The organism is uncultured Xanthomonas sp. (assembly GCF_964278005.1).
In the GTDB taxonomy this organism is placed as follows: Bacteria; Pseudomonadota; Gammaproteobacteria; order Xanthomonadales; family Xanthomonadaceae; genus Xanthomonas_A; species Xanthomonas_A sontii.
Window position 1 is genome coordinate 225,651 of record NZ_CAXYKF010000009.1, and the last position, 57,671, is coordinate 283,321.

General features: G+C 69.1%; 44 protein-coding genes (2 of these 44 cut by a window edge). 24 read left to right on the forward strand and 20 right to left on the reverse strand.

The features are described from left to right. The 3 genes from ACHWVH_RS06655 to ACHWVH_RS06665 form a co-directional block, all read left to right on the forward strand. Positions 1-793: the 3' portion of an FAD-binding oxidoreductase gene (locus ACHWVH_RS06655; RefSeq protein WP_295923404.1), read on the forward strand. 596 nt of this gene lie to the left of the window's left edge; the window shows 793 of its 1,389 coding nt (coding positions 597-1,389); the start codon falls outside the window, past its left edge; it ends in the stop codon at positions 791-793. Positions 794-911: 118 nt separating this feature from the next. After that, positions 912-1,229: a DUF2388 domain-containing protein gene (locus tag ACHWVH_RS06660; protein ID WP_010341821.1), complete on the forward strand. Its 318-nt coding sequence runs from the start codon at positions 912-914 to the stop codon at positions 1,227-1,229. Continuing rightward, entirely contained in the window at positions 1,226-3,148 is a 1,923-nt protein-coding gene (locus tag ACHWVH_RS06665; protein ID WP_295923407.1) for a DUF4105 domain-containing protein, read from the forward strand. The genes ACHWVH_RS06660 and ACHWVH_RS06665 overlap by 4 nt, the downstream gene beginning before the upstream one ends. Positions 3,149-3,493: 345 nt before the next feature. On the opposite strand, the gene ACHWVH_RS06670 is transcribed toward ACHWVH_RS06665, so the two are convergent. The 6 genes from ACHWVH_RS06670 to ACHWVH_RS06695 form a co-directional block, all read right to left on the reverse strand. Then, positions 3,494-3,925, reverse strand: coding sequence for a hypothetical protein (locus ACHWVH_RS06670; protein WP_295923409.1), 432 nt, complete (start codon positions 3,923-3,925; stop codon positions 3,494-3,496). Positions 3,926-3,929: 4 nt separating this feature from the next. Then, positions 3,930-4,496, reverse strand: coding sequence for an elongation factor P-like protein YeiP (yeiP, locus tag ACHWVH_RS06675; protein WP_017912214.1), 567 nt, complete (start codon positions 4,494-4,496; stop codon positions 3,930-3,932). 113 nt (positions 4,497-4,609) lie between these two features. Next, positions 4,610-5,380: an SDR family oxidoreductase gene (locus ACHWVH_RS06680; RefSeq protein ID WP_295923412.1), complete on the reverse strand. Its 771-nt coding sequence runs from the start codon at positions 5,378-5,380 to the stop codon at positions 4,610-4,612. Between the two features lie 112 nt (positions 5,381-5,492). Further along, positions 5,493-6,389, reverse strand: a complete 897-nt coding sequence (locus ACHWVH_RS06685) for a hydroxymethylglutaryl-CoA lyase (protein ID WP_295923415.1) — start codon at positions 6,387-6,389, stop codon at positions 5,493-5,495. A 144-nt stretch (positions 6,390-6,533) separates the two neighbouring features. After that, positions 6,534-6,938: a VOC family protein gene (locus tag ACHWVH_RS06690; protein ID WP_394686861.1), complete on the reverse strand. Its 405-nt coding sequence runs from the start codon at positions 6,936-6,938 to the stop codon at positions 6,534-6,536. After that, complete coding sequence (locus ACHWVH_RS06695) at positions 6,935-7,723, reverse strand: enoyl-CoA hydratase-related protein (RefSeq protein ID WP_043091924.1); 789 nt, start codon at positions 7,721-7,723, stop codon at positions 6,935-6,937. Before ACHWVH_RS06695 ends, ACHWVH_RS06690 begins: the two co-directional genes overlap by 4 nt. 124 nt (positions 7,724-7,847) lie before the next feature. Here ACHWVH_RS06695 and ACHWVH_RS06700 point away from each other — a divergent pair, with 124 nt between their 5' ends. The 18 genes from ACHWVH_RS06700 to ACHWVH_RS06785 all read left to right on the forward strand — a co-directional run bounded on the left by ACHWVH_RS06700 (position 7,848) and on the right by ACHWVH_RS06785 (position 31,843). Continuing rightward, positions 7,848-8,099: a FeoA family protein gene (locus ACHWVH_RS06700; protein WP_026144392.1), complete on the forward strand. Its 252-nt coding sequence runs from the start codon at positions 7,848-7,850 to the stop codon at positions 8,097-8,099. Continuing rightward, positions 8,096-9,955, forward strand: a complete 1,860-nt coding sequence (gene feoB / locus ACHWVH_RS06705) for a ferrous iron transport protein B (RefSeq protein WP_209029170.1) — start codon at positions 8,096-8,098, stop codon at positions 9,953-9,955. Before ACHWVH_RS06700 ends, feoB begins: the two co-directional genes overlap by 4 nt. Before the next feature lies 1 nt (position 9,956). Beyond that, a complete protein-coding gene (locus tag ACHWVH_RS06710) occupies positions 9,957-10,211 on the forward strand; it encodes a DUF6587 family protein (RefSeq protein WP_148828380.1) in 255 nt (84 codons plus the stop codon). A 74-nt stretch (positions 10,212-10,285) separates the two neighbouring features. Beyond that, positions 10,286-11,494, forward strand: coding sequence for a PLP-dependent aminotransferase family protein (locus ACHWVH_RS06715; protein WP_150411301.1), 1,209 nt, complete (start codon positions 10,286-10,288; stop codon positions 11,492-11,494). Between the two features lie 20 nt (positions 11,495-11,514). Beyond that, positions 11,515-12,231 carry an MOSC domain-containing protein gene (locus ACHWVH_RS06720; protein WP_295923421.1) on the forward strand — a complete coding sequence of 239 codons (717 nt, stop codon included), beginning with the start codon at positions 11,515-11,517 and terminating at the stop codon, positions 12,229-12,231. A gap of 326 nt (positions 12,232-12,557) precedes the next feature. Then, positions 12,558-13,274 (forward strand): 4-hydroxy-tetrahydrodipicolinate reductase, encoded by a 717-nt coding sequence (gene dapB / locus ACHWVH_RS06725; protein ID WP_295923424.1) that lies wholly within the window; start codon positions 12,558-12,560, stop codon positions 13,272-13,274. Between the two features lie 162 nt (positions 13,275-13,436). Further along, positions 13,437-14,561 (forward strand): glutamine-hydrolyzing carbamoyl-phosphate synthase small subunit, encoded by a 1,125-nt coding sequence (gene carA / locus ACHWVH_RS06730; RefSeq protein WP_295923427.1) that lies wholly within the window; start codon positions 13,437-13,439, stop codon positions 14,559-14,561. Next, on the forward strand, positions 14,561-15,004 hold the full coding sequence (locus ACHWVH_RS06735; protein WP_043091930.1) for a DUF6973 domain-containing protein: 444 nt from the start codon (positions 14,561-14,563) through the stop codon (positions 15,002-15,004). The genes carA and ACHWVH_RS06735 overlap by 1 nt, the downstream gene beginning before the upstream one ends. Positions 15,005-15,013: 9 nt before the next feature. Next, positions 15,014-18,256, forward strand: coding sequence for a carbamoyl-phosphate synthase large subunit (gene carB, locus ACHWVH_RS06740; protein ID WP_267099496.1), 3,243 nt, complete (start codon positions 15,014-15,016; stop codon positions 18,254-18,256). Positions 18,257-18,264: 8 nt separating this feature from the next. Next, entirely contained in the window at positions 18,265-18,729 is a 465-nt protein-coding gene (gene greA, locus ACHWVH_RS06745; protein ID WP_026143501.1) for a transcription elongation factor GreA, read from the forward strand. A gap of 4 nt (positions 18,730-18,733) precedes the next feature. Continuing rightward, positions 18,734-19,654, forward strand: a complete 921-nt coding sequence (locus ACHWVH_RS06750) for a phosphoglycerate mutase (protein ID WP_267099497.1) — start codon at positions 18,734-18,736, stop codon at positions 19,652-19,654. Beyond that, on the forward strand, positions 19,651-21,384 hold the full coding sequence (gene recJ, locus ACHWVH_RS06755) for a single-stranded-DNA-specific exonuclease RecJ (RefSeq protein ID WP_394686862.1): 1,734 nt from the start codon (positions 19,651-19,653) through the stop codon (positions 21,382-21,384). The genes ACHWVH_RS06750 and recJ overlap by 4 nt, the downstream gene beginning before the upstream one ends. Positions 21,385-21,699: 315 nt before the next feature. Beyond that, positions 21,700-24,621: a VIT domain-containing protein gene (locus ACHWVH_RS06760; protein ID WP_394686863.1), complete on the forward strand. Its 2,922-nt coding sequence runs from the start codon at positions 21,700-21,702 to the stop codon at positions 24,619-24,621. Positions 24,622-24,671: 50 nt separating this feature from the next. Next, complete coding sequence (locus ACHWVH_RS06765) at positions 24,672-25,568, forward strand: LytTR family DNA-binding domain-containing protein (RefSeq protein WP_170268148.1); 897 nt, start codon at positions 24,672-24,674, stop codon at positions 25,566-25,568. A 68-nt stretch (positions 25,569-25,636) separates the two neighbouring features. Then, positions 25,637-26,762, forward strand: a protein-coding gene (gene prfB / locus ACHWVH_RS06770) for a peptide chain release factor 2 (protein ID WP_100224025.1) whose coding sequence is annotated in 2 segments (ribosomal slippage) — positions 25,637-25,711 and positions 25,713-26,762 — 1,125 coding nt in all. Because the reading frame shifts where the segments join, the coding sequence is not laid out codon by codon here. 94 nt (positions 26,763-26,856) lie between these two features. Further along, entirely contained in the window at positions 26,857-28,374 is a 1,518-nt protein-coding gene (gene lysS, locus ACHWVH_RS06775; protein ID WP_017917554.1) for a lysine--tRNA ligase, read from the forward strand. A 147-nt stretch (positions 28,375-28,521) separates the two neighbouring features. After that, a complete protein-coding gene (locus ACHWVH_RS06780) occupies positions 28,522-29,658 on the forward strand; it encodes a two-component system response regulator (protein ID WP_043086876.1) in 1,137 nt (378 codons plus the stop codon). A gap of 1 nt (position 29,659) precedes the next feature. Next, positions 29,660-31,843, forward strand: coding sequence for an ATP-binding protein (locus ACHWVH_RS06785; protein WP_295923901.1), 2,184 nt, complete (start codon positions 29,660-29,662; stop codon positions 31,841-31,843). 53 nt (positions 31,844-31,896) lie between these two features. Here the strand turns inward: ACHWVH_RS06785 and ACHWVH_RS06790 are convergent, their stop codons facing one another. From ACHWVH_RS06790 to acnA, 3 genes are all read right to left on the reverse strand, one after another. Further along, complete coding sequence (locus tag ACHWVH_RS06790; RefSeq protein ID WP_267084377.1) at positions 31,897-32,769, reverse strand: crotonase/enoyl-CoA hydratase family protein; 873 nt, start codon at positions 32,767-32,769, stop codon at positions 31,897-31,899. Positions 32,770-32,918: 149 nt separating this feature from the next. Continuing rightward, a complete protein-coding gene (locus ACHWVH_RS06795) occupies positions 32,919-34,604 on the reverse strand; it encodes a long-chain fatty acid--CoA ligase (protein ID WP_017917557.1) in 1,686 nt (561 codons plus the stop codon). A gap of 525 nt (positions 34,605-35,129) precedes the next feature. After that, positions 35,130-37,889: an aconitate hydratase AcnA gene (gene acnA, locus ACHWVH_RS06800; protein WP_394686864.1), complete on the reverse strand. Its 2,760-nt coding sequence runs from the start codon at positions 37,887-37,889 to the stop codon at positions 35,130-35,132. Between the two features lie 149 nt (positions 37,890-38,038). Here acnA and ACHWVH_RS06805 point away from each other — a divergent pair, with 149 nt between their 5' ends. Genes ACHWVH_RS06805 through acnB form a run of 3 tightly spaced genes read left to right on the forward strand, consistent with a single transcriptional unit; the run spans position 38,039 to position 41,350 of the window. Continuing rightward, entirely contained in the window at positions 38,039-38,302 is a 264-nt protein-coding gene (locus ACHWVH_RS06805) for an AbrB/MazE/SpoVT family DNA-binding domain-containing protein (protein WP_010343322.1), read from the forward strand. After that, complete coding sequence (locus ACHWVH_RS06810) at positions 38,299-38,706, forward strand: type II toxin-antitoxin system VapC family toxin (RefSeq protein ID WP_017908728.1); 408 nt, start codon at positions 38,299-38,301, stop codon at positions 38,704-38,706. Before ACHWVH_RS06805 ends, ACHWVH_RS06810 begins: the two co-directional genes overlap by 4 nt. A gap of 52 nt (positions 38,707-38,758) precedes the next feature. Continuing rightward, positions 38,759-41,350: a bifunctional aconitate hydratase 2/2-methylisocitrate dehydratase gene (gene acnB / locus ACHWVH_RS06815; protein WP_152245898.1), complete on the forward strand. Its 2,592-nt coding sequence runs from the start codon at positions 38,759-38,761 to the stop codon at positions 41,348-41,350. A gap of 132 nt (positions 41,351-41,482) precedes the next feature. Here the strand turns inward: acnB and ACHWVH_RS06820 are convergent, their stop codons facing one another. From ACHWVH_RS06820 to ACHWVH_RS06870, 11 genes are all read right to left on the reverse strand, one after another. Beyond that, on the reverse strand, positions 41,483-44,080 hold the full coding sequence (locus ACHWVH_RS06820) for an EAL domain-containing protein (RefSeq protein ID WP_394686865.1): 2,598 nt from the start codon (positions 44,078-44,080) through the stop codon (positions 41,483-41,485). A 4-nt stretch (positions 44,081-44,084) separates the two neighbouring features. Beyond that, positions 44,085-45,158: a chemotaxis response regulator protein-glutamate methylesterase gene (locus tag ACHWVH_RS06825; RefSeq protein ID WP_026143996.1), complete on the reverse strand. Its 1,074-nt coding sequence runs from the start codon at positions 45,156-45,158 to the stop codon at positions 44,085-44,087. Beyond that, positions 45,155-45,757, reverse strand: coding sequence for a chemoreceptor glutamine deamidase CheD (gene cheD / locus ACHWVH_RS06830; RefSeq protein ID WP_017908723.1), 603 nt, complete (start codon positions 45,755-45,757; stop codon positions 45,155-45,157). Before cheD ends, ACHWVH_RS06825 begins: the two co-directional genes overlap by 4 nt. Continuing rightward, positions 45,754-46,620, reverse strand: a complete 867-nt coding sequence (locus ACHWVH_RS06835) for a CheR family methyltransferase (RefSeq protein ID WP_017917563.1) — start codon at positions 46,618-46,620, stop codon at positions 45,754-45,756. Before ACHWVH_RS06835 ends, cheD begins: the two co-directional genes overlap by 4 nt. Positions 46,621-46,717: 97 nt before the next feature. Next, on the reverse strand, positions 46,718-48,943 hold the full coding sequence (locus tag ACHWVH_RS06840) for a methyl-accepting chemotaxis protein (protein WP_295923910.1): 2,226 nt from the start codon (positions 48,941-48,943) through the stop codon (positions 46,718-46,720). Positions 48,944-49,303: 360 nt separating this feature from the next. Further along, complete coding sequence (locus ACHWVH_RS06845) at positions 49,304-51,529, reverse strand: methyl-accepting chemotaxis protein (RefSeq protein ID WP_394686866.1); 2,226 nt, start codon at positions 51,527-51,529, stop codon at positions 49,304-49,306. Between the two features lie 169 nt (positions 51,530-51,698). Beyond that, a complete protein-coding gene (locus ACHWVH_RS06850) occupies positions 51,699-54,083 on the reverse strand; it encodes a methyl-accepting chemotaxis protein (RefSeq protein ID WP_267101352.1) in 2,385 nt (794 codons plus the stop codon). A gap of 102 nt (positions 54,084-54,185) precedes the next feature. Then, positions 54,186-54,566, reverse strand: coding sequence for a hypothetical protein (locus ACHWVH_RS06855; protein WP_026143867.1), 381 nt, complete (start codon positions 54,564-54,566; stop codon positions 54,186-54,188). A 182-nt stretch (positions 54,567-54,748) separates the two neighbouring features. Continuing rightward, entirely contained in the window at positions 54,749-55,243 is a 495-nt protein-coding gene (locus ACHWVH_RS06860) for a chemotaxis protein CheW (protein WP_017910573.1), read from the reverse strand. A 122-nt stretch (positions 55,244-55,365) separates the two neighbouring features. Further along, positions 55,366-56,148 carry a flagellar brake protein gene (locus ACHWVH_RS06865; protein ID WP_026144691.1) on the reverse strand — a complete coding sequence of 261 codons (783 nt, stop codon included), beginning with the start codon at positions 56,146-56,148 and terminating at the stop codon, positions 55,366-55,368. 60 nt (positions 56,149-56,208) lie between these two features. Then, positions 56,209-57,671 carry the 3' portion of a methyl-accepting chemotaxis protein gene (locus ACHWVH_RS06870; RefSeq protein ID WP_394686867.1) on the reverse strand. It continues 745 nt past the right edge of the window, so 1,463 of the gene's 2,208 nt are visible here — the last part of the coding sequence; its start codon lies off the right edge, out of view; it ends in the stop codon at positions 56,209-56,211.

The following is a 57,671-nucleotide window of genomic DNA, read 5'->3' on the forward strand; positions in this document are numbered from 1 at the left end:
AGGCACCCTCGGCATCGTGGTCGAAGCCACCCTGCGCCTCACCGACCCGCCGCCGCCGAGCAACGTGATGCTGCTGGCGCTGCCCTCGTTCGAGGTGCTGATGCAGGTGTTCGCCGCGTTCCGCAGCCGGCTGCAGCTGGAGGCGTTCGAGTTCTTCACCGACCGCGCGCTGCAGCACGTGCTGGCGCATGGCGCGCAGGCCCCGTTCGACACGGTGTATCCGTACTACGTGGTCACCGAGTACGCCAGCGGCAACGAGGCGCAAGAGGCCGCGGCGCTGGCCGCATTCGAGGCCTGCATGGAGCAGGGCTGGGTGCTTGACGGGGTGATCAGCCAGAGCGACGCGCAGGCCGCGCAGCTGTGGCGCCTGCGCGAAGGCATCACCGAAGCGGTGGCGCGCTACACCCCCTACAAGAACGACGTGTCGGTGCGGATCTCGGCGATGCCGGCGTTCCTGGCGCGGACCCAGGCGCTGCTCGGCGAGGCCTACCCGCAGTTCGAGGTGGTGTGGTTCGGCCACATCGGCGACGGCAACCTGCACATCAACGTGCTCAAGCCCGAGGCCACTGCGCCGGCGGAGTTCATCGCCGCCTGCGAGCAGGTCACCAAGCTGCTGGCGCAGGTGCTGGCCGAGCACGGCGGCAGCATCTCCGCCGAGCACGGCATCGGCCTGGTCAAGAAACCCTACCTGGACAGCACCCGCAGCGCCGAGGAGATCGCGCTGATGCGCGCGGTCAAGCGGGTGTTCGATCCGTCCGGGTTGCTCAATCCGGGCAAGCTGTTCGATCCCTGAGCGCAGCCGTGCACCGCTGCCGCGCGGCCCGTTCAGGCGCTGCGCGGGGCGGACCGCTAGGCTATGCGGCGCGGCGCTGGCCGTCCCCTTTTTCACGATCCCGTTTGGAACGATTGCAATGACCCGAGTGACCGCGCGCTGCGCCCTGCTGTTCGCCCTGATCCTGCCCGCGTTCGCGCAGGCCTCCAGCTTCGCCGGCAGCTCCGCCGGTTCGGCCTCGGCCGGCTCGGCCGGCAGCTCGGCGTCCTCGGACAGCAGTTCCAACAACGACAAGGTGGTGCTGCAGGCGCGCGACGACGCGGCCGGCTTCGTCGCCAGCGCCGGGCGCATCCGCGGCGTGCAACTGGAAGCGGCGCTGCGCGTGCTGCGCGAGCGCAACCCGCAGGCGCAACAGGCCAGCGACCTGGAACTGGCGCAGGCGATCCTGGCGCTGTGATCGCGCGCCGGCCACGGCGCCTGCGCGCGCGGTGGCTGGCGTTGCTGGCGCTGGCCGCTGCGGTGCACGCAGCGGCCGCGCCGCTCGCTGTCGATGAGACAGGGCTGAGTCCCGCCGAGCGCACGGCCAGCGAGGCCGTGCTGGCCGCGGCGCAGGCGCGACTGCCGCCGGCCTGGACCGCGGCGCTACCCGCAGGACTGCCGCTGCAGTGGCGCGACGATCTCCCCACGCAGGTGCACGGGCGCGCGCAGGCCAGGCGCCTGCTGTTGAACAAGCGCTTGCTACGCGACTGGATCGCGGCGCCAGGGCGCGACACCGATCCGGTCGCCGACCCGGCACGGCGCCCGGCGCTGGCCGCCCTGCTGCACGAGCTGGCGCACTTCTACGACCGCTCCGCGGCCGGGCATCTCTCGTCCGATCCGCGCTTGCTGGATCTGGCCGGCTGGCAGGTCAGCCCGATGCGCCTGGGCCTGCGTCGTGGCCAGAACGGGTTCACCGAGCGCAGCCCAGATCGCTACGAATTGCAGTCGCCGGCCGAGTTCGTGGCGGTGAATCTCGAGCACTTCCTGCTCGATCCGGACTACGCCTGCCGGCGGCCGGCGCTGGCCCGCTACTTCGCCGCACGCCTGGCATGGACGCCACCGGCGAGCGCATGCGCGCCCGGCCAGGTGTTCGTGCAGGACCCGCTGGCCGACGCGGCCGCCTTGCTGCAGGTGGACCCGGCGCGGATCTACGCGGTGGACTACCTGCTGGCCGAAGGCAACGCGCAGCCGATGAGCCACTGGGGCCACAGCATGCTGCGCCTGGTGATCTGCGCGCCGGGGCGGCCGCTGGGGCCGGCATGCCGGCTGGACCTGGCCGAGCACCGGGTGCTGTCGTTCCGCGCCTTCGTCGACGACGTGCAGATTTCCAACCTGCGCGGGCTCACCGGCTCCTACCCGTCGCGGCTGTTCGTGCTGCCGCTGCGCCAGGTGGTGGACGACTACACCCAGGTGCAGTTGCGCGGCCTGCAGTCGCTGCCGCTGCGGCTGTCGCGCGAAGAGATCGCCGCGCTGCTGGAGCGTGCCGCGCAACTGCACTGGAGCTACGACGGCCGCTATTACTTCCTGAGCAACAACTGCGCGGTGGAGACCTACGCCTTGCTGCACGACGGCGTGCCGCGGCTGGCGGCCGCGCATCTGTCCGGGATCAGCCCGACCGGCCTGCGCCGGCGCCTGGTACGGGCCGGCATCGCCGATGCGTCGGTGTTCGACGACGCCGACGCGGCGGTGCGCGATGGCTACTTCTTCCCGGCGGCGAGCGCGCATTTTGCGCAGATGTTCGCAGTGGCGCGCGGCTCCCTGGCACTGCCGGCCCGCAATGCCGACGCGTGGCTGGATCTGCCGGCCGCGCAGCGCGCGCCGTGGCTTGAGCGTGGCGACCTGCGTGCCAGTGCCGCCTTGTTGCTGCTGGAGAACGCCGCCCGCCGCCGCGCCGAACAGCGTGGGCGCGAAGCATTGAAACGGCGCTATCTGGGCAAGCCGCTGCCGACCGCGGTGGCCGGTGCGGGCGGGGGCGATGCGGGTGCCGACACACGTGACGCTGCCAGCGCGGTGCGTGCCGTGCTGGCCGAGCAGGGGCTACTGAGCCAACCGGCGAGCCTGCTGCAGGGGCAGCCGGGCTATGGCCTGCCGCAGGCGCAGGAACGTGCCTGGCTGCAGGTGCAGGGACAGGCACGGATCGCGGCGCTGCACGACGACGGCGCCGCGCTGCAGACGCGCCTGCGCGGATTGCTGCCGGCGCCGCTGCAGGCGGACCTGGCGCAGATCGATGCCAACCTGGCGACGCTGGGCGCACGCCTGCGCACGCTCAATCGCGAAGGCGGTGGACTGCAGTTGGATTCGCCGTCGCTGTTGCGGCAGCGTGGTGGGCAGCCGTAGCGCGGCGTGCGTGCTTGTGATGCGAGGCGATCGAAGGGAACTGGATCGCCCGTGCGGTTGACGGCGGCGCGGTTGCGGCTGAAGCCGCTCCCGCGACGTTCGCGGCGTGAGTCCGCAGCACCTGTGCGTCGCAGGCGCAGCCGTGTTCGCATGAAGGAAGACTGAAAGCTCCATGGGTCGGGACTGGAGTCCCTCCCACAGAAACGCGGCGCGCGTCCAACCCATTTAGGTAGGGGGCGGCTTCAGCCGCGACGAGCGAAGACGCGAAGCCGGCCGATGTCGACGGCCGTCAGGGCCGACGCCGATGCCCGCAAGGGCGCCACCTTGCCGGCCGGCAAGCCGTCATCACGGCAGCTCGAGACCCGCATCCTCGCCGTAGCGGCGCAGCCAGGCGTCGCGCGGCGGATCCTGGCGGTACTGTGCACGCAGCGTCGCCCACGTCTGTTCGTTGCCGTCGCAGTACTTGGCCATCGCCTGCTCCAGTTCGCGCCGCCGCGCCGCGTCGTAGGGCTCTTCGCCGGCGAAATGGGTGCAGGTGTCCTGGCGCGCGACGAAGGCGCGGATCGGCGCGGGCAGCGTGCAGAAACCGTCGTGGTGCTCGGGATCGACCGCGTCGGGAATCGTGCACGCGGGCTTGGGGGCGGCCGCCGTGGCCGGCGTCACCGGCGCGGCGAGCGCCAGCACCGGCAAGACCAGCAGCAGGCCGAGGCAGGCGGGCCGCGGCGCATGCGCGGCGCTGCCTGTGCGGGAGACGTGGGTGACACTGCTCCCGCGCATGGGCTCAGTCGGCGCGACCGGCGAACTCGCCGGTGGTGGTGTTGACCAGCACGCGCTCGCCGTTGCCGATGTACTCCGGCACCATGATCTCGATCCCGGTGTTGAGCTTGGCCGGCTTCGGGCGCTTGGTGGCGGTGCCGCCCTTGAGCTCAGGCGGGGTCTCGATCACTTCCAGGGTCACGCTCTGCGGCAACTGGATCGCCACCGGCTGGTCGTCGATGACCTGCACGTAGATGCCGCTGAGGCCGTCGGTGATGTAACCCGCATCGGTGCCGATCGCATCGGCGTCCAGGGTGTAGGGGGTGTAGTCCTCGTCGTCGAGGAACACGAAGGCCTCGCCGTCCTTGTACGAGAAGGTGGACTGGCGGCGCATCAGCTCGACTTCGCGCAGGTCGTCGTCGCCGTCGAAGCTGGCATCGAGCTTGTTGCCGCCCGGCACGCTGTACATCACGAAGCGGAAGCGCACGTTGCCGCCGCGGCCCTGTGGCGAGCTGCGCTCGATGTCGCGGATCTGGTACACGCCGTTGTTGTACTCGACGACGTTGCCTTTCTTGATTTCGTTGGCTTTCATTTGGGGCTGGGAATCGGGAGTTGGGAATCGGGAATGGGAAAAGCAAAGGCGGAGAACTGGCAATCGGAGGGAAGCGCTTTTGCGATTCCCCATTCCCGATTCTCCATTCCCCGCTACTTCGGCGCCAACCGCACCGCGCCGTCGAGGCGGATGGTTTCGCCATTGAGGTAGCGGTTGCGCAGCAGGAACATCACCGTGTCGGCGAATTCGTCCGGGCGGCCGAGACGCGAAGGATACGGGATCGCCGCGGCCAGCGACTGCTGCACGGCCTCGGGCATGCCGTCGACCATCGGGGTCCAGAAGATGCCCGGGGCGATGGTGTTGACGCGGATGCCGAAGCGCGCCAGTTCGCGCGCCATCGGCAGGGTCATCGCCACCACGCCACCCTTGGACGCGGCGTAGGCGGCCTGGCCGATCTGGCCTTCGTAGGCGGCGACGCTGGCGGTGTTGACGATGACGCCGCGCTCGCCGTCCTCGCCCGGGGCGTTGTGCTGCATCAGGTCGGCGGCGGCCTTGGCGACGTTGAAGCTGCCGACCAGGTTGACCATCACCGTGCCCTGGAAGGTGGCCAGCGGCATCGGCGCCTCCTTGCCCAGCACGCGGCCAGCGCCGAGGATGCCGGCGCAGTTGATCGCGGCATTGAGGCCGCCGAGGAAGCCCTGTGCTGCGCCGAGCTGCGCAGCCACCTGGGCCTCGTCGCTGACGTCGGTGCGCAGGTAGCAGGCCCGGTCCGCGCCCAGGGCGGCGACCGCGGCCGCACCCTTGTCGTCGTTCAGGTCGAACAGCGCGACCTTGCCGCCTTCGGCGACGATGCGTTGCGCCACCGCCAGGCCGAGGCCGGACACGCCGCCGGTGACCACCGCTTTCAGATCGGCAAGCTGCATGGATGTTCCCTCCCAGGAAAACGCCCAGTTTAGAGGCTGCCGCCCCATCGCGGCGAGATCGGCGACGGGCCGCGGCGTGCAGGTCCGTCGCCGGGTAAGGAACTGCCGCGGCTCAGCCCTCGGCGGCCAGCGCCTGGCCGACCTTGCTGCCGGTCGGCCGGCCCAGTTTCTGCGCCAGCCAGCGGCCGGTCGCGGCCAGCGCGGGCAGGTCGATGCCGGTCTCCACGCCATTGCCGTGCAGCAGGTAGACCACGTCCTCGCTGGCCACGTTGCCGCTGGCACCCTTGGCATATGGGCAGCCGCCGGCGCCGGACACCGCGGCATCGACCACGCGCACGCCTTCTTCCAGGCAGGCGGCGATGTTGGCCAGGGCCTGGCCGTAGGTGTCGTGGAAGTGCACCGCCAATGCGTCCATCGGCACCACGGCGGCGACCGCGCGCAGCATCGCCCGCGCCTTGCCTGGCGTGCCCACGCCGATGGTGTCGCCCAGCGAGATCTCGTAGCAGCCCATCGCATGCAGCCGCTGCGCCACCCGCACCACGTCGGCCAGGGGGACGTCGCCCTGGTAGGGGCAGCCGAGCACGGTGGACACGTAGCCGCGGACCTTGACACCGTCCGCCGCCGCGCGTTCCAGCACCTGCGCGAAGCGCGCCAGCGATTCGTCGATGCCGGCATTGGTATTGGTGCGGTTGAAGGTCTCCGAGGCGGCGGTGAACACGGCCACCTCGCGCACGCCGACCGCGGCCGCGCGTTCGTAGCCCTGCAGGTTCGGCACCAGCACCGGATAGTCCACGCCCGGCACCTGCGCGATGCCGGCGTAGACCTCGGCCGCGTCGGCCAGCTGCGGGACCCATTTCGGGCTGACGAAGCTGGTCGCCTCGATGCTGCGCAGGCCGGTGCGCCCCAGTCGCGCGATCAGCTCGATCTTGTCTTCCGTGGCGACCCAGGCCTTCTCGTTCTGCAGGCCGTCGCGCGGGCCGACTTCGACGATGCGCACGCGGTCGCTCATTCGCGGTATTCCTGCGCGGTTGGCCGGGCGCTGCGCACGAAGCGGGAAGCAAAGAGGGTCATGGGATTCCTGATGAAGAGAGGCGGTGAAGCAGTGGCAGGCATGGCTGGCGCCAGGTGCGCTGGCGCAACGCGGTAGCGCGGATCAGGCCGCTGCCGGGCGGTGGCAGACCGCTTCGATGTTGTGGCCGTCCGGATCCAGCAGGAACGCGCCGTAGTAGTCGGGGTGATAGTGCGGGCGCAGGCCCGGTGCGCCGTGGTCGCGGCCGCCGGCGGCCAGGCCGGCACGATGGAACGCATCCACCTGCGCGCGGCTGGCGGCGACGAAGGCCACGTGCACGCCATTGTCGCCGGCGTCGCGGCCGCCGTCGGCGATCCAGAAGTTGGGCTTGCCGTCGCGTCCGAAACCGACGTGGCGCTGGCCGCCGCTTTCCTCGGCGCTCACCTGCATCACCACGTCCAGCTCCAGCGCGGCCAGGGCGGCGCGGTAGAAGGTCAGGCTGCGGTCGAGGTCGCTGCAGCGCAGGCCGAGATGGTCGATCGGGTTCATGGACTAGCCCTCCAGGCCGGTTCGCGTTTCTCCAGGAACGCATTCAGTCCTTCCTGGCCTTCGGCCGAGACCCGCAATTGCGCGATCAGGGCGGCGTTGGCCTGGTCCAGCGCATCGCGCTCGCCGCCGGCGGCGACCCGCCGCACCAGGGCCTTGGCGCCGGCGGCGGCCAGCGGCCCGGCCTGGCCGAGCAGGGCGACCTGGCGTTGCACCGCCGCGTCCAGCGCCTCCGGCGCCACCGCCTGGTGGACCAGGCCGATCTGCGCCGCGGTGGCGGCGTCGAAGGTTTCCGCGCTGGCGAACCAACGCCGCGCCTGGCGCGCGCCGATCGCCGCGATCACGTACGGCGAGATCACCGCCGGCAGCAGGCCCAGCCGGCTTTCGCTGAGCGCGAAGCGCGCATCGGTGGCGGCCACGGCGATGTCGCAACAGGCGACCAGGCCCACCGCGCCACCGAACGCCGCGCCTTGCACCCGCGCCACCGTGGGCTTGGGCAGTTCGTCGAGCAGACGCATCAGCCGCGCCAGGGCCAGCGCATCGTCCAGGTTCTCCTGTTCGCCGGCGCCGGCCATCGAGCGCATCCACTGCAGGTCGGCACCGGCCGAGAACGCCGCGCCGGCACCGGCCAGGACCAGTACCTGCACCTGCGGATCGGCGCCGATCTGCAGCAGGGCGTCGCTGAGCTGGGCGATCAGCGCGGCGTCGAAGGCGTTGCGGACCTCGGGTCGGTTCAACTGCAGGGTCAGGACCTTGCCGGATCGTTGCAACAACAGGGCATCGCTCATCGAACACGCTCGTACAAAGGGAAAACGGCAGCCATACGGCGATCATAGCCGGCCGTGCCGGTCCCGCCATGACGCGCCGCGGCGATGCTACAATTGATAACCATTCTTATCGACGGAACGTGCTGTGACGTTGTCCGACATGCCGTTGCGCAGCAGCGCCCTCGTGGAATCCGTGCACGACCGCCAGGCCAACGACGCCATCGCCCGGCGTCTGCGCGAGCTGGGCTTCGTCGCCGGCGAACAGGTGCAGGTGCTGGCCAGCGGGCCGATCGGTGGCGAACCGCTGCTGGTGCAGGTGGGGTATACGCGCTTCGCGCTGCGGCGCAGCGAGGCGGCACGGGTGCAGGTCAGCGCGCTGGACGAGGTGCGCTCGTGAGCGCGGTGGCCGCGCCGCTGCGCCTGGCCCTGGTCGGCAACCCGAACTGCGGCAAGACCGCGCTGTTCAACCAGTTGACCGGCAGCAAGCAGAAGGTCGCCAACTACGCCGGCGTCACCGTCGAGCGCAAGGAGGGCCGCTTCCGCGCGCCGTCCGGGCGCGAGTTCGCGGTGCTGGATCTGCCCGGCGCCTACAGCCTGCAGCCGGCCAGCCTGGACGAGGCGATCACCCGCGACCTGTGCCGCGGCTTCTACCCGGGCGAACCGGCGCCGGACGTGCTGGTCTGCGTGGTCGACGCCACCAACCTGCGCCTGCACCTGCGCTTCGCGCTGGAACTGCGCGAGCTGGGCAAGCCGATGCTGGTGGCCTTGAACATGGTCGACGCGGCGCAGCGCCGCGGTATCCAGATCGACCGCCAGGCGCTGGAACAGGCGCTGGGCGTGCCGGTGATCGAGACCGTGGCGGTGCGCCGCAACGGCGCCCGCGCCCTGGTCGAGCGGCTGGACGCGCTGGCGCCGGCACTGCCGCCCGCGGTGGCGCCGAGCGAAGGGCAGGGCGACTACCACCAGCAGGTGCGCGCGATCCTGGCGGCGGCGGTGTCGATGCCGACCCGCACCTCGCGCGTCGACGACGCGCTGGACCGTTGGCTGCTGCATCCGGTGGCCGGCCTGCTGACCCTGGCGGTGGTGATGTTCCTGATCTTCCAGGCGGTGTACGCCTGGGCGGCGCCGCTGATGGACCTGATCGATGGCGGCACCAAGGCGTTGGGCGCCTGGATCGGCGGAACCCTGCCGGAGGGGCCGCTGAACAGCCTGCTGGTGGACGGCATCATCGCCGGCCTCGGCGGGGTGGTGGTGTTCCTGCCGCAGATCCTGATCCTGTTCGCCTTCATCCTGGCGCTGGAGGAATCCGGCTACCTGCCGCGTGCGGCGTTCCTGCTCGACCGCATGATGGCCGCCGCCGGCCTGTCCGGGCGCTCGTTCATCCCGCTGCTGTCCAGTTTCGCTTGCGCCGTTCCCGGCATCATGTCCACCCGCAGCATCCAGGATCCGCGCGATCGCCTGGCGACCATCCTGGTGGCGCCGCTGATGACCTGTTCGGCGCGGCTGCCGGTGTACGCGCTGCTGATCGGCGCGTTCATCCCGCAGCGGCAGGTGTGGGGCGTGTTCAACCAGCAGGGGCTGGTGCTGTTCGGCCTGTACTTCGCCGCCATCGCCAGTGCGCTGGTGGTGTCGTGGACGATGAAGAAGTGGCGCCGCGACAAGGGCGAGCATCCGCTGCTGCTGGAGTTGCCGTCCTATCGCGTGCCGCACCTGCGCGACCTGGCGCTGGGCCTGTGGGAGCGCGCGGCGATCTTCCTCAAGCGCGTCGGCGGCATCATCCTGGCGCTGACCATCCTGCTGTGGTTCCTGCTGTCGTTCCCGGCGCCGCCGGCCGACGCCACCCTGCCGGCGATCGACTACAGCTTCGCCGGCCGCATCGGCCACGCCATGACCACGGTGTTCTCGCCGCTGGGCTTCAACTGGCAGATCTGCATCGCGCTGATCCCCGGCCTGGCCGCGCGCGAGGTGGCGGTGTCCTCGCTGGCGACGGTGTACGCGCTGTCGGCGGCCGACGACGATGCCGCCGCGCAGGCGCTGTCGCCGTTGATCCACGACGGCTGGTCGCTGGCCACCGCGCTGTCGTTGCTGGTCTGGTACATCTACGCACCGATGTGCATTTCCACCCTGGCCACGATCAAGCGCGAGACCAACTCGTGGAAGCAGATGAGCTTCGCCGCGTTCTACCTGTTCGCGCTGGCGTATCTGGCCTCGCTGGTCACCTACCAGGTTGCGGTGGCGCTGGGAGCCGGCTGAGATGAGCGCCTCGCTGCTGCTGCAGTACCTGGTGATCGCGCTGGCGGTACTGGTCAGCGCCTGGGTGGTGTTGAAGAAGCAGTTCCCGGGCACCGCGCGCAAGCTGCGCGGCGCGCTCGCACTACGCCTGCTCAAGCCCGGCCGGGCGGCCTGGCTGCAGGCGCTGGGGCGGCGCATCGCACCGCCGGCCAGCGCCGGTGCAGGCGCCTGCGGCGGCTGCGACAGCTGCGGGCCGACGCCGCCGCGGCGGCACTGAGTCGCGTCGCCCGTTGCTGGCCGGCGCATCGCTTGTGCGCCGCACATGCGCGTCGCGATGGCGGCGACTATCCTATGCCGATGACCAGCCCATTCCAGTTTTCCCGCCGTGCGCAGGCGCTGACCAGTTCGGCGATCCGCGAAATCCTCAAGGTCACCGAACGCCCGGAAGTGATCTCCTTCGCCGGCGGCCTGCCGTCGCCGGATACCTTCCCGGTCGCGCGCATGCGCGAGGCCTGCGACAAGGTGCTGCGCGACGCGCCACAGGCGGCGCTGCAGTACGGCCCGACCGAAGGCTATCTGTTGCTGCGCGAATGGGTCGCGGCGCGGCTGAGCCGCGACGGTGCCCACATCCGTCCCAGCCAGGTGCTGATCACCACCGGTTCGCAGCAGGGCCTGGACCTGCTCGGCAAGGTGTTCATCGACGAAGGCAGCAAGGTGCTGGTGGAAACGCCCAGCTATCTCGGCGCGCTGCAGGCGTTCTCGCTGTTCCAGCCGGCGTTCGCGGCGATGCAGTCGGACGACGACGGCGTGGTGGTGGACGCGCTGGACGATGCGCAGCTGGCCGGCGCGCGCTTCATGTACGTGCTGCCGAACTTCCAGAATCCGACCGGACGGCGCCTGCCGCTGCACCGGCGCCAGGCGCTGGTAGCGCGTGCGGCCGCGGCCGGCGTGCCCATCGTCGAGGACGATCCCTACGGCGAGCTGTGCTACAGCGGCGACACGCTGCCGAGCCTGCTGTCGATGAACCCGGACGGCGCCATCTACATGGGCTCGTTCTCCAAGGTGTTCGCTCCGGGTCTTCGCCTGGGCTACCTGGTCGCGCCGGAGGCGGTGCACGCCAAGCTGGTGCAGGCCAAGCAGGCGGCGGATCTGCACACGCCCTCGTTCAGCCAGCGCATCGTCTACGAGGCGGTGCAGGACGGCTTCCTGGATGCGCATATCCCCGGCATCCGTGCGCTGTACGCCAGCCGTTGCGAGCAGATGCTGGCCGCCCTGGCCAAGTACTTCCCGGCGCAGGTGCGCTGGAACCGCCCGGCCGGCGGCATGTTCATCTGGGTCGAACTGCCGGAGGGCATGGACGGCGGCGCGCTGCTGAGCAAGGCGATCGAGCGCAACGTGGCCTTCGTGCCGGGCGCGCCGTTCTTCGCGGTCGCGCCGCAGCGCAATACCCTGCGGCTGTCGTTCGTGACCGTGCCGGCCGAACGCATCGAGACCGGCGTGCGCATCCTCGGTGCGCTGCTGCAGGACGAGGTCGCTGCGCACCGGCGCGCGACGGCCTGAGTCCGGCGGCGCCTCCGTCGATGACGTCGTCCGATGCCGCCGTCGCGTCCTGGACCATCGACGCGGTCCTGGTCGGCCGCGCGCAGGCGTTCACCCGCCCGGGCAGCCGCAGCGCGATCGACAAGCGGCCCCAGGACGGACGCCTGCGCATCGGCCCGGAGGGGCTGGAGCTGGACGAGCAGGGCGACCGCCGCGTGCATGGCGGCCCCGACAAGGCCTTGCACCATTACCCGCGCGATCATTACCCGGCCTGGCGCGAGGAACTCGGCGCACATGCCTTGCTGGACGCGCCGGGCGCGTTCGGCGAGAACCTCAGCAGTAGCGGGGTGACCGAAGCCGACCTGTGCCTGGGCGACCGGCTGCGCCTGGGGACGGCCGTGGTCGAGGTGTCGCAGTCGCGGCAGCCGTGCTGGAAGCTGTCCGACCGGTTCGGCGTGGCCGCGCTGGCGCGGCGCGTGCAGGACAGCGGCCGCACCGGCTGGTACTACCGCGTGCTGCAGCCCGGCGAGGTCGCCGCCGGCGATCGCCTGGAGTTGCTGGAGCGTCCGTATCCGCAGTGGCCGCTGGCACGCCTGGTCGGCCTGCTGTACCGCCGCGAGATCGATCCGGCGCAACTGCAGGAGGTGCTGGCGCTGCCGCTGGTGCCGAACTGGCGCACCCTGTTCGAGCGGCGCCTGGCGCAGCGTACGGTGGAGGACTGGGACAAGCGCCTGTTGGGGCAGGCGGCAGCCGAGTAGGGCGGTTGATCGATCCGGCGAGCGTGCTCCCCTCTTGGCGGGAGTGGTGGCGTCGACAGGTGCATGCCCGATTGGGTGGGTGCAACGCGTCGGGGCTGAAGTCCCTCCCACAGGGGTGTCCGATCGGCTGCGATGTCTCTTGGCAGGTGCCGGGTGCCTCGCCCGGCGGCTTTTTTGTCGCTTCCAGTGCCGCCACGCCCCTGTGGGAGGGGCGGCAGCCCCGACGAGGGAAGCATCGCCACGTCCGAGGTGGCGCGTGGGACGCTTGCGTCTCGGGCGCGCGCGCCCTCTGTCGCACCCGCGCGCAAACCGCTAGCCTTGTGCCGATGACGACTTCTCCGCTGCGTGTGTTGATCCATGGTGCGTCCGGCCGGATGGGCCAGGCGTTGTTGAGGCTGGCCGCGCAGGACCCGGCGCTGCAAGTGGTGGCCGCGGTGGTGCGGCGCGCGCCGGCACAGCGGGTGATCGACGGCGTGCCGTACTTCGCCGCAGCCGAACTGGGCGGCGTGCCGGCCTTCGACGTGGCGATCGATTTCAGCCTGCCGCAGGGCTTCGACCCGGTGCTGGCCCTGTGCACCGGGCGCGGTGCGGCGCTGGTGTCCGGCACCACCGGACTGGAGGACGCGCAGCGGCAGGCGCTGGCCGCTGCCGCCGAACGCATTCCGCTGATCTGGGCCTCGAACTTCAGCCTGGGCGTGGCGGTGCTGCACGATCTGGTCGAGCGCGCCGCCGCGGCGCTGCCGGGCTGGGACTGCGACATCGTCGAATCCCACCACGTGCACAAGCAGGACGCGCCCTCCGGCACCGCGCTCACCCTCGGCGACGCGGCCGCGCACGGCGGCGCCACCCCGCGCTACGCCAGCCTGCGTGCCGGCGACATCGTCGGCGAGCATCTGGTGCAGTTCGCCGGGCTCGGCGAGCGGGTCGAACTGGTGCACCGCGCCAGCAACCGCGACATCTTCGCCCGCGGCGCGCTGCATGCCGCCGTGCGCCTGCCGGGGCGTGCGCCCGGGGCCTACCGGCTGCGCGATCTGCTCGGCTGAACAGGCACTTCACCCAAACGGCTGGCGCGGACCGCCCCGCGCCGGTACAATTCTCGCTCGCCTGTTACCCATCGCCACGGACCCGGAGAAGCGCCGAGTTCGCGGTTTCTTGCAGCCTGCAAGTTGGTGGGGCAGGGTTCCTCTCTCCCCAAGGCGAACCCCGTGACTCAACCCGCAATCCTTGTCCTTGAAGACGGCACCGTGTTCGAGGGCGAATCCGTAGGCGCTGCCGGCCTGTCCGTCGGCGAAGTGGTGTTCAACACCGCCATGACCGGCTACCAGGAGATCCTCACCGATCCCTCCTACGCCCGCCAACTGGTCACGCTGACGTATCCGCATATCGGCAACACCGGCTGCACCGACCAGGACGACGAGGCCGCCCAGGTCTGGTCGGCCGGCCTGATCGTGCGCGACGTGCCGCGCCGCCCCAGCAACTGGCGCAACCAGGTGGCGCTGCCGGACTGGCTGATCCAGCGCGGCGTGGTCGCCATCGCCGGCATCGACACCCGCAAGCTGACCCGCATCCTGCGCGAGAAGGGCTCGCAGAACGGCGCGCTGATGGCCGGCGAGGTGAACGTGGACACCGCGCTGGAAGCGGCGCGCAAGTTCCCGGGGCTGAAGGGCATGGATCTGGCCAAGGTGGTCTCCACCGACACCGCCTATCCCTGGCGCGACGGCCAGCTCGACCTGGACAGCAACGCTTTCGTCACGACCGAGCCCAAGTTCAAGGTCGTCGCCTACGACTACGGGGTCAAGCACAACATCCTGCGCATGCTCGCCGAGCGCGGCTGCGAGGTGACCGTGGTGCCGGCGCAGACGCCGGTCGCCGAGGTGCTGGCGATGAACCCGCACGGCGTGTTCCTGTCCAACGGCCCCGGCGACCCGGCGCCGTGCGACTACGCGATCGCCGCGATCAAGGAACTGCTGGCGCGCAAGATCCCGACCTTCGGCATCTGCCTGGGCCACCAGCTGCTGGCGCTGGCCGCCGGCGCGCAGACCCTGAAGATGGGCCACGGCCACCACGGCGCCAACCATCCGGTGCAGGATTTGGACAGCGGCCGGGTGATGATCACCTCGCAGAACCACGGCTTCGCGGTGGACGAGGCGACCTTGCCGGCCAACGTGCGCGTCACCCATCGCTCGCTGTTCGATGGCAGCAACCAGGGCATTGCGCTCACCGACGCGCCGGCCTTCAGCTTCCAGGGCCACCCCGAAGCGTCGCCGGGTCCACGCGACGTGGCGCCGCTGTTCGATCGCTTCACCGCGCTGATGGCGGCCGCCGCCTGATGGCCGCAGCGCCGGCCATGCCGTCGCCGACCCGCCGCTGGCGGTGGCCGGCCACGGCGTTGCTGGTGCTCGCCGCGTATCCGGCCTTCGTGCTGGGCGCGGTGTATCCGCAGTGGCTCAGCGCCGGCTTGCCGGGCGGACGCGACGGCCCGGCCGATGCGTACCGCCACAGCCTGGCCAGCGCCGTGGTCGCCTACACCCTGTCGCCGCGCTGCGTGGACTGGGTCACGGCGGTCATGGAGCGCGACGGCCACGGCAACGCCAGCCGGGCGATGGACGCCCACAACAACCGGATCGGCGCGCGCATCGGCGCCACCGCCAGCAGTTGGGCCGCGATGCAGCGCGAGGTTCGCGCCGCGGTCGACCATGGCGCGATCGATGCGCGTTCGCCCGATCAGATCACCTGGCGCGCCCCCGCGGCGTGGCAGGACCGCCTCTACTGAGAATCCCCCATGCCCAAGCGCACCGACCTCCAAACCATCCTCATCATCGGCGCCGGCCCGATCGTCATCGGCCAGGCCTGCGAGTTCGACTACTCCGGCGCGCAGGCGTGCAAGGCGCTGCGCGACGAGGGCTACCGCGTGGTGCTGGTCAACAGCAACCCGGCCACGATCATGACCGACCCGAACATGGCCGACGCCGTGTACATCGAGCCGATCAACTGGCAGACGGTCGAGAAGATCATCGCCAAGGAAAAGCCCGACGCGCTGCTGCCGACGATGGGTGGACAGACCGCGCTGAACTGCGCGCTGGACCTGGCCGACCACGGCGTGCTCGAGAAGTACGGCGTCGAGCTGATCGGCGCCAAGCGCGAGGCCATCCGCATGGCCGAGGACCGCGAGCTGTTCCGCGTGGCGATGGGCGAGATCGGCCTGGAATGCCCGAAGGCGGCAGTGGCGCACACCCTGGAAGAGGCGCTGGAGATCCAGGCCACGGTCGGCTACCCGACCATCATCCGCCCCAGCTTCACCCTCGGCGGCAGCGGCGGCGGCATCGCCTACAACCGCGAGGAACTGATCGAGATCGTCGGCCGCGGCCTGGAACTGTCGCCGACCAGCGAGGTGCTGGTCGAGGAATCGGTGCTGGGCTGGAAGGAGTTCGAGATGGAAGTGGTCCGCGACACCGCGGACAACTGCATCATCGTCTGCTCGATCGAGAACCTGGATCCGATGGGCGTGCACACCGGCGACTCGATCACCGTGGCCCCGGCGCAGACCCTGACCGACAAGGAATACCAGCGCCTGCGCGACGCCTCGATCGCGGTGCTGCGCAAGATCGGCGTGGACACCGGCGGTTCCAACGTGCAGTTCGGCATCAACGCGCAGACCGGCCGCGTGGTGGTGATCGAGATGAACCCGCGCGTGTCGCGCTCCTCGGCGCTGGCCTCCAAGGCCACCGGCTTCCCGATCGCCAAGGTCGCGGCCAAGCTGGCGGTGGGCTACACCCTGGACGAACTGAAGAACGAGATCACCGGCGGGCTGACCCCGGCCTCGTTCGAGCCGTCGATCGACTACGTGGTCACCAAGATTCCGCGCTTCGCCTTCGAGAAGTTCCCGCAGGCCGACGCGCGCTTGACCACGCAGATGAAGTCGGTGGGCGAGGTGATGGCGATGGGCCGTACCTTCTCCGAGTCGCTGCAGAAGGCGCTGCGCGGCCTGGAGACCGGCAAGATCGGGCTGGATCCGACCGGCCTTGACCTGAGCAGCGAGGACGACCTGGCCACGCTCAAGCGCGAGCTGAAGGCGCCCGGTCCGGAGCGCTTGTTCTACGTCGCCGACGCCTTCCGCGCCGGCCTGAGTGTCGAGCAGGTGCACGCGCTGTCGTTCATCGATCCCTGGTTCCTCGACCAGATGGAAGACCTGATCGCGCAGGAAGCGCAGCTGGCTGCCGACGGCCTCGGCGCGCTGGACGCCAAGCGCCTGCGCACGCTCAAGCGCGCCGGCTTCTCCGATGCGCGTCTGGCCGAGCTGTGCGGCACCAACGAGGCCGCGGTGCGCGCGCTGCGCCGCGCGCACAAGGTGCGCCCGGTATACAAGCGCGTTGACTCGTGCGCGGCGGAATTCGCCACCAGCACCGCCTACCTGTACTCGACCTACGAGGACGAGTGCGAGGCCGCGCCGAGCAATCGCGACAAGATCATGATCCTCGGCGGCGGCCCCAACCGCATCGGCCAGGGCATCGAGTTCGACTACTGCTGCGTCCACGCGGCGCTGGCGCTGCGCGAGGACGGCTACGAGACCATCATGGTCAACTGCAATCCGGAGACCGTGTCCACCGACTACGACACCTCCGATCGCCTGTACTTCGAACCGCTGACCCTGGAAGACGTGCTGGAGATCGTCGAGCTGGAGCAGCCCAAGGGCGTGATCGTGCAGTACGGCGGGCAGACCCCGCTGAAGCTGGCGCGCGCGCTGGAGGCCAACGGCGTGCCGGTGATCGGCACCTCGCCGGACTCGATCGACCTGGCCGAGGACCGCGAGCGCTTCCAGCAGCTGGTCGACAAGCTGGGCCTGAAGCAGCCGCCGAACCGTATCGCCCGCAACGCCGACGAGGCGCTGGTGCTGGCGCGCGAGATCGGCTATCCGCTGGTGGTGCGCCCGAGCTACGTGCTCGGCGGCCGCGCCATGGAGATCGTCTACGGCGAATCCGACCTGGCGCGCTACGTGCGCGATGCGGTCAAGGTCTCCAACGACTCGCCGGTGCTGCTGGACCGCTTCCTCGACAACGCGGTGGAAGTGGACGTGGACATCATCGCCGACCATAGCGGCCAGGTGCTGATCGGCGGCGTGATGGAGCACATCGAGGAAGCCGGCGTGCACTCGGGCGATTCGTCCTGCTCGCTGCCGCCGTACTCGCTGTCGCCGGCCACCCAGACCGAGCTGCGCCGCCAGGTGGTCGAACTGGCCAAGGCGCTGAACGTGGTCGGGCTGATGAACACCCAGTTCGCGGTGCAGGTCAACGATGCCGGCGACGACATCGTCTACCTGCTGGAAGTGAACCCGCGCGCCTCGCGCACCGTGCCGTTCGTGTCCAAGGCGATCGGCGTGCCGCTGGCCAAGATCGCCGCGCGCTGCATGGCCGGCAAGACCCTGGCCGAGCAGGGCGCGCTGAAGGAGATCGTGCCCGACTATTACTCGGTGAAGGAGGCGATCTTCCCGTTCGCCAAGTTCCAGGGCGTCGATCCGATCCTCGGCCCGGAGATGCGCTCCACCGGCGAGGTGATGGGCGTGGGTCGCAGCTTCGGCGCAGCGTTCGCGCGTGCGCAGGAAGCCGGCGGCATCAAGGCGCCGCCGCTGGGCAAGGCCTTCGTGTCGGTGCGCGATCCGGACAAGCAGCGCGTGCTGCCGGTGGCGCAGGCGCTGGTCGAGCGCGGCTACACCCTGGTCGCCACCCGCGGCACCTGCGCCTGGCTGCAGCAGCACGGCCTGCAGTGCGAGCAGGTGAACAAGGTCGCCGAGGGCCGCCCGCACATCGTCGATCTGATCAAGAACGGCGAAATCGTGTATATCGTCAACACCACCGAGGGCCGGGCGGCGATCTCCGACTCGTTCTCGATCCGTCGCGAGGCCCTGCAGCATCGCGTCACCTATTCGACCACGGTCGCCGGCGCGCGTGCGCTGGTGCATTCACTGGAATTCCGCGGCACCGGTCCGGTCTGGGCGCTGCAGGAACTGCACAAGGAGCTGGAAGCGTGAGAGCCCCGATCACCATGCAAGGCGCGCAGCGGTTGCGCGAGGAACTGGATCACCTGAAGTCGGTCAAGCGTCCCGAGGTCATCACCGCGATCGCCGAGGCGCGCGCGCACGGCGACCTCAAGGAGAACGCCGAGTACCACGCCGCGCGCGAGCAGCAGGGCTTCATCGAAGGCCGCATCAAGCAGCTGGAAAGCGAGCTGTCGCACGCCGAGGTCATCGACGTCAGCAAGCTGGCGGTCGGCAGCAAGGTGGTGTTCGGCGCCACCGTGACCCTGGCCGATGTGGAGACCGACGAAGAGAAGCGCTACCAGCTGGTCGGCGATCTCGAAGCGGACATCAAGCTCGGCCTGATCGCGATTTCCTCGCCGCTGGCGCGTGCGCTGATCGGCAAGATGGAAGGCGACAGCGTCAGCATCGACGCCCCGGCCGGACGCCGCGAGTACGAGATCGTCAGCGTCGCCTACGTCGGCTGATCCGATGGCGGTCGCCACCTTGCTGTTGCCGGAGCGGGTCCGCCTGGCCGGCGCCGTGCTGGCCGGCGAGGTGGCGCGCGCGTTCGGCCGCGCCGACCGCACGCAGGCCGTGCCCGGCGGCGAGGCGCAGTTGCGCCGCCATTTCGTGCTGGCGGAAGCATCGCTGCCGGCCGCGGCGCTGACCCGCCAACTGGACGCCGGCGATGCCGGCGACGGCCTGTGGCTGCGCGCCGATCCCGCCTATGTGGTGCCGGACATGCAGGGCGCGCGGCTGATGGCGCATGGCGACATGCTGCCGCTCGACGCGGTGGACCTGGACGCGCTGTTGCCGGCGGTCCAGGGCGTGTTCGCCGAGAGCGGGCTGACCCTGGACGCGCCCGATCCGACCCGCTGGTACCTGCGCCTGCCGGCCGACAGCGTGCTGCCGGTGTTCGCGGCACCGGCGCAGGTGCTCGGGGCGGACCTGTTCGATCATCTGCCGCAGGGCGAGGATGCGCGCCGCTGGCGTGCCCTGCTGACCGAAGTGCAGATCGTGCTGCACCAGCATCCCTGGAACCGCGAACGCGTCGCCCGCGGCCAGCCGGCGATCAATTCGCTGTGGTTCTGGGGCGGCGGCCGCCTGCCGGCCACCGTCGGCACTGCGCATGCGCAGGTGCGCAGCCGCGATCCGCTGTTGCGCGCGTTGGCCCAGGCCGCCGGCGTCGCCGATGCGCAGGCGCCGCGGGTCGATGCGCTGGTCGACCTGCGCCAGTTGCGCGCGCCCGAGCAGTTCGTCGGCGAGGTGGTGCAGCCGCTGCTGCAGGCGTTGCGCGATGGCGAGCTGCAGCAGCTGCAGCTGGATTTCGAGGACGGCACCTGTTTCCGTATCGCTCCCGCGCAACGCTGGCGCCTGTGGCGGCGGCCGCTGTCGCGCCTGGACGCATGAGTTCCAGCGCGCGCATCGTGCGGCGGCCCGCGGCGGCCGCGACCGGCCCGTGGCATGAGGCCACCTTGCCGCTGCTGCGGCGCATCTATGCCGCGCGCGGCGCGCACGACAGTGGCCTGGCGCAGCCCAAGCTGGCGCAACTGCTGCCGCCGGATGCGCTGAGCGGCATCGACGCCGCCGTGGAATTGCTGGCCGAAGCCATCGCGGCGGGCAAGCGCATCCTGGTGGTCGGCGATTTCGATTGCGACGGCGCCACCGCCTGCGCGGTGGCGGTGCGCGGGCTGCGCCTGCTCGGCGCCGCGCAGGTGCTGCATGCGGTGCCCAACCGCATGGTCCATGGCTACGGGCTGTCGCCGGCGCTGGTCGCGGAACTGGCGCCGTTGCAGCCGGACCTGCTGGTGACGGTGGACCACGGTATCGCCTGCCATGCCGGCGTCGCCGCGGCCAAGGCGCTGGGCTGGCAGGTGCTGGTCACCGACCACCACCTGCCGGGTCCGGCCTTGCCGCCGGCCGACGCCATCGTCGATCCGAACCTGGCCGGCGACGCCTTCCCGAGCAAGATGCTGGCCGGCGTCGGGGTGATCTTCTACGTGCTGCTGGCCTTGCGCCGGCACCTGCGCGTGCGCGGCGCGTTCGCGGCGGCACCGCCGGACCTGAGTGGGCTGCTGGACCTGGTCGCGGTCGGCACCGTCGCCGACCTGGTGCCGCTGGATCCCAACAACCGCGCGCTGGTCTCGGCCGGTTTGCGCCGGTTGCAGCGTGGCGAAGGTTGCCTCGGTCTGCGCGCCCTGATCGAGGCCAGCGGCCGCGACCCGGCACGGCTCAGCGCCAGCGACATCGGCTTCGCCCTGGCACCGCGGCTCAACGCCGCCGGCCGCCTCGAGGACATGGCACTGGGCATCGAGTTGTTGCTGTGCGAGGACCCGCAACAGGCGCGCACGATCGCCGCGACGCTGGAAGAGATCAACGCCGAGCGCCGCGCCGTGCAGCAGCAGATGACCGACGAGGCCGAAGCGGTGGTGGCGCAGGCGCTGCTGGCCGCGCCCGAGCAGCCGCCGGTGGCGGTATGCCTGTTCGATGCGCAGTGGCATCCCGGTGTGATCGGCCTGGTCGCCTCGAAGATGAAGGACCGCTTGCACCGGCCGGTGATCGCCTTCGCCCCGGCCGAGCCGGGCAGCACCCAGTTGCGCGGCTCGGCGCGTTCGATTCCCGGCTTCCACATCCGCGACGCGATGGCGGCGGTGGAGGCGCAGCGGCCGGGCCTGATGGAGAAGTTCGGCGGCCATGCCATGGCCGCGGGCCTGAGCCTGCCGCAGGACGCGCTGGCCGAGTTCGAAGAGGTGTTCCGCGCGCATGCGCTGGCCAGCCTGGACGCGGAACTGCTGCAGGCCGAACTGCTCAGCGACGGCGCGCTGGAGCCGCACGAACTCGACCACCGCCATGCCGAGGCGCTGCGCCAGGGCGGGCCATGGGGGCAGGGCTTCCCCGAGCCGCTGTTCGATGGCGAATTCGAAGTAGTGCAGTGGCGCTTGCTGAAGGAGCGCCACGTCAAGCTGAGCCTGCGTTGCCCCGGCCGTGCCGAACCCTTGAACGCGATCCATTTCAACGGCTGGCACGGTCGCGAACCGGGCCGCCGCGTGCACATCGCCTATCGGCTGGTCGCCGACGACTACCGCGGCGGCGATGCGGTGCAACTGGTGGTGGAGCACTGTCTGCCGTTGGATGGCTGAGCAGTTGGCGGTCTGACGCTGCGCGTGGTGCCGGACCCTCACCCCAACCCCTCTCCCGGAGGGAGAGGGGCTTTGCGTTCCCTTCTCCCACCGGGACCATGGCCCCCTTCTTGGGGGAAGGTGGCCCGCAGGGCCGGATGAGGGTAGGGCGCAGCCTCGCGCCGTCTGTTGCATCGCGTCTGTGCCGGACCCTCACCCCAACCCCTCTCCCGATGGGAGAGGGACTTGCGCGTCGCCTGAGTCTGGACGCACACAAGCAACCCCATCGCGTCACGGCGGACGTTCAAGCCATACCGTCCCAGCCAGGAGCGATCCATGCCGTCCACCATGCGCAGAAGCGTGTACGTGTTGTTGCTTTCGTTGTCGTTACTCGCCGCGGTCCCGGCCGGGGCACAGTCCGCGCCGCAGCGGCAATTGGTCGCGCCGTTGCTGCACACCGACGCCGGCGAACGTCCGGTCGACCTGCGCTCGGCGACCGTGCGTGCGCATGCCGCCGCTGGCCTGGCCGAAACCACGGTGGAACTGGAGTTCTTCAATCCCAACGCGCGCGTGCTGGAGGGGCAACTGACGTTCCCGCTGCGCGCGGGGCAGCAACTCAGCGGGTTCGCCCTGGACGTCGACGGGCAGATGCGCGACGCGGTGCCGGTGCCCAAGGCGCGCGGGCGCCAGGTGTTCGAAGCGGTCGAGCGGCGCGGCGTGGATCCGGGCCTGCTCGAGCAGACCGCCGGCAACCAGTTCCGGCTGCGCGTCTACCCGCTGCCGGCGCATGGCAGCCGCCATGTGCGCCTGGTCTATCGCGAATCGCTACAGCGCACCGCCGCCGGCTGGCAATGGCGCTTGCCGCTGACGTATGCGGTCGGCGCGCGGTCGCTGCAGGTCGCGCTGAGTAGCCAGGCCGCGCCTGATGAACGCGCGGCGACGCCCGGCATGCGGCTGCTGCCGACGGCGGATGGCGGCTACGCCGCGTCCTGGTCCGGCAGCCCGGCGCAGTTGCCGCCGGAGCTGGTGCTGTCGCTGCGCGCGAGCGCCACGCCGCGCGTGGCGACCGGTCTCCACGATGGCCAGCGCTACTTCCAGGCGCTGGTGCCGATCGCCGACCTGCATGGCCCGCGCCCGCTGCCGCAGCGCATCGGCCTGCTCTGGGATGCGTCCGGTTCGGCACGGCAGCGCGACATTCCGGCCGAACTGGCCTTGCTGCAGCGCTATTTCGCCGCGGTCGGCACTGCCCAGGTCGATCTGATCGTGCTGCGCGACCGTGCCGCGGCGCCGCGCAGGTTCCAGGTGCGCAACGGCGACTGGAGCGCCCTGAAGGCGGCGTTGCAGGCCGAGCAGCCCGACGGCGCCAGTGCGCTGGGCGCCTGGCAACCGGCGGCGCAGGTGCAGGAGTATCTGTTGTTCAGCGATGGCCTGGGCAACTACGGCGCGCAGACCATGCCGACGCTGGCGCCGGGGCAGCGCCTGTATGCGATCGACTCGGCCGGCGTGCACGCCGATGCCGCGCGCCTGACGGCGATCGCGGAAGCGCGCGGCGGACGCGCGATCGCATTGCAGGGCCTGCCGGGCGTGCAACTGGCCAGCGAGCGGCTGTTGCGACGTGGCGGCGAACTGGTCGCGCTGGACGGTAGCCAGGTCGCCGATCTGGTCGCCGATTCGCGCGACGCCGACGATGGCTACCTGCGCATCGCCGGGCGCCTGCTCGGCGCCGATGCGACGCTGCACCTGGAGATCGCCACCGCCTCCAGCACCCGACGCCTGAGTATGCCGTTGCGCAAGGCGGAGGAAGTTCCAGGCGACCTGGTGCCGGGCGCCTGGGCACGGGCCATGCTGCGCAGCCTGTCCGCCGATCCGCAGGGATCGGCCGCGCGCCGCCAGGCGCTGGCGACGCGCTTCGGCCTGGTCAGCGCCGACACTTCGTTGCTGGTGCTGGAGAATGCCGACGACTACGCCCGCTATGGCATTCCGGCGCCTTCGGCGCTGCGTGCGGCGGTGGCGGGTGCGCAGGTACAGCAGCAGAAGCTGCAGGACGACACGCGCAAGCGACGTATCGACGCGATCGCCGAAGCGTTCGCGCAGCGTGTCGCCTGGTGGCAGCGGCGCTTTCCCAAGGACGCGCCGCCAGTGGCGATCGCCGCCGCTGACACTGCCGACCAGCGCATGCAGGCCCCGTCGGGCCCGCAACGGTCCATGGCCCTCGCAGCGCCTGCGCCGATGCCCGCTGCCGCGCCTGCACTCGCGCCGCTGGAGCTGGACATCGTCGGCGGTTCGTCCGGCGCGCCCAGCGACGCGGCCGCGTCGGCGACTGCGCGCGAGCGTGTGGCGGCTCCGGCCACGATCTCCCTGGCCGTGCAGCCCTGGCAGCCGGATTCGCCGTATGCGCGGCGCCTGCGTGCGGCCGCGGCGGACGCGGTGTATCCGCTGTATCTGAGCGAACGCGCGGCGCACGCCGACAGCGTGGCGTTCTACCTGGATGTGGCCGATGTGCTGTTCGAGCGCGGCCAGCGCGACCTGGCCCTGCGGGTGCTCTCCAACCTGGCCGAGTTGCAACTGGAAAATCGCCACGTGCTGCGCGTGCTCGGCTACCGGCTGCTGCAGGCCGGTCGCGCCGACCTGGCGGTGCCGGTGTTCGAGCAGGTGCTGCGGCTGGGCGAAGAGGAGCCGCAGAGTTTCCGCGACTTGGGCCTTGCCTATGCCGCGCGCGGCGACGCGCAGGCGGCGATCGCGCAGCTGTATGAGGTGGTGGTGCGCGACTGGGACGCGCGCTTCGACGGGGTGAGCATGATCGCGCTCAACGAACTGAACGCGATCGTGGCGCGGGCGCCGCGGCCGCTGGACACCGGCTTCGTCGACCCACGGCTGCTGCGCAATCTGCCGCTGGACCTGCGCGTGGTGCTGAACTGGGACAGCGACAACAGCGACATGGACCTGTGGGTGACCGACCCCAATGGCGAGCGCTGCTTTTACGGAAACCGCGCGACCTACCAGGGCGGCCAGCTGTCGCCGGACTTCACCGGCGGCTACGGGCCGGAGGAGTTCTCGCTGCGCACCGCCAAGCCCGGCAAGTACAAGGTGGAAGCGAACTTCTTCGGCGAGCGCCAGCCGCTGGTCACCGGTGCCACCACCTTGCATCTGCAACTGAGCACGGGCTGGGGTACGGCCGCGCAGCGCGACCAGCAGGTGACGCTGCGCCTGACCGAGCGCAAGGAGACGGTGCTGGTCGGCGAGTTCGACGTGCGCTGATCCGCCCATGGCGCGCCGGCGCGGTCATGCCGGCGCGCTACACTTCGACCATGTCCGATCCGTCCGGCGCCAGCGCCTATTCCCGTTTCCAGCCCTGGCGCCGCAGCTTCGAAATCGGCTTCTGGGTCGCGCTCACCCTGATCAACGCCATCGCCAACAGCGTCACGGTGCTGATCGACATCCGCAACACCGGGCTGCATTTCGCCGCATGGGAGCCGGTGGTCTGGGAGTGGTCCAGCCAACTGATGTTCCTGCTGATCGTGCCGTTGGTGGTGCTGCTGACCCGGCGCTACCCGCTGCACTGGGACACCTGGCGGCGCCGGCTGCCGGGCTACCTGCTGGGCAGCGTGGCATTGTCGGTGCTGCACGTGGTGGGCATGGTCGCCCTGCGCAGCCTGGTCTACCGCCTGCAGGGCCAGCAGTACGACTTCGGGCCGTGGCCGCAGGGGCTGGCCTACGAATACCTCAAGGACGTGCGCAGCCTGGCCTCGATCGCGCTGTGCGTGGAGATGTACCGGTTCCTGTTGCGGCGCTGGCAGGGCGAGGCGGCGCTGCTCGGCGCGCCCGACGCCGGCCCGCCGGTGGGCTCGCTGGAACGGCCGGAGCGCTTCCTGGTGCGCAAGCTGGGCCGCGATTTCCTGGTCGCCGCGGCCGACATCGAGTGGCTGCAGGCCGCCGGCAACTACGTCAACCTGCGCGTGCGCGGCCACGACTACCCGCTGCGCAGCACCATGGCCGCGATCGAGGCGCGGCTGGACCCGGCGCGGTTCGTGCGCATCCACCGCAGCTACATCGTCAACCTGGCCAGCGTGGTCTCGATCGAGCCGCTGGAGGCGGGCGAGGCCCGGGTGCACTTGCGCGACGGCAGCCAGGTGCCGTGCAGCCGCCGCTACCGCGCCGCGCTGCGCGTGGCGGCCGGGGAGGGCGAGGCGGCGACCGTCGAGTAGTCCGGCGGCGCTGTGGCGCGGCGGCCGGAATTGCTAGAATCGCGCTCTTGTCTGCCGGAAACGCCGCAATGATCGAACTCAATCCGATTCGCCACCGCATCGCCGATCTGTCCGATCGGGTGCTGTCGCTACGGGGGTTTCTTTGACTACGACGCCAAGAAGGAGCGTCTAGAGGAAGTCACCCGGGAGCTGGAAAGCCCCGACGTCTGGAACGACCCCGAGCGCGCCCAGGGCCTGGGCCGTGAACGCGCCAGCCTGGAGAAGACCGTCGGCGGCATCGCCAGCGTGCTCGATGGCCTGAACGAATCGCTGGAATTCCTGGAACTGGCCGAGAGCGAGAACGACGAGGCCACCGCGCAGGCGGTGCTGGCCGACGTCGACCGCTTCCAGGCGCAGGTGGAGAAGCTGGAGTTCCAGCGCATGTTCTCCGGGCAGATGGACGCCAGCAACGCCTTCGTCGACATCCAGGCCGGCGCCGGCGGCACCGAGGCCCAGGACTGGGCCGAGATCCTGCTGCGCATGTACCTGCGCTGGTGCGAGTCGCGCGGCTGGAAGACCGAGCTGATGGAAGTCTCCGGCGGAGAAGTGGCCGGCATCAAGTCCGCCACGCTGCGCGTGGAGGGCGACTTCGCCTACGGCTGGCTGAAGACCGAGACCGGCGTGCACCGGCTGGTGCGCAAGTCGCCGTTCGACTCGGACAACCGCCGCCATACCAGCTTCACCTCGGTGTTCGTGTCGCCGGAAGTGGACGACAACATCGACATCGACATCAATCCGGCCGATCTGAAGACCGACGTGTACCGGTCCTCCGGCGCGGGCGGCCAGCACGTCAACAAGACCGAGTCGGCGGTGCGCATCACCCACGTGCCCACCGGCATCGTGGTGGCCTGCCAGACCGGGCGCAGCCAGCACCAGAACCGCGACAATGCGATGAAGATGCTGGCCGCCAAGCTGTACGAGCTGGAGATCCAGAAGCGCAACGCCGAACGCGATGCGGTGGAGGCGACCAAGTCCGACATCGGCTGGGGCAGCCAGATCCGCAACTACGTGCTCGACCAGAGCCGGATCAAGGACCTGCGCACCGGCGTGGAGCGCTCGGACACCCAGAAGGTGCTCGACGGCGACCTGGACGAGTTCGTCGAGGCCAGCCTCAAGTCCGGCCTGGAAGCCGGCGCGAAACGCAGCGACGCCTGAACCGGCGGCCTCCGTCCTGGCGACGGAGGCCGTGCGGCGGCACACGGCCCGCCGGCTGGTGCATTCTTTCCCTTCCTCACGCATCCCCCATCCCATGACCGAGCAGACCCCCGCGCCGTCCCTTCCCGTCGACGAGAACAGCCTCATCGCCGAACGGCGCGCCAAACTCGCCGCGCTGCGCGCGCAGGGCGTGGCCTATCCGAACGATTTCCGCCGCAGCGACTTCGCCGGCGATCTGCAGGCCGAGTTCGCCGACACCGAGCGCTGGACCGCCGAGGCGCTGGAGGCCCAGGGCCGCAGCCTGCGCCTGGCCGGGCGCCTGCTGGCCAAGCGGGTGATGGGCAAGGCCAGCTTCGTGCAACTGCAGGACGAGTCCGGGCGCATCCAGCTGTTCCTGCAGGCCAACGCCCTGGGCGAGGCCTACGATGCCTTCAAGGGCTGGGACATCGGCGACATCATCGGCGTGGAGGGCGGGCTGACCCGCACCAAGACCGGCGAGCTGTCGGTCAAGGCCACCGGCCTGCGGCTGCTGACCAAGGCGCTGCGGCCGCTGCCGGACAAGTGGCACGGCCTGTCGGACGTGGAGCAGCGCTACCGCCAGCGCTACGTGGACCTGATCGTGTCGCCGGAGGCGCGCGAGGTGTTCGTCAAGCGCTCCAAGATCATCCGCGCCATGCGCGCCTGGCTGGACGCGCGCCGCTTCCTGGAAGTGGAGACGCCGATGATGCATTACATCCCCGGCGGCGCCACGGCCAAGCCGTTCACCACCCACCACAACGCCCTGGACCTGGACCTGTACCTGCGGGTGGCCCCGGAGCTGTACCTGAAGCGCCTGGTGGTCGGCGGCCTGGAACGGGTCTACGAAATCAACCGCAATTTCCGCAACGAAGGCGTCAGCACCCGGCACAATCCGGAATTCACCATGATGGAGCTGTACGAGGCCTACGCCACGTACCACGAGGTGATGGACCTGACCGAGAACGTCATCCGCGACGTCGCCCGCGAGGTGCTGGGCACCACCCAGGTGCACTGGGACGGCGCCGACATCGACCTGGCGCCGGCGTTCCGCCGCTGGCGCATGGACGAGGCGGTGCGCCACCACAACCCGGAGATCAGCGCCGCCGACTGCACCGACCGCGAGGCCCTGCTGCGCCACTGCGAGCGGCTGAAGATCCGCACCAAGCCGTCCTACGGCTGGGGCAAGCTGCTGCTGGAGATCTTCGAGGCCACGGTCGAGCACACCCTGATCCAGCCGACCTTCATCACCGACCACCCGGTCGAGGTGTCGCCGCTGGCCCGCTCCAGCGACACCGAGCCGGGCTACACCGACCGCTTCGAGCTGTTCATCAACGGCAAGGAAATCGCCAACGGCTTCTCCGAGCTCAACGACCCGGAAGACCAGGCGGCGCGGTTCCAGGCTCAGGTCGCGGCGAAGGACGGGGGGGACGACGAGGCCATGCACTTCGACGCCGACTACATCCGGGCGCTGGAAGTCGGGCTGCCGCCGACCGGCGGCCTGGGCATCGGCATCGACCGACTGGTAATGTTGCTCACCGGCAGCAGCTCGATCCGTGACGTGCTGCTGTTTCCGTACATGCGTCCGGAGGCTTAACCTAGCCGCGGACGAGGTGGCGCGGTTCTTGCACCAGGCGTTGCACGCAAAAGGAAGTGAGGTGGACGGGCCGGGGTGAGTCAGCGTCGGCGCGTTCCCGTTGTCGTCTCAGCAGCCCGCGCAGATGCGACGGGCGGAGGATTGCAGATGCATGATGCCAGCATGAGCCTCTCCGGCGCGTCCTCGAACGGGGACCGTCTCCACTGGGCGGACGGAAGCGACAATCGTTTGAACATCGTCATCGTCGACGATCAGACCTCCGCGCGCACGATGCTGCGGCATGTCATCGAGGACATCGCCCCGGAACTGACCGTGCGCGACTTCGGCGACTCGCAGGCCGCGCTGGCCTGGTGCGAGGCCGGCAAGGTCGACCTGTTGCTGCTCGACTACCGCATGCCGGGCATGGACGGGCTGGAGTTCGCGCGGCGCCTGCGCCGGCTGCCCAAGCACCGCGACATCCCGATCATCCTGATCACCGTGGTCGGCGACGAGCCGATCCGCCAGGCGGCGCTGGAAGCGGGGGTGATCGACTTCCTGGTCAAGCCGATCCGCCCCCGCGAGCTGCGCGCGCGATGCCACAACCTGCTGCAGCTGCGGCTGCAGAGCGAGAACATCAAGCAGCGCGCGATGTCGCTGGAGCAGCGCCTGCTGGCCAGCATGCGCGAGGTCGAGGAACGCGAGCGCGAGACCCTGTCGCGGCTGGCGCGGGCCATCGAGTACCGCGACGTCGGTACCAGCGCCTACCTGGAACGCATGGCGCACGTGGCCGGGCTGATCGCCGAGCAACTGGGCCTGTCCGAGGACGAGGTGCGGGTCATCGAGATGGCCGCGAGCCTGCACGACATGGGCAAGATCGCCATTCCCGACGCGGTGCTGCTCAAGCCGGGCAAGCTCAACGAGGACGAGATGGCGGTGATGCGCATGCACCCGCGCATCGGCTACGAACTGCTCAGCGGCAGCCAGAACCGTTTCATCCAGGTCGGCGCGCTGATCGCCCTGCGCCACCATGAGCGCTACGACGGCAGCGGCTACCCGGACGGCCTGGTCGGCGAGGCGATTCCGCTGGAAGCGCGGATCGTGGCGGTCGCCGACGTGTTCGACGCGCTGATCTCGCCGCGCCCCTACAAGGAAGCCTGGACCATGGATGCGACGCTGGCCTATCTCTACGCCCAGCGCGGCCGCCTGTTCGACCCGCGCTGCGTGGACGCGCTGTTCCGCGGCCGCGAGCAGCTGCAGGTGATCTGCGAGAAATTCTCCACCGCCTCGGCGCGACCAGGAGTCTGACATGACCTCGGCGATCACGTGGGTGCGGCAACGGTTCGCGGAGCGCAAGGATACCGAGCACGGCCAGGCGTTCGTCCGTATCTGCATGGTCGCGCTGATCCTGGCGTACGAACTGTCGTTCTCGCACGGTTGGGACATCGCCCCGCGGCAGCGCGCCTATGTCATCGGCCTGACCCTGATCTCGCAGGCCGTGGCTCTGGCCTTGATGAGCTGGATCCTGGCCCGGCCGCAGCGCTCTGACGTGCGCCGGATCATCGGCATGGTCGCCGACTACGGACTCATGTCGATGGCGATGAGTGCGATCGGCGAACCGATGGCCTGCATCTACGTCGTCATCATGTGGGTCACCATCGGCAACGGCCTGCGCTACGGCAATCGCTATCTGTACCTGGCCGTGGCCATGGCGGTGGCCAGTTTCAGCATCACGCTGATGACCAGTGACTACTGGATCGCCAATCGCGGCCTGGGTATCGGCTTGCTGGTCGGTCTCGCCGCCATTCCGCTATACCTGTCCGGGCTGTTGCGACAATTGACCAGCACCACCGCCGAGGCGCGCCGCGCCAGCGAGGCCAAGAGTCGCTTCCTGGCCAACATGAGCCATGAGTTCCGCACTCCGTTGAATGGTCTGTCGGGCATGACCGAGGTGCTGGCGACCACGCGACTGGACGCCGAGCAGCGCGAGTGCGTCAATACCATCCAGGCCTCCGCGCGCAGCCTGCTGTCGCTGGTCGAGGAAGTGCTGGATATCTCCGCGATCGAGGCCGGCAAGCTCCGGCTCGACAAGCGTGATTTCTCGCTGCGCGAAACCCTGGAGGGGATCAGCCTGATCCTGCAGCCGCAGGCACGGGCCAAGCGCCTGACCTACCAGGTGGATGTCGCGCCGGACGTGCCGGACTATCTTTCCGGCGATCCGGGTCATCTGCGCCAAGTGCTGCTGAACCTGGCCGGCAACGCGATCAAGTTCACCGAGACCGGCCGGGTCGATATCCGGGTTCGCCTGCACAAGAACGAGCAGGGACAGCCGAAACGCCTGAGTTTCGACATCGTCGATACGGGGATCGGGGTGACGCCGGAGATGCGGCCGCGCCTGTTCGAGGCGTTCGAACAGGCCGACGTCGGCCTCGCGCGCCGCTACGAAGGCAGCGGCCTGGGCACCACGATCGCCAAGGGCCTGGTCGAAGCGATGGGGGGCAGTATCGGCTATCAGGAGAACGCACCGCGCGGTAGCCATTTTTGGTTCGAACTGCCGTTCGTGGCCGCGGCGGTACCGGCGTCGACGGATCTCGGGGCGCCGGCGGCCAGCGTGCCGGCGGTCGCCGAGGAGATCGATACCAGCGGCAACGTCATCGCGTTCTCCGATCCGTTCCTGCGCCACCGCGCGCGGGTGCGCGGTATGCGTATCCTGGTCGCCGACGACCACGCCGCCAATCGCATGGTGCTGCAGCGCATGCTGCAGAAGGCCGGCCATCGCGCCATTTGCGTGGACGGCGCCGAGGCGGTGCTGGATGCATTGGCCGAAAGCGAATTCGATGCGGTGATCGTCGACCTGCACATGCCCGGCATGAGCGGGCTGGACATGTTGCGGCAATTGCGGGTGATGCAGGCCGGCGGGCCGCGCACCCCCGTCGTGGTGCTCAGCGCCGACGTCACTCCCGAGTCGATCCAGCGCTGCGAGCAAGCCGGTGCCCGGACGTTTCTGGCCAAGCCGGTGGTGGCCAATCGCCTGCTGGACACGCTCTCCGACATCGCGATGGAGGGGCGCCTGCGCGTCGGCAGCGAGACGAGCACCGTGCGGCAGAACGTGGTGTCGAGCGAGGGAGTGCTGGATTCGTCGGTCCTGGACGAACTCGCCGGACTTGGCATGGGCGACGGCTTCGAGCGCGAATTCATCTCGCAATGCCTCAACGATGCCGAGGGCTGCCTTGGCGGCATGCAGATCGCCGGTGAGGCCGAGCATTGGGAACGCCTGCGCGAACACGCGCATGCGATCAAGGGTGTTGCCAGCAATCTCGGGCTGATCCGGCTCGCCAGTCTCGGTGGGGAACTGATGCAGATGCCGGAATGGCAGGTGCGCAGCGAGTGGCGTCCGCGCTTGATGGCGCTCAACGCCAGCCTGACCGAAGGCCGCGAAGCCCTGGAACTGCGCGCCCGGCAGAGCGCCGTACAGGACGGCGAACTGCGCTGAGGAAGGCCCGGCGCTGGGCCGGGTCATCCCTCATTGCCGGCAGCATGCCGCGCTCAGGCGGCGACCACGCCGGCTTGGGCGCGCCGGACCTGGGCGCGTACCAGCCGATCCATGATCCGTAGCGACTTTTCGCCAAGGGCCAGCGCCGCATCCACCCAGATCTCCGTCACCGCCAGCAGTTCTTCGCGGCGCACCGGCTGCACCACGTTGCGCATTGCATTCATTGCCAGATGCGCCAGGGGCGCGCGCCGCTGTTGCTGGATCAGATCGTGCACCGCGTCCTTGCCCTGGCCCTTGGGGACAAGCACGTCGACGATGCCCATGGCATGCATCTCCTGGCTGCTGAAGACATGGCCTCCCAGGATGAGCTTCTCCGCGGCATGCGGCGCGATGCGGCGACTGAGAAACGAATACGCACCCATACCCGGAAACAGGCCGAACATGATTTCCGGCAGACCCATGCCGACATCCTCTTCGGCCACGATCACATGGCACGACAACGCCATTTCCAGTCCACCGCCGAGGGCATCACCCTGCAACAGGGCGATGGTGCGAAAATTGCCGCCGAGCCCTTCGTGAAAACGATGTACGCCATCGATGCAGCTTGTCGCGTAGGCCATCAGGCCGGCGCGATCACGGCGGCGGATGTAATGGCCGAACAGTTCCAGATCCCCGCCAAGGTTGAACGCGCTGCCATCGGACGCCAGCACCAGACTGCCCAATCTCGCCGACGCCAGGCTGCCAGGCTGGCTGATCGAGGCGAGGTAGCTGTGCATCTCGCGCATCAAGGTGGGATGGAAGCAGGGCCGCTGCTTCGCGGCGCTGCCTGCATGCATGTACAGCCAATGGCTATCGTCGTCGCCGTCCGCATCGATGCGGATGCTGGAGTAGGCGCGGGTACGGGGCAGCGTGTCGATCGTGCTCATGGCGGGCTCTCGGAAAGACGCCCGCGGAGATGGCGTGGCGCAGCGGGCGAGTGCGTTTCCACCCGGCGGATGCTACACCCGGGTGCCGCGGCCGGAACTCGCCCCGCCAGCGCCTGCGCGGGCGCCGCGCGGGCGCCCGTCGGACCTGCTTATTGCGGCGGCGGCGCGTCCCGCAGTTCGCGCCGCAGGATCTTGCCCACGTTGGTCTTGGGCAGCTCCTTGCGGAACTCGACGATGCGCGGGTGCTTGTAGCCGGTGAGGTTGGCGCGGGCGTGCGCCTTCACCTCCTCGGCGGTCAGGTTGGGGTCCTTCTTCACGATCACCACCTTGACCGCCTCGCCGGATTTTTCGTCCGGCACACCGACCGCGGCCACTTCCAGCACGCCCGGCATCATCGCGATGACGTCCTCGACCTCGTTCGGATAGACGTTGAAGCCGGACACCAGGATCATGTCCTTCTTGCGGTCGACGATGTAGAAGAAGCCCTGCGGATCCATCCGCGCCATGTCGCCGGTGTGCAGCCAGCCGTCGGCGTCGATGGCGCTGGCGGTTTCCTCCGGCCGGCGCCAGTAGCCCTTCATCACCTGCGGCCCGCGGATGCACAGCTCGCCGACCTCGCCATGGGCGAGGACCTGGCCCTGGTCGTCCTTGACGCAGGCGTCGGTGGACGGGATCGGCAGGCCGATCGCGCCGTTGTATTCGGTCAGGGTCAGCGGGTTGATGCAGGCCGCCGGCGAGGTCTCGGTGAGGCCGTAGGCTTCGACCAGGGTGACCCCGGTGACCTGCTTCCAGCGCTCGGCCACCGCGCGTTGCACCGCCATGCCGCCGCCGAGGGTGAACTTCAGCGAGGAGAAATCCACCTTGTCGAAGCCGGGGGTGTTGAGCAGGCCGTTGAACAGGGTGTTGACGCCGGTGAAGGCGGTGAAGCGGGTCTTCTGCAGCTCCTTGACGAAGCCCGGCATGTCGCGCGGATTGCTGATCAGGTGGTTGAGCCCGCCGAGCTTCATGAAGACCAGCCCGTTCGCGGTCAGCGCGAAGATGTGGTACAGCGGCAGCGCGGTGATGATGACTTCCTTGCCTTCCTCCAGCTTGCCGGTCGCCGAGATCCAGGCGCCGGCCTGCAGCATGTTGGCGACCAGATTGCGGTGGGTCAGCATCGCGCCCTTGGCTACGCCGGTGGTGCCGCCGGTGTACTGCAGGAAGGCGATGTCGTCCGGTTCGATGTCGATCTGAGGCAGCGTGTGCAGGCGGCCCAGGGTCAGCGCGTCGCGGAAGCGGATCGCGTTGGGGATGTCGTAGTCCGGCACCAGCTTCTTGACGTACTTCAGCACGAAGTTGACCAGCGGGCCCTTGGGGAAGCCCAGCATGTCGCCCAGGCCGGTGGTGATGACCTGTTTGACGGGGGTATCGGCGAGCACTTCCTGCACGGTGGTACCGAAGTTGTCGATCACCACCAGGGCGCTGGCGCCGGAGTCGATCAGCTGGTGGCGCAGTTCGCGCGGGGTGTACAGCGGATTGACGTTGACCACGGTCATGCCGGCCAGCAGCACGCCGAAGGTGGCGATGGGGTACTGCAGGCAGTTGGGCATCATCAGGGCGACGCGGTCGCCTTTCTTGAGCTGCAGTTCGCCCAGCAGGTAGCCGGCGAATTGCCGGGCCAGTTCGCCGGCCTCGCGGTAGGTCAGGGTCTTGCCGAAGTTGCAGTAGGCGGGGCGGTCTCCGAACTTGGCCACGGAGCTTTCGAACACCGCGGCGACGGAGCGGTACTCGTCGACGTTGATGTCGGCGCCAACGCCGGCCGGATAACTCTGCAACCACGGACGATCCAGACTCATATTCCCCCTCCAGGAAACGTATTGTTGGGCTCTGTACGGACAGTATCCGCTAGAACCGGCAACGGCAGCATACCGTTCCGTAGGGAAAAGGCGAACAGGGGTGGGGTGGATGCCTCGCGGGCGAGCGTGTTTTGCGTTGCTAGGGCAAGCGTGCCGAAGACCATCTCTGCTGTTGCTGTTGCTGTTGCTTTTACCGGTTCCCTTCCGAAGCGGCGGCCAGTTCGGGGAAAAACCCCGAAGGGGCGGCGCACAAGGACGTGCGCCGTCCGCGGCAGGGGCAGGATGCCCCTTCCGCGGATCCCCGGGCTGGACGCGGACCCGGAGCGCGCAGCGCGGAGGGCGCGAGGCAGGGTGTGCTTTCTTTTGGTTACTTTTCTTTGCACAAGCAAAGAAAAGTAACTCGCCGAAAGGCGAAAGCCTTTGCTCTTGCGTGCGCGCGCATGCAAGCGTCAATTCGCGGACCCTGGCAGCGCCCCCGCGCAGGCGCGGGGGCCGGGTTTCCGCTGTCGGAAAGCGCAGTGTCGGTCAGCGCGCGGCCAACTGCCGCAGTACGTACTGCAGCAGGCCGCCGTGGCGGAAGTACTCCACTTCCTTCGGGGTCAGCAGCATCACCGCCACCTCGAAGGACTGCGCACTGCCGTCGGCCTTGGTCGCGACGACCTTGGCGCGCTTGCTGGCGCCGTCCTGCAGGCCGGTGATCTCGACCACTTCCGAGCCGTCCAGGCCCAGGCTCTGCGCGTTCTGGCCGTCGAGGAACTGCAGCGGCAGCACGCCCATGCCGACCAGGTTGGAGCGGTGGATGCGTTCGAAGCTCTCGGCGATCACGGCCTTGACCCCGAGCAGGTTGGTGCCCTTGGCTGCCCAGTCGCGCGAGGAGCCGGTGCCGTACTCCTTGCCGCCGATCACCACCAGCGGCACGCCGTCGGCCTTGTACTTCATCGCCGCGTCGTAGATCGCCAGCTTTTCCGGCTGGCCACCGCCGGGCGGGTGGTACAGGGTGTTGCCGCCTTCCTCGCCGCCGAACATCAGGTTCTTGATGCGGATGTTGGCGAAGGTGCCGCGGACCATGACGTCGTCATTGCCGCGGCGGCTGCCGTAGCTGTTGAAGTCGGCCGGCTGCACGCCGCGCTCCTGCAGGAAGCGGCCCGCCGGCGAGTCCTTCTTGATGTTGCCGGCCGGGGAGATGTGGTCGGTGGTGATCGAATCGCCGAACAGGCCCAGCACGCGCGCGCCGTGCACGTCCTCGATGCGGCCGACCTGCATGGTCATGCCGTCGAAGTAGGGCGGGTTCTTGATGTAGGTGGAGGCGCCATCCCACGCGTACAGCTCGCCATCGGGCGATGCGATGGTGTTCCAGCGGCTGTCGCCCTTGAACACGTCGGCGTAGTTCTGCTTGAACATCTCCGGGCCGACCGTGGCGGCGATGGTGTCGCCGATCTCCTTGTTGCTCGGCCAGATGTCGCGCAGGTACACCGGCTGGCCGTCGCTGCCGGTGCCGAGCGGGTCGCGCGTCAGGTCGATGTCGGTGGTGCCGGCGATGGCATAGGCGACCACCAGCGGCGGCGAGGCCAGGTAGTTCATCTTCACTTCCGGATGCACGCGGCCTTCGAAGTTGCGGTTGCCCGACAGCACCGAGGCCACCACCAGGTCGTCCTTGGCGATCGCCGCGGAGACGTCCTCGGGCAGCGGGCCGGAGTTGCCGATGCAGGTGGTGCAGCCGTAGCCGACCACGTAGAAGCCGAGCTGTTCCAGGTCGCGCATGACCCCGGCCTTCTTCAGGTAGTCGGTGACCACCAGCGAACCCGGCCCGAGCGAGGTCTTGACCCAAGGCTGCGCCTTCAGGCCCTTGGCCACGGCATTGCGCGCGAGCAGGCCGGCGCCGAGCATCACCGCCGGGTTGGAGGTGTTGGTGCAGGAGGTGATCGCCGCGATCACCACCGCGCCGTCGCGCAGGCGCCAGCCGGCGCCGCTGGCCTCGGCGTCCTGCGCATGCGCCGCCTGGGCGCCGACCGCAGTGCCGCCGCCGCCTTCGTTCTTGAGCCGGTCTTCCTGCACGGCATCGCTGCGGCGCTTGGCGCGCGCGTCGGCGAACGGCACCAGACTGTCGCGGTAGTTGCGCTGCATGTCTTCCAGCAGCACGCGGTCCTGCGGGCGCTTGGGGCCGGCCAGCGACGGCTTGACCTCGCCCATGTCCAGTTCCAGGACGGCGCTGTATTCGGCATGCGCGCTGTCGGCGTCGTGCCACAGGCCCTGCGCCTTGGCGTAGGCCTCGACCAGCGCGATCTGCTCCTCGCTGCGCCCGGACAGGCGCAGATAGGTCAGCGATTCGGCGTCGATCGGGAAGATGCCGCAGGTGGCGCCGTACTCGGGCGCCATGTTGCCGATGGTGGCGCGGTCGGCCAGCGGCAGGTGCTGCAGGCCGTCGCCGAAGAACTCGACGAACTTGCCGACCACGCCGTGCTTGCGCAGCATCTGCGTCACCGTCAGCACCAGGTCGGTGGCGGTGGCGCCTTCGGGCAGCTTGCCGGTGAGCTTGAAGCCCACCACCTGCGGGATCAGCATCGACGAAGGCTGGCCGAGCATCGCCGCTTCCGCCTCGATGCCGCCCACGCCCCAGCCGAGCACGCCGATGCCGTTGATCATGGTGGTGTGGCTGTCGGTGCCGAACACGGTGTCCGGGTAGGCGATCGCCTCGCCGTCGCGCTCGCCGGTCATCACCACCCGCGCCAGGTGCTCCAGGTTGACCTGGTGCACGATGCCGGTGTTCGGCGGCACCACCTTGAAGTTGTCGAAGGCCTTCTGGCCCCAGCGCAGGAAGCCGTAGCGTTCCTTGTTGCGCTGGAATTCGATCTTGCCGTTGAGATCCAGCGCGTCGGGCTTGCCGAACACGTCCACCTGCACCGAGTGGTCGATCACCAGTTCCGAGGGGATCAGCGGGTTGATCTGCTCCGGGCGTCCGCCGAGCTTGACCACCGCATCGCGCATCGCCGCCAGGTCGACCACGCAGGGCACGCCGGTGAAGTCCTGCAGCACCACGCGCGCCGGCATGAAGGCGATCTCGGTGTCGGGTTCGGCCTTGGGATCCCACTTGGCCACTGCCTCGATGTGGTCCTTGCCCACGGTCACGCCGCCGTCTTCGTGGCGCAACAGGTTTTCCAGCAGGATCTTCAGCGAGTAGGGCAGGCGGGCGATATCGAAGCGCTCGGCGAGCCTGGGCAGGCTGTAGTAGGCGTAGCGTTGGCCGTTGACCTCGAGCGAGGCGCGGGTGGAAAAGGAATCGCTCATCACGGAACTCCTATGGCGTCGCGGCTGTAGGGACTGCGGTCATTCTGACCGATTCAGTGTGTATGGCAGGTGTGACCGCCGCTGTATGCGGGCTTGAGTATGACGCTTCAAGTATGTAAAATTCGTACATACCTTGTGGAGCCAGCCCGATGGAAGCCACTGTCGCCGAACGCGGTCAGATCACCCTGCCGAAGGCCGTGCGCGATGCGCTGGGCCTGAGCAAGGGCACCATCCTGAAGGTGGAACTGGATGGCGGCCGGATCATCCTGCGCAAGAGCGTGGACGATGCCATCTCGCGCGCCCGCGGCCGCTTCAAGCTCGACGGCTTCGCCAGCACCGACGAGGCGATGCGCGCCATCCGCGGCCGTGCCCCGGGCGATCCGTTCGAACCCGAGCCCGACGCCGGCGCATGATCGCCATCGACTCGTCCGTGCTGGTGGACCTGCTGGCCGACGGCCCGCAGGCCGATGCCACCGAAGCCTGCCTGCGCCAGTGCCTGAGCACCGGCCCGGTGGTGGTCTGCGACATCGTCCTGGCCGAGGTCTGCAGCGCGCTGCGCGACGGCGCCGAGGCCTTGTCGGTGCTGGAGGACATGAGCATCCGCTTCAGCGCGCTGGAGGCCAAGTCGGCCTTGCGCGCCGGCGAGATGCAGCGCCGCTTCCGCGCCCGTGGCGGCAAGCGCGAGCGGGTGGTGGCCGATTTCCTGATCGGTGCGCATGCGCTGCTGCAATGCGATGGCCTGATCACCCACGACGACCGTTTTTTCCGCGATTACTTCAAAGGCCTGAAGATCATCGTCCCCAAGCCTGCCGGCTGACGCCGCGCCGCCGCTGCCGCACATCCCCACCGTATTTTTCCGGAGAACCCGCATGTTGGAAGCCTATCGCCACCACGTTGCAGAGCGCGCCGCGCTCGGAATCCCGCCGCTGCCGCTGAGCGCGCAGCAGACCGCGCAGGTCATCGAACTGCTGAAGAACCCGCCGGCCGGCGAGGAGCAGTTCCTGGTCGAGCTGCTGAGCCAGCGCGTGCCGGCCGGCGTCGACGACGCCGCCAAGGTCAAGGCCTCGTACCTGGCCGCGGTCGCCTTCGGCAGCGAGAAGACCCCGCTGATCTCGCCCACCCGCGCCACCGAACTGCTGGGCACCATGCTCGGCGGCTACAACATCCATCCGCTGGTCGAGCTGTTGGACAACGCCGAGCTGGGCGCGGTCGCCGCCGAAGGCCTCAAGCACACGCTGCTGATCTTCGACGCCTTCCACGACGTGCAGGAAAAGGCCGAGGCCGGCAACGCGCACGCCAAGGCCGTGCTGCAGAGCTGGGCCGAGGCTGAGTGGTTCACCAGCAAGCCGGAAGTGCCGCAGAGCCTGACCATCACCGTGTTCAAGGTGCCTGGCGAGACCAACACCGACGACCTGTCGCCGGCGCCGGACGCCACCACCCGCCCGGACATCCCGCTGCACGCGCTGGCGATGCTGAAGAACAAGCGCGACGGCGCCCCGTTCGAGCCGGAAGAAGACGGCAAGCGCGGCCCGATCCAGGCCATCGCCGACCTCAAGGCCAAGGGCCACCTGGTCGCCTACGTCGGCGACGTGGTCGGCACCGGTTCCTCGCGCAAGTCGGCGACCAACTCGGTGCTGTGGTGGACCGGCGAGGACATTCCGTACATCCCCAACAAGCGTTTCGGCGGCGTGTGCCTGGGTTCGAAGATCGCGCCGATCTTCTACAACACCATGGAAGACGCCGGCGCGCTGCCGATCGAGCTGGACGTGTCGCAGATGGAGCACGGCGACGTGGTCGAACTGCGTCCGTACGAGGGCAAGGCGCTGAAGAACGGGCAGGTGATCGCCGAGTTCGCGATGAAGTCGGACGTGCTGTTCGACGAAGTGCGCGCCGGCGGCCGCATCCCGCTGATCGTCGGCCGTGGCCTCACCGCCAAGGCGCGCGAGTTCCTGGGCCTGCCGGCCTCGACCCTGTTCCGCCTGCCGATGGACCCGCCGGACACCGGTAAGGGCTTCTCGCTGGCGCAGAAGATGGTCGGCCGCGCCTGCGGCCTGCCGGAAGGCCAGGGCATGCGCCCGGGCACCTACTGCGAACCGAAGATGACCTCGGTGGGCTCGCAGGACACCACCGGCCCGATGACCCGCGACGAGCTGAAGGACCTGGCCTGCCTGGGCTTCTCCGCCGACCTGGTGATGCAGTCGTTCTGCCACACCGCGGCGTATCCGAAGCCGGTGGACGTCAAGACCCACCACACCCTGCCGGAGTTCATCTCCACCCGCGGCGGCGTGTCGCTGCGTCCGGGCGACGGCGTGATCCACAGCTGGCTCAACCGCATGCTGTTGCCCGACACCGTCGGCACCGGCGGCGATTCGCACACCCGCTTCCCGATCGGCATCTCGTTCCCGGCCGGTTCCGGCCTGGTCGCCTTCGCCGCCGCCACCGGCGTCATGCCGCTGGACATGCCCGAGAGCGTGCTGGTGCGCTTCAAGGGGCAGATGCAGCCGGGCGTGACCCTGCGCGATCTGGTCAACGCGATCCCGCTGTACGCGATCAAGCAGGGCCTGCTGACCGTGGCCAAGCAGGGCAAGAAGAATATCTTCTCCGGCCGCATCCTGGAGATCGAAGGCCTGCCGGAGCTGAAGGTGGAGCAGGCGTTCGAACTGTCCGACGCCTCCGCCGAGCGTTCGGCCGCCGGCTGCACGGTGCGCCTGAACAAGGAGCCGATCGTCGAGTACCTGACCAGCAACATCACCCTGCTGAAGTGGATGATCGCCGAAGGCTATGCCGACGCGCGTTCGCTGGCGCGGAGGATCAAGAAGATGGAGGAGTGGCTGGCCGACCCGCAGCTGCTCGAGCCCGATGCCGACGCCGAGTACGCGGCGGTGATCGAGATCGACCTGGCCGACATCCACGAGCCGATCGTGGCCTGCCCGAACGACCCGGACGACGTGAAGACCCTGTCCGACGTCGCCGGTGCGGCGATCGACGAAGTGTTCATCGGCTCGTGCATGACCAACATCGGTCACTTCCGTGCCGCGGCCAAGCTGCTGGAAGGCAAGCGCGACATCCCGACCCGCCTGTGGGTCGCGCCGCCGACCAAGATGGACGCCTCGGAGCTGACCAAGGAAGGCCACTACGGCACCTTCGGCGCCGCCGGCGCGCGCATGGAAATGCCGGGCTGCTCGCTGTGCATGGGCAACCAGGCGCAGGCGCGCGAGGGCGCCACGGTGTTCTCGACCTCCACCCGCAACTTCCCCAACCGCCTGGGCCGCAACACCAACGTGTACCTGGGCTCGGCGGAACTGGCGGCGATCTGCTCGCGCCTGGGCCGCATCCCGACCAAGGACGAGTACATGGCCGACGTGGGCGTGATCAAGACCAGTGGCGAACAGATCTATCGCTACATGAACTTCGATCAGATCCAGGACTACCAGGACGTGGCCGCCACGGTCGCGGCCTGATCGCCCCGGCGATGCGCTGACGCGACGTGCCGCCCATGCGGCACGGTCGCAACGAAGAAGCCCGGCACTGCCGGGCTTTTTCGTTGGTGGTGCCTGCGCTGCGTACGACGGTGGGCTCGCCGCTTGCCTGCGCTAGGCCTGTGGTGCGGACGCTCGCCCTTGCAGCCAGTGTTCCAGCGCCGCCGCCGGCAGCGCCGGCGCGAACAGGAAGCCCTGCAGCACGCGGCAGCCCAGCCGCGCCAGGAACGCGCGTTGCGCTTCGGTTTCCACGCCCTCGGCGACCGTGTGCATGCCCAGGGTTTCGCCGATCCGCAGGACCGAGGTGGTCAGCGCTCGCGAAGTCTGGCAGTGCTCCAGGTCGCTGACGAAGCTCATGTCCAGCTTGAGCTCGTTGACCGGCAACTGGTGCAGATGGCTGAGGCTGGAATAGCCGGTGCCGAAGTCGTCCAGCGACAGCAGCACGCCGCTGGCCTGCAACTGGCGCAGGTTGGCCAGCACCGCGTTGGTGTTGGAGAGCATGACGCTCTCGGTCATTTCCAGTGCCAGGTCGGACGGTTGCAGGCCGGACGCGGTGAGCAGGCCTTCCACCCGCGTGGGCAATTCGGGGTCGGCGAAGTTGTTCGCCGACAGGTTCACCGCCACGCGCGGCACCGCGATGCCGCGCAGACGCCAGTCGGCCATCTGCCGGCAGGCTTCGCGCAAGACCCACTGCCCGAGCTCGTCGATCAACCCGCATTCTTCGGCCATCGGCACGAACCGCGCCGGCGAGATCGCGCCGAGATTGGGATGTTCCCAGCGCAGCAGCGCCTCCACGCCGTACAGCGCGTGCGGCGCCTGGCTGTCCAGTTGCGGCTGGTAGTGCAGCTGCAGTTTGTTGCGATGCAGGGCGTCGCGCAGCGCGGTCTCCATTGCCACGCGTTCCTGCGCCATGCGGTTCATGTCGGAACTGAAGTAACGCACGCTGTCGCCGCCTTCGTGCTTGGCCCGGAACATGGCCAGGTCGGCATGGCGCAGCAAGGTCTCGATGTCGCGGCCGTCGTCGGGGAACATGGCCACGCCGATGCTGGCGCTGGGGTGCAGGGTCACCTGGCCCACCACCAGCGGCTCGGCCAGAACCAGCAGCAGGCGCTCGGCGACGCCGGCGGCCTGTTCGACGCTGCAGTTCGGCAGCATCAGCACGAACTCGTCGCCGGCCTGGCGGCCGACCAGATCGGTCAGGCCCAGGGTGTCGCCGATGCGCTGGGCGATGTCGCGCAGCAGGCCGTCGCCGGCGGCATGGCCCTGGGTCTCGTTGATGCGCTTGAAGCGGTCGAGGTCCACGAACAGGATCGCCACCGGTGCGCCCTGATGCTCGGCGGCGGCCAGCGCCTGCTCGGCGCGGGCGCTGAACATCACCCGGTTGGGCAGGCCGGTGAGCGAGTCGTAGAAGGCGAGCTGGTGCACGCGTGCCCTGGTCTGCTCGCGTTCCAGCGCCAGGGCGCACAGATGCACGCAGAGCTCGATCAGGCGCAGGTGCCAGGCCAATGGCTCGCGCACCTGCCGATAGCACAGCGCGAAGCTGCCGAGGACGCGACCGCTGCTGGACTTGATCGGGGTGGCCACGCAGGTGCCCAACTGCACATGCTGCACCAGCCCCATGTAGTCGGCGAACAGCGGGTCGGTGTGCGGGTCGAGGACCAGTACCTGCTTGCCGCGCCAGATCGAGGTGGCGAGGGCGCCGGCACGCGGTCCGGCGCGCATGTTGTTCATGGTCTCGCCGAACCGCGCCGGCATGCTCGGCGCCGCCAGCGGCTGCAGGCAGCCGCTGCCGTCGACACTCACGATCGCGGCCATCAGTTCCGGCGCGATGCGCTCGACCTCCTTGCAGATCAGCGTGGCGACCTCGATCAGCGGCTGTTCGCGGACCAGCGCATCCAGCACGTTCTTGTGCAGCACCTCGTGCATCTTGCTCTGGGTGATGTCGGTGAACGAGAGGATGTAGTGCTGTTGGCTGCCATCCTCGCTGGCGATGGGGGTGGCCACCAGGGTGGCCCACAGCGGGGTGCCGTCCTTGCGGTAGGCGAGGATGTCGGTCTGGTGGCCGAAACCGGCGCGCACGCGTTCGCGGGTGTGCTGCACGGTCTGCAGGTCGGTGCCGGGGCCGCTCAGCACGCTGCTGGGCAGGCGTCCCAGCACTTCGCTCTCGGCGTAGCCGAACACCTGGCTGAAGCCGGCGTTGACATAGAGGGTGTTCAATTCCGGATCGCAGACGACGATGGCGTTGTCGCTGGAGTCCAGCGCCAGCGACAGCAGCCGCATCCTGGCGTCGCGAGCGCGCTCGGCGCTGATGTCGCGCACGAACAGCACCTGCAATTGGCTGTAGTGCTGCGGTGCCCGCGCTGCGCTCACCGCCAGCCAGCGCGCTGCGCCATCGTAGTCGCGCAACAGCAGCTCGTAGCTGCCGCTGCCGCCGTCGTGCAGGCAATGCGCGAGGAAGTCGTCGCGCACGTCGGCATCGGCCAACTCGCCGAGCGGCCGCCCCAGCACCTGCGCGCGGGGACGGTTCCACAGCGCCTCGGCGGTGTGGTTGAAGGCAACCACACGCGCCTGCGGATCGACGATCAGCACGCCTTCCGGCGCGTACTGCAGGCAGAGCAGCAGGTCCAGTTCGGAACGGGCCGATGCCACCCGCGCCGCCTCCACGCTGACGTCGCTGGGCACGCTCGACGTTGTGACGCGGCGGCCCGGCATGGTGTCAGCGCGCCTGCACGGACAAGGCGATCAGCCGCTCGGCGATCTTGTCCAGCGGCAAGACCTCCTGCGCCGCGCCCAGGCGGAAGGCGGTGCCGGGCATGCCCCAGACCACGCTGGTGGCCTCGTCCTGGACCAGGGTGCTGGCCCCGGCCTGCAGCATTTCCAGCAGGCCGCGCGCGCCGTCGTCGCCCATGCCGGTGAGGATCGCGCCGATGGCGTTGGCGCCGGCGTTGCGTGCCACCGACTGGAACAGCACGTCCACCGCCGGCTTGTGCCGGTTGACCGGCGGGCCGTCGTCGATCTTGCAGCGCCAGCGCGCACCGTCGCGGATCACCTGCAGGTGCTTGCCGCCGGGCGGCAGGTAGGCGTGGCCGGGCAGGATCGCTTCGCCTTCGGTCGCTTCGCGCACGGCCATGGCCGAGTGCCGGTTGAGGCGGTCGGCGAACGCGGTGCTGAAGCCGGCCGGCAGGTGCTGGGTCATGACCACCGCAGGCGCGTCGGCCGGCATGCCTTCCAGCACCACGCGCAGCGCTTCGGTGCCGCCGGCGGAGGCGCCGATGGCGATCAGCCGGTCGGTGGTGCGGAACTTCAGCGAGGACACCGCGGCGGGCGTGGCGGTGGCGCCGGCCGGTTTCGGCGCGGCCGGCCGGTCCAGGGCGCGGACCTTGGCCTTGGACGCGTTCTTGACCTTGGCGATGATCTCTTCGGCGTACTCCTCCAGCCCGCGGGCCACGTCGAGCTTGGGCTTGGAGACGAAGTCGACCGCGCCCAGCGACAGCGCCTGCAAGGTGGTGTCGGCGCCGCGCTCGGTCAGCGAGGAAATCATCACCACCGGCGTGGGCCGCAGCCGCATCAGGTTTTCCAGGAACGCCAGCCCGTCCATGCGCGGCATTTCCACGTCCAGGGTGATCACGTCCGGATTCAGACGCTTGATCTTCTCGCGCGCCAGCAGCGGGTCGGCGGCCGAGCCGACCACTTCCACGCCGGGCGCGCCCGACAGGATTTCGGTAAGGATCTGTCGCACGACCGCCGAGTCGTCGACGATCAGCACGCGGCAAGGGGCTTCCAGGCTCATTCGAACAACTCCACGGCACCGGTGACGGGGGCTTTGGCGAGACGGGCGCGCACCGCCGACTCGGCCGCGGCGATTTCGGCTTCCTCGTGCGCGTGCGGCAGGCGCTGCACGACCACGCGGCCGGTAGCGGGGAAGAACCAGATCTTGCGCGGATGGATGCCGCGCAGATCCTCGGCCACCACCGGGATATGTTCGGCCTTGAGGTAGTTCAGCACGAAGTCGGCGTTGCGCGTGCCGACCGGATTGTTGGTGAAGCCCTTGAGCACGTTGCCGCCGCCGAACACCTTGGCTTCCAGGCGGTTGCGTGCGGCGCCGCGCTTGAGCAGGTCGTTGATCAGCACTTCCATCGCATAGCTGCCGTAGCGGGCCGGCGCGCCGTCGCCGCTCTGGCCGTCGGGCAGCATGAAGTGGTTCATGCCGCCGATCTTCAGCAGCGGGTCGCGGATGCAGGCGGCCACGCACGAACCCAGGATGGTGGTCAGCGCGGTGTCGTCGTCCACCACCAGGTACTGGGTCGGCAACAGCTTGGCCGCCATCGTCTGGAAGCGCGTGTCGTGATAGCGCATCACCTGGTCCAGGGCCATGGCCGCGGCGCTCATGCGCGATCCTTCTGCGCCCGGCGATACAGCGTGCGGCCGCAGGGCTGGATCAGGTCGGCCGCATGCAGATAGTTTTCCGAATGGCCGGTGTAGAGCATGCCGTCGTCGTCCAGGTGCGGAATCAGCCGCGACAGGATGCCGCGCTGGGTGGGCTTGTCGAAATAGATCATCACGTTGCGGCAGAACAGCGCCAGGTACGGGCCGGCCACGTCGTAGCGCGGTTCCAGCAGGTTGAGCTGGCGGAACTCGAGCAGGTCGCGCAGCGCCGGCAGCACCCGGCACTGGCCTTCGTTGGCGCCGCTGCCGCGCTGGAAATACTTGCGCTTGAGGGCGGGATCGAGGCTGGCGACGCGTTCCAGCGCGTACACGCCGCGCGAGGCGGTGGCCAGCACCTGGGTGTCGACGTCGGTGGCCAGGATCCGCACCGGCGGGGTCAGCGTGCCGAACGCCTCGCAGGCGGTGATCGCCAGCGAGTAGGGCTCCTCACCGGTGGACGAGGCGCAGGACCAGATCTTCAGCGGCGCCGCGCCGGAGTGCTTCTGCAACTCTTCGCGCAGCCGCTCGAAATGGTGCGGCTCGCGGAAGAACGAGGTCAGGTTGGTGGTCAGCGCATTGGTGAACGCCTCCCATTCGTCGCCGCCGTCGCGCTCCAGCCAGTCTAGGTAGTCGCGGAACGAGCGCAGGCCCAGCACGCGCAGGCGCCGCGACAGCCGGCCGTAGACCATGTCGCGCTTGGCCGGGGCCAGGGCGATGCCGGCCTTCTGGTAGATCAGGTCGCAGACCCGCTTGAAATCGCGGTCGCTGAAGTCGAAGTCGCGATTGTCGGAACCGGAGGAGGGCGAAGCGGGAGTCTGGATGGCCATGGTGCGCAGCGATGGTCGGTCAATCGGGTTATCGGCCGGGAACGGACGAAATTGACAGCCGGCAGTCAGGAAAGACCGCCGGCGGTGGCGTGCGGGCTCAGAACTCCTGCCACTGGGCCTCGCTGGCGGCGGCGCTGGCGGGGCGCGGGCGCGCCGCCGCTCGGGGCCTGGCGCGGGCCGGGGCTGGCGCGGCTTGCGCAATCGGCGCGTTGGCGGCCACGCCTTGGTAGGTGTCCAGCTTGAAAGCGGCGATGGCCGCGCCCAACTGGCCGGCCTGTTCCTCCATCGAGCGCGCCGCGGCGGTGGCTTCTTCCACCAGCGCGGCGTTCTGCTGGGTGCTCTCGTCCATCTGCACCACGGTCTGGTTGACCTGCTCGATGCCGGCGGACTGCTCCTGCGAGGCGGCGGCGATTTCGCCCATGATGTCGGTGACGCGGCGCACCGAGGTCACGATCTCGCTCATGGTGCGGCCGGCCTGGTCGACCAGGGCCGAGCCTTCGGCGACGCGGCCGACCGACTCGTCGATCAGCGTCTTGATCTCCTTGGCGGCATTGGCCGAACGCTGGGCGAGGGTGCGCACCTCGGTGGCGACCACGGCGAAGCCGCGGCCCTGATCGCCGGCGCGCGCGGCCTCGACGGCGGCGTTGAGTGCCAGGATGTTGGTCTGGAAGGCGATGCCGTCGATGACGCTGATGATGTCGGCGATCTTCTTCGACGAGGCCTCGATCCCGTTCATGGTGGTGACCACGTGGCCGACCACGTCGCCGCCCTGCGAGGCCACCGCGGCGGCACCGGCCGCAAGCTGGTTGGCCTGGCGTGCGTACTCGGCGTTCTGCTTGACCGTGGAGGTCAGCTCTTCCATCGAGGCGGCGGTGCGCTCCAGGCTGGCCGCCTGCTGTTCGGTGCGGCGCGACAGGTCGCCGTTGCCGCTGGCGATCTCGGTGGAGGCGACATTGATGTTGGCGGCCGCGGCATGGATGCGGCCGACGATCGCCGCCAGCTGTGCGGCAGTGGCGTTGGCGTCGTCGCGCATGCGACCGAACACGCCATGGAACTCGCCGTGCATGCGCGCGGTCAGGTCGCCGGCGGCGATGGCCCGCAGCAGCGTGGACAGCTCGCCCAGGTTGCGGTCGCTGACCTCCATCATCGCGTTGAGATCCTGCACCATCACCCGGAACCCGTACTGGAAACGTTCCGGGTCGCCGCGCGTGCCGAAGGCGCCGGCCGCGGCCGCCTCCGCCAGCTGCTTGATCTGCTCGCTCATCGCGGTCAGGTTCTGCTTGGCCATGTCCATGGTTTCGGTGAGCACGGCCTTCTCGCCGGGCAGGCGGTCCATGTCTTCGGACAGGTCGCCGATCGCATAGCGCTGGATGATCTGCAGCAGTCGCATCTTCACTGCGATGTGCGAGGCCACCAGTTCGTTGGTGCCCTTGACCATCTGCCCGTACTCGCCGGGGAAGGCGTTCTCGTCCATGCGGTAGCTGATGGTGCCGCACGCGTGCTGCCGGGCCATCTCGTCCTGGGCGCGGATCACGCTGTGGACGCGCGAGCGCATGATCAGCATGTCGTCCATCAGCTCGCCGATCTCGTCCTTGCCGTGCGGATAGGTGGCGCCCTCCAGTTCGCCGCGCGCCACCGCCTGCGACAGGCGCTTGGCCGCGTGCAGTTGGCGCGCCATCCCGCGCGCGATCAGCCAGGCGGTGACGCTGGCGAACAGCACGGCCAGCCCGAGCAGCGTCACGATCAGGGTCTTGGTGTTGGCCAGCTGGCTGTCGGCGCGCTCCATCTCCCGGTTCAGTTCGGCGACGTTGTACTGGGTCAGCGCCACGATGCGCTCGAACAGGGTCCGGCGCAGCGTCCGCGACTGGGTGTCGGAGATCTTCTGTGCGCCTGCCACGTCGCCGGCGCGCAGCGCCGCACCCATCTCGGTGTTGGCCTGCAGGTAGGCCTTCAGCGTCTCCTGCACGCCGGCGTACATCTGCACCTGCTTCTGGTCTCGCATCATCGCGGCGATGACCTGCTGGTTCTTCGCCACCTCCGTGCGCACCTTCTGCATGCGCTTGAAGTAGTCGGCCTGGGCCTGGGGATCGCCGGCGCGCGACAGTTGCGCCAGTTCGTAGGTACGGAATTCGCCCAGTTGCGCGCGCACCTCGGCCAGTGCCTGGGTCGCCGGCACCCAATCGTGCTGGATGTGCTTGAGCTCGGCGATGGACAGGCTGGTCCGGGAGTAGGTAAAGCCCCCCAGCACGACCGTCAGCAGCGTGGTCACGGCGAAGGCGAAGATCAGCTTGTCGCGGATTTTCAGGTGCGCAAGTACGTTCATGGGCATTCCATGTGCAGCAGCGGTTGAAAAAAGCAGGGCGGCCGGCGGTCAGCCGGCGAAGACGAAGCGGGGCGAGGGCAGCGCCGCGCCAGTGGCGGCGCGCGCAGGCGGGCGGGAACCCATGCCGAACAGGGGCGCGCGTGCGGCGCCGCGGCGCCGCGACGGGAGGGTGGACGATGGCGGATGTCGGCGGCTGGGCATCACGTGCTCCCTGAACGGTCGCGGTGGTGATCCGGCGGTGACATGCGCGGACCACGAAGCGTGATCCTGATATCGACTAGCGCGGCGATAGCTTGAACCGTGCCGTGGTGCGAATCGGCGTGTCGTGCGTGATTGTTTCTATCGCAACGGCATGTCCGCTCAATCGGCCTCGATGGTCGGGGCTGCCGTGCGCACCAGCCGCAGCGGCGCCTGCCGTGCCGCACCGCGTGCCGGGGCCGCGGGCGTGGGGCCTGCGCCGCCGTGCGCGCCGGCCTGCGCCGGGTCCAGCCGGAACACCGCCGCCGCCTCGCCGAGCCGGCGGCCCTGGTCTTCCAGCGCCCGCGCCGAGGCGCTGGCTTCCTCGACCACGGCGACGTTCTGCTGGATCGCCTGGTCCATCTGCGCCACGGTGCGGCTGACCTGCTCGATGCCCATCGACTGTTCCTGCGAGGCCGCGGCGATCTCGCCGATGATGTCGGTCACCCGCTGCACCGAGGCGACGATCTCCTGCATGGTGCGACCGGCCTGGTCGACCAGGGCCGAACCTTCGCTCACGCGGCCGACCGAGTCGTCGATCAGCGTCTTGATCTCCTTGGCGGCGTTGGCCGAGCGCTGGGCGAGGGTGCGCACCTCGGTGGCGACCACCGCGAAGCCGCGGCCCTGTTCGCCGGCGCGAGCCGCTTCCACCGCCGCATTCAAGGCCAGGATGTTGGTCTGGAAGGCGATGCCGTCGATCACGCCGATGATGTCGGCGATCTTCTTCGACGAGGCCTCGATGCCGTTCATGGTGGTGACCACCTGGCCGACCACCTGGCCGCCCTGCGAGGCCACCGCGGCCGCGCCGGTGGCGAGCTGGTTGGCCTGGCGGGCGTGCTCGGCGTTCTGCTTGACCGTGGAGGTCAGCTCCTCCATCGAGGCCGCGGTCTCTTCCAGGTTGGCCGCCTGTTGTTCGGTGCGGCGCGACAGGTCGTCGTTGCCGGCGGCCAGTTCGGTGGTGGCGCCGTGGATGCTGCGCGCCGCGGTCTGGATGCGGCCGACGATGTCGGCGAGCTGGTCGGCGGTGGTATTGGCATCCTCGCGCATCCTTGCGAACACGCCGTGGAAGTCGCCGTGCATGCGCGCGCTCAGGTCGCCGGCGGCGATGGCCTGCAGCAGGGTCGACAGCTTGCCCAGGTTGCGGTCGCTGACCTCCATCATCGCGTTGAGGTCCTGCACCATCAGCCGGAAGTCGTGCTGGAACCGGCCGGCGTCGCCGCGCACGCTGAAGTCGCCGGCGGCGGCTGCAGCGGCCAGGCGCTTGATCTCGGTGTTGATCGCCAGCAGGCTGGCCTTGGCCGCGTCCATCGATTCGTGCAGCACCGCGCGGCTGCCGGGCAGGCGGCGTGCGTCGCGATGCAGGTCGCCGTTGGCGTACTCGTTGAGCACCGCGATGGCGTCGACGATCGCGTCCAGGTGCTCGAACATCATGCGGTTGATGCTGGCAGCCAGGTCGCCGTACACGCCGGGGAAATCCTCCGGCATGCGGTGGGACATGTCCTTGTCGGCGTGCAGCACTGCCATCCGTGCGGTCTCGCTGGAAAAGCGCTCCAGCATCCGGATCATTTCGCCGGTGGCGCGCAGCATCTCGCCGGTCTCGTCGCGGCCGGGATTGTCGATGCGCACGCTGAGGTCGCCGCGCGACACCGCGCGGATCGCCTCCAGGCTGCGCGATACCGGTCGCAGCACCGAACTGCCGATCAGCCAGTTGATGCCGAAGGTGAGCAGCACCAGCACGCCGCCGGCCAGGGTCATCACGCCCGTGAAGACCAGCGCCTGCCCCTGCACGTCGTCCATGTACACGCCGGTGCCGATCACCCAGTGCCAGGGCGCGAATGCGGCGTTGTAGGAGACCTTCTCCACCGGCGTGGCGTTGCCGGGCTTGGGCCACAGGTAGTCGACATAGCCGCCGCCGGCCTCGGCCACGTTCACGAATTCGCGGAAGATCGGCTTGCCGTCGGCGCTGAGCACCTGGCCGATGTCCTTGCCGACCAGGTCGTGGCGGGTAGGGTGCATCAGCATGGTCGGGTGCAGGTCGTGCACGTAGAAGTAGTCCACGCCGTCGCGGGCGCGCATCGATTCCAGGGTGCGCAGGGCGGTGCGCTGCGCCTCGGCCAGCGGCATGCTGCCCTTGTCCACCTCGGCCGCATAGGCGCGCACCACGCCCAGCGCCAGCTCGATCTGGCTCTTCAGTGCCTGCTCGCGCGTGTTGCGGATGTCCAGGTACTGCATGCGCGCGGCAATCACCGCCAGCAGGACGATGCCTGCACCCAGCAACAAGGTCTGCCAGAGGAACTTGCGGCGCAGCGGCAGATCCGAGAGGCGGGTGAGCAACGAGCGAGACGACATCGACCTGATCCTTGGAAAGGTTCCCAAAGGTTTAACGGCTCCGGGAACGGGGAAATTGAGGGTGCGGCGCGACCGATCCGTAGACAATCCTCGCGCTGGCGCGGCGGTCAAAAAAATCCCCGGCGCGCAGGCCGGGGATGGGGGGATGCAGCGACAGGCCGGGCCTGTCTCAGAACTCCTGCCAGTCCGAATCGGCCAGGGCCGGCTCGACCTTGCGGGCACGCACCGCCGCCGGCTTGGCGGCGGCGACGGCCGCAGGCTTCTTCGCCGGCGCTGCCGGCCGCGGCGCGGACACGGCCTGCGGCGCGTGGACCGCGCTGGCCTGCGCCGACTGCTCGACGCGGAAGATCGACACGGCCTCGATCAGCTGGCCGGCCTGTTCTTCCATCGAACGCGCGGCGGCGGTGGCTTCTTCGACCAGCGCGGCGTTCTGCTGGGTGGTCTCGTCCATCTGGGTGACGGTCTGGTTGACCTGCTCGATGCCTGCCGACTGCTCCTGCGAGGCGGCGGCGATCTCGCCCATGATGTCGGTGACGCGCTGCACCGAAGCGACGATTTCGGTCATGGTCTGGCCGGCCTGGCGCACCAGGGTCGAGCCGTTGGCCACCTGGCTCACCGAGGCGTCGATCAGGCCCTTGATCTCCTTGGCGGCGTTGGCCGAGCGCTGGGCGAGGGTGCGCACTTCGCTGGCGACCACCGCGAAGCCGCGGCCCTGTTCGCCGGCACGTGCGGCTTCCACCGCGGCGTTGAGCGCCAGGATGTTGGTCTGGAAGGCGATGCCGTCGATGACGCTGATGATGTCGGCGATCTTCTTCGAGGACGCCTCGATCCCGCTCATGGTCTGCACCACCTGGCCGACCACGTTGCCGCCCTGCGAGGCGACCGTGGCGGCGCCGCCGGCCAACTGGTTGGCCTGGCGCGCGTGCTCGGCGTTCTGGCGCACGGTGGAGGTCAGTTCCTCCATCGAGGCGGCGGTCTCTTCCAGATTCGCCGCCTGCTGCTCGGTGCGGCGCGACAGGTCGTCGTTGCCGGCGGCGATCTCGCCGGCGGCGGCATTGATCGCGTTCGCCGCCTGCTGGATGCGGCCGACGATGGCCGCCAGCTGCTCGGCGGTGGCGTTGGCGTCGTCGCGCATGGTCGCGAACACGCCCTGGAAATCGCCATGCATGCGCGCGGTGAGGTCGCCCTGCGACAGCGCGGTCAGCAGCCTGGACACTTGGCCGATGCTGTCGCCGTTGGCCTGCAGCAGGCCATTGAGCTGCTGCGCCAGCTGCAGGAAGAAGCCGTGCTTGCCTTCGATGCCGACGCGCCCGCTGAGGTCGCCCGCGGCGGCCTCGCGCACGATCTTGGCTACTTCCTGCTCGACCTGCGCTTCCAGGGTGCGGTCGCGCGATTCGCAGACAAAGCCGATGTGCGCGCCGTGCTGGTCGCGGATGGCGGTGATGGTCTGGGCGACGCGCGCGTCGACGTAGGCCATCTCGCGTTCCATCACCCCCTTCTTTTCCAGTTCCGCCAGGGTCTTGGGATCGTGCTGGTTGCCGTACTCCAGCACCGTCACCGGCGAGCCGACCAGCGGCAGGCTCGAATCGAAGGCCGGTGCCACCGAGTGGATCTGCTCGGCGTACTTGTCGGTGAGGCCCTGCATCGACGGGTTGGCGTAGACGATGTTGTAGTCCAGATCGACGATGAACATGCCGGTCGAGGAGTTGTCCAGCGCGGTGCGGATGCGCAGGTTCTCGGCGGCGACCGCGGCGTCGCGCTCGATGCGCCCGCGCAGGTCCTGCTGCATGCGCTTGAGCGCCTGCATCAGCTCGCCGATCTCGTCCTTGCTGTTGGCGTCGATATGTCCGTCGAGCTTGCCGGCGGCGACGTCGCTGGCCACCTTGACCGCATCGCGCACGCTGTTGGCAAGCATCCGCCCGAACAGGAAGGCCAGACCGACCGCTGCGCCAAGGCCGATCAGCAGGCAGATCAGCAGGGTTGCCGAGGCGTTGCGATAGGTGCCGCTGGCGGCGTCGGCCGCGGCCTTGGCCTGGCGATCGTTCTCGGCGATCAGGGCGACGACGTCGTCCACCACCTTGTTGTGCAGGGTGCGGGTCTCGCCGGTGAAGGTATCGATGGCGTCGTCGTGCAGGTCGAGCTGCAGCATTTCGTCGACGGACTGGTAGGAGGCGCTGGCCTTCTTCCAGTCGGCGACCAGACGGTCGTAGATGGTCTTTTCCTGCGGGCTGCCGATCTTGGGCGGATATTGGGCCAGGATCTGGTCCATCTGCTTCTTCAGCGCAACCTTGCGCGCGGCCGATTCCTTCTTCAGCGCATCGCTGCTGCGGATCAGGCTCTGGTAGGCCGCGTTGCGGTACTCGCCGAGGATGCCGCGCATTTCGCCGCCGGTGCGCACGCTCGGCACCACCTGCGACGACACATTCTTGGTCACGCCATCGAGCGAGTTAAGACCGCGGTAGGCGGCCACGCCCTGGATCAGCATCAACGCCAGCACGACGCCGAACGCCAGCATCAGTTTGGGCATCACCTTCAGATCTTTAATCCACTGCATGAGCGCGTTTCCCATAATTCGGAGGGGGCGACAAGGGGCAAAAAACGGCAAACGCCGCCGCGCCGGACCGTGTGCACGGGTCCAGCACGGCGGCGCTGAGGCTTACTTGATGGTGGCCAGCTTCAGGCTGGACGGCGCGCTGACCTGGATTTCGGCACGCGAGCTGTCCCGCTCGATCTTGCCGATCACGCACACGTCCTTGCCTTCCAGGGTTTCCGGGGCGAAGCCGAACTTGCTGCGGTCGGCGCCGGCGATGCGGGCGGAGAAGGTGTGGCGCGGGAACATGCCGCCCATGTACAGGAAGGTCGGCTCGCCTTCGGAATTCTGCGCGTACTTGGCTTTCTCGACCTTGCCGCAGACCATGCCGTCCTTGCCGACGAAACGGGTGGCCATCTCCGGCGGGATCATCTGCTGGGACTGGGCGAAGGTGCTGGGGCTGGCGGCGAGCAGCAGGACCAGCAGCATGGGAAAGCTCGGTTTCATGGAACGACTCCTTGGGGACGGGGGCTGAAGTGAGGGCCGTGTGATGCCGGCCACTCTTCAGCTATCGGCGTGAAACCGGTTAACTTGATTCGCCCAAGTGATAAACAGTTCGCATTTCAAATAAAAACCCGCCTTGCGGCGGGTTTCGTCTACAGCCGGGCGGCCGCCGCAGCGGCCGGGGGTCAGGCGGCTTCGTCGACGTGGGCGTGCTGCTGGCCGAACTCGGCGCTGTCGAGCAGGGTCTCGATATCCAGCAGGATCAACATCTTGTCGTCCTGGGTGCCGATGCCCGAGATGAAACGGGTGTCGACCGCGGCGCCGAACTCGGGGGTCGGGCGGATCTGCTCTTCGTTCAGCGGGATCACGTCGGAGACGCTGTCCACCACGATGCCGACCACGCGGTTCTCGACGTTGAGCACGATCATCACGGTGAAGGCGTCGTAGCGCGCTTCCTTCAGGCGCAGCTTCAGGCGCAGGTCGATCACCGGGACGATGGTGCCGCGCAGGTTGATCACGCCCTTGATGTACTCGGGGGCGTCCGGGACCCGGGTGACCGAGTCGTAGCCACGGATTTCCTGCACCTTGAGGATATCCACGCCGTAGTGTTCTTCGCCGAGGGTGAAGCTGAGGAATTCGCCGCCGGTGGCGTCGGAATTGGAGGTGGTCTTGTCGTTCATCGTGTGCTCCTGGTGCGCACGGGATTGCGGGTGGTGGCGTGGGTGGGAAAGCGCGACTCTGATGCTAGATCGGCGCGGCCACGGCGAACTTTAGACCGGGATCGGCCGGCCGCTTGCGGCGTTCAGGAAAGCACGCCGCTCTTGCGGGCGCTGCGCTGGCGCTCGATGCGGAACACGTAGCGCTGGATCGCCGCATCGGCACCGCGCGGCAGGTCCTGGAAGCGCATGCCCACGCGCAGGGTGTCCTGGCCGTTGGCGAGCTTGGAGACATACATGTTGCAGACCTGCAGGGTCAGCCGGATGGCGTCGGCATCGGGCAGCTGCAGCACGCAGTTCGGATAGCTCTGCTGCAGCTGCGGCATCGGCTGGCCCTGTACCAGCGCCACCGCCAGGCCGCCGCCGCTGATGTCCACCACGCGCAGTTTCAGTTCGACCTGGCCGGCATCGTCGTCGATGCGCAGCACGCACAACGGCGAATCGGTGATCGGGGTCTCCAGGCGGAAATGTTCGCGCCGCTGCAGGTAGTAGAGCGATTCCGGCAGCGGGGCACGCAGGCCCGGCTGGCCGTTGTCGTCGGTGCGCTGCGGGCTTTCGATGCGGAAACGCACCCGCACCTTGTCCAGCTGGGCGAAGCACAGCAGGTACTCGGCCTGCTCGGCGGCGCGGTTGGAGGCCTCGTTGACGCTCAGGTCCAACAGCACGCTGTCCTCGTCCAGGTCCAGCAACGCGGTCGAGAAGGCCTGGTCGCGACCGCCCACGTGCGCGCTGACCTGCGAACGCTGCTGGATCAGCGACTGCAGCAACTGGCGGATCTGTCGCGGCTTGGTCAGCAGGAAACGGTCGTCCTCCACTTCTTCTTCCGGCGAAGTCGGGACAGGGGAGTCGCTGGGAGTGCCTTCGGCCATGGTGGAGAGTGGGTACTGGAGGTGGGTGGGGCGGCACCGCGTCGGGCCGCCCCAGGCATGCTATCGGCTGAGCTGGACTTTTTTGTAGACCGGCTGCACGTTGCCGCCAGTGGCGACCGCGCTCGACGGCGGGCGCTGCTCCAGGGTGAAGGATGCCACGGCCCGTGCCAGTTCGCCCGCCTCGTGTTCCATCGACCGGGCGCTGGCGCTGGCTTCCTCGACCAGGGCGGCATTCTGCTGGGTCGCCTCGTCCATCTGCACGACGGTCTGGTTGACCTGCTCGATGCCGGCCGACTGTTCCTGCGAGGCCGAGGCGATGTCGCGCATGATGTCGGTGACGCGCTGGACCGAGGTCACGATGTCCTGCATGGTGCGGCCGGCCTGGTCGACCAGGGCCGAGCCTTCGGCCACACGGGTCACCGAATCGTCGATCAGGCCCTTGATCTCCTTGGCGGCGTTGGACGAACGCTGCGCCAGCACGCGCACCTCGCTGGCGACCACGGCGAAGCCACGGCCCTGCTCGCCGGCACGCGCGGCCTCGACCGCCGCGTTGAGCGCCAGGATGTTGGTCTGGAAGGCGATGCCGTCGATCACGCTGATGATGTCGGCGATCTTCTTCGACGAGGCTTCGATGCCGCTCATCGTGGTGACCACCTTGCCGACCACGCTGCCGCCCTGCGAAGCGACCGCCGCGGCGCCGACCGCCAACTGGTTGGCCTGGTGCGCATGCTCGGCGTTCTGCTTGACGGTGGAGGTCAGCTCCTCCATCGAGGCGGCGGTTTCCTCCAGGCTGGCGGCCTGCTGTTCGGTGCGGCGCGACAGGTCGTCGTTGCCGGCGGCGATCTCGCCGGCGGCGGTGTTGATCGCGTCCGAGGCGCCCTGGATCTGCCGCACGATCGCCGACAGCTGCTCGGCGGTGGCGTTGGCATCGTCCTTCATGTTCGCGTACACGCCCTGCAGGTCGGCGTCGATGCGCCGCGACAGGTCGCCCTCGGCCAGTGCGCGCAGCATCTGCTGGATGTGGCCCAGGCCGGAGGCGCTGGCGGCGAGCATGGCGTTGATCTGCTCGCCCAACTGCAGCAGGAAGCCGTGCTTGTCGTCCAGGCGGATGCGTCCGCCGAGGTCGCCGGCGACCGCGCCACGCACGATGCCGGCGATCTCCTCTTCCACCGCCACTTCGTCGGTGCGGTCGGCCCATTCCACCACGAAGCCGAGGCGGTTGCCGGTCGCGTCGGTGACCGGATTGACGATCAGGCGCATGGTGTGGCCGCCGACGCGGATCTGCGCGCGGTGCGTGCCGGTCAGCTCGGCGAGCATGCGCGCCTGGTGTTCGGGATGGCGGTGGAACACGTCGATGGTCTTGCCCAGCAATGCGCTGGCATCGAACTGCGGCAGGTCGCGGCGCAGGTCTTCCTGCACCTCGCTGAGCATCTGCAGCAGCGGGCGGTTGACGTAGACGATGCGGCGGTCGGCATCGGCGATCATGACGTTGGTGGTGACATCGTCCAGCGCGCTGCGGATGC

Excerpts from the sequence above, each read along its gene's own strand:
- ACHWVH_RS06840 (WP_295923910.1), bottom strand. The coding sequence starts at position 48,943 with ATGAACGTACTTGCGCACCTGAAAATCCGCGACAAGCTGATCTTCGCC.
- yeiP (WP_017912214.1), bottom strand. The coding sequence starts at position 4,496 with ATGAAAGCCAACGAAATCAAGAAAGGCAACGTCGTCGAGTACAACAAC.
- ACHWVH_RS06680 (WP_295923412.1), bottom strand. The coding sequence starts at position 5,380 with ATGCAGCTTGCCGATCTGAAAGCGGTGGTCACCGGCGGCGTGTCCGGC.
- ACHWVH_RS06715 (WP_150411301.1), top strand. The coding sequence starts at position 10,286 with ATGCCGATGACCAGCCCATTCCAGTTTTCCCGCCGTGCGCAGGCGCTG.
- recJ (WP_394686862.1), top strand. The coding sequence starts at position 19,651 with ATGAGTTCCAGCGCGCGCATCGTGCGGCGGCCCGCGGCGGCCGCGACC.
- ACHWVH_RS06660 (WP_010341821.1), top strand. The coding sequence starts at position 912 with ATGACCCGAGTGACCGCGCGCTGCGCCCTGCTGTTCGCCCTGATCCTG.
- ACHWVH_RS06810 (WP_017908728.1), top strand. The coding sequence starts at position 38,299 with ATGATCGCCATCGACTCGTCCGTGCTGGTGGACCTGCTGGCCGACGGC.
- carB (WP_267099496.1), top strand. The coding sequence starts at position 15,014 with ATGCCCAAGCGCACCGACCTCCAAACCATCCTCATCATCGGCGCCGGC.
- ACHWVH_RS06780 (WP_043086876.1), top strand. The coding sequence starts at position 28,522 with ATGCATGATGCCAGCATGAGCCTCTCCGGCGCGTCCTCGAACGGGGAC.
- ACHWVH_RS06695 (WP_043091924.1), bottom strand. The coding sequence starts at position 7,723 with ATGAGCGATGCCCTGTTGTTGCAACGATCCGGCAAGGTCCTGACCCTG.
- ACHWVH_RS06825 (WP_026143996.1), bottom strand. The coding sequence starts at position 45,158 with ATGAGCCTGGAAGCCCCTTGCCGCGTGCTGATCGTCGACGACTCGGCG.
- ACHWVH_RS06785 (WP_295923901.1), top strand. The coding sequence starts at position 29,660 with ATGACCTCGGCGATCACGTGGGTGCGGCAACGGTTCGCGGAGCGCAAG.
- ACHWVH_RS06750 (WP_267099497.1), top strand. The coding sequence starts at position 18,734 with ATGGCGGTCGCCACCTTGCTGTTGCCGGAGCGGGTCCGCCTGGCCGGC.
- ACHWVH_RS06835 (WP_017917563.1), bottom strand. The coding sequence starts at position 46,620 with ATGGCCATCCAGACTCCCGCTTCGCCCTCCTCCGGTTCCGACAATCGC.
- ACHWVH_RS06820 (WP_394686865.1), bottom strand. The coding sequence starts at position 44,080 with ATGCCGGGCCGCCGCGTCACAACGTCGAGCGTGCCCAGCGACGTCAGC.
- cheD (WP_017908723.1), bottom strand. The coding sequence starts at position 45,757 with ATGAGCGCCGCGGCCATGGCCCTGGACCAGGTGATGCGCTATCACGAC.
- ACHWVH_RS06860 (WP_017910573.1), bottom strand. The coding sequence starts at position 55,243 with ATGAACGACAAGACCACCTCCAATTCCGACGCCACCGGCGGCGAATTC.
- ACHWVH_RS06795 (WP_017917557.1), bottom strand. The coding sequence starts at position 34,604 with ATGAGTCTGGATCGTCCGTGGTTGCAGAGTTATCCGGCCGGCGTTGGC.
- ACHWVH_RS06845 (WP_394686866.1), bottom strand. The coding sequence starts at position 51,529 with ATGTCGTCTCGCTCGTTGCTCACCCGCCTCTCGGATCTGCCGCTGCGC.
- ACHWVH_RS06855 (WP_026143867.1), bottom strand. The coding sequence starts at position 54,566 with ATGAAACCGAGCTTTCCCATGCTGCTGGTCCTGCTGCTCGCCGCCAGC.
- ACHWVH_RS06685 (WP_295923415.1), bottom strand. The coding sequence starts at position 6,389 with ATGAGCGACCGCGTGCGCATCGTCGAAGTCGGCCCGCGCGACGGCCTG.
- ACHWVH_RS06670 (WP_295923409.1), bottom strand. The coding sequence starts at position 3,925 with ATGCGCGGGAGCAGTGTCACCCACGTCTCCCGCACAGGCAGCGCCGCG.
- ACHWVH_RS06865 (WP_026144691.1), bottom strand. The coding sequence starts at position 56,148 with ATGGCCGAAGGCACTCCCAGCGACTCCCCTGTCCCGACTTCGCCGGAA.
- dapB (WP_295923424.1), top strand. The coding sequence starts at position 12,558 with ATGACGACTTCTCCGCTGCGTGTGTTGATCCATGGTGCGTCCGGCCGG.
- ACHWVH_RS06735 (WP_043091930.1), top strand. The coding sequence starts at position 14,561 with ATGGCCGCAGCGCCGGCCATGCCGTCGCCGACCCGCCGCTGGCGGTGG.
- lysS (WP_017917554.1), top strand. The coding sequence starts at position 26,857 with ATGACCGAGCAGACCCCCGCGCCGTCCCTTCCCGTCGACGAGAACAGC.
- ACHWVH_RS06765 (WP_170268148.1), top strand. The coding sequence starts at position 24,672 with ATGTCCGATCCGTCCGGCGCCAGCGCCTATTCCCGTTTCCAGCCCTGG.
- ACHWVH_RS06710 (WP_148828380.1), top strand. The coding sequence starts at position 9,957 with ATGAGCGCCTCGCTGCTGCTGCAGTACCTGGTGATCGCGCTGGCGGTA.
- ACHWVH_RS06790 (WP_267084377.1), bottom strand. The coding sequence starts at position 32,769 with ATGAGCACGATCGACACGCTGCCCCGTACCCGCGCCTACTCCAGCATC.
- acnB (WP_152245898.1), top strand. The coding sequence starts at position 38,759 with ATGTTGGAAGCCTATCGCCACCACGTTGCAGAGCGCGCCGCGCTCGGA.
- ACHWVH_RS06690 (WP_394686861.1), bottom strand. The coding sequence starts at position 6,938 with ATGAACCCGATCGACCATCTCGGCCTGCGCTGCAGCGACCTCGACCGC.
- acnA (WP_394686864.1), bottom strand. The coding sequence starts at position 37,889 with ATGAGCGATTCCTTTTCCACCCGCGCCTCGCTCGAGGTCAACGGCCAA.
- ACHWVH_RS06760 (WP_394686863.1), top strand. The coding sequence starts at position 21,700 with ATGCCGTCCACCATGCGCAGAAGCGTGTACGTGTTGTTGCTTTCGTTG.
- ACHWVH_RS06805 (WP_010343322.1), top strand. The coding sequence starts at position 38,039 with ATGGAAGCCACTGTCGCCGAACGCGGTCAGATCACCCTGCCGAAGGCC.
- ACHWVH_RS06720 (WP_295923421.1), top strand. The coding sequence starts at position 11,515 with ATGACGTCGTCCGATGCCGCCGTCGCGTCCTGGACCATCGACGCGGTC.
- ACHWVH_RS06850 (WP_267101352.1), bottom strand. The coding sequence starts at position 54,083 with ATGCAGTGGATTAAAGATCTGAAGGTGATGCCCAAACTGATGCTGGCG.